At 74.6% G+C, this 41,935-nt stretch carries 38 protein-coding genes, 1 pseudogene and 1 riboswitch; of the genes and pseudogenes, 25 read left to right on the top strand and 14 right to left on the bottom strand.

The annotated features are described in order from the left end of the window. The first annotated feature begins 138 nt into the window (after positions 1–138). Both QJS33_RS22715 and QJS33_RS22710 read left to right on the top strand, forming a co-directional pair. On the top strand, positions 139–1,728 hold the full coding sequence (locus tag QJS33_RS22715; RefSeq protein WP_306370070.1) for a class I adenylate-forming enzyme family protein: 1,590 nt from the start codon (positions 139–141) through the stop codon (positions 1,726–1,728). After that, positions 1,725–2,525 carry a methyltransferase domain-containing protein gene (locus QJS33_RS22710; RefSeq protein WP_306370069.1) on the top strand — a complete coding sequence of 267 codons (801 nt, stop codon included), beginning with the start codon at positions 1,725–1,727 and terminating at the stop codon, positions 2,523–2,525. The genes QJS33_RS22715 and QJS33_RS22710 overlap by 4 nt, the downstream gene beginning before the upstream one ends. Here QJS33_RS22710 and pcaB read toward each other — a convergent pair. The 4 genes from pcaB to QJS33_RS22690 form a co-directional block, all read right to left on the bottom strand. Then, a complete protein-coding gene (gene pcaB, locus QJS33_RS22705) occupies positions 2,495–3,892 on the bottom strand; it encodes a 3-carboxy-cis,cis-muconate cycloisomerase (RefSeq protein ID WP_306370068.1) in 1,398 nt (465 codons plus the stop codon). The genes QJS33_RS22710 and pcaB overlap by 31 nt on opposite strands. Beyond that, positions 3,889–5,697 (bottom strand): FAD/NAD(P)-binding protein, encoded by a 1,809-nt coding sequence (locus QJS33_RS22700; protein WP_306370067.1) that lies wholly within the window; start codon positions 5,695–5,697, stop codon positions 3,889–3,891. Before QJS33_RS22700 ends, pcaB begins: the two co-directional genes overlap by 4 nt. 14 nt (positions 5,698–5,711) lie before the next feature. Continuing rightward, positions 5,712–6,158, bottom strand: coding sequence for a carboxymuconolactone decarboxylase family protein (locus QJS33_RS22695; RefSeq protein WP_306370066.1), 447 nt, complete (start codon positions 6,156–6,158; stop codon positions 5,712–5,714). Between the two features lie 157 nt (positions 6,159–6,315). Continuing rightward, the gene (locus tag QJS33_RS22690; protein ID WP_306370065.1) at positions 6,316–6,741 is read right to left on the bottom strand and encodes a pyridoxamine 5'-phosphate oxidase family protein; all 426 of its coding nucleotides are present in this window, start codon (positions 6,739–6,741) and stop codon (positions 6,316–6,318) included. Positions 6,742–7,120: 379 nt separating this feature from the next. Between QJS33_RS22690 and QJS33_RS22685 the strand changes: the two genes are divergently transcribed. After that, the gene (locus tag QJS33_RS22685) at positions 7,121–7,492 is read left to right on the top strand and encodes a metalloregulator ArsR/SmtB family transcription factor (protein WP_306370064.1); all 372 of its coding nucleotides are present in this window, start codon (positions 7,121–7,123) and stop codon (positions 7,490–7,492) included. A gap of 522 nt (positions 7,493–8,014) precedes the next feature. Next, positions 8,015–9,835, top strand: coding sequence for a heavy metal translocating P-type ATPase (locus tag QJS33_RS22680; protein WP_372339702.1), 1,821 nt, complete (start codon positions 8,015–8,017; stop codon positions 9,833–9,835). Between the two features lie 213 nt (positions 9,836–10,048). Here the strand turns inward: QJS33_RS22680 and QJS33_RS22675 are convergent. Next, positions 10,049–11,167, bottom strand: a pseudogene (locus tag QJS33_RS22675) (MFS transporter); the annotation flags it as partial. A gap of 185 nt (positions 11,168–11,352) precedes the next feature. Here QJS33_RS22675 and QJS33_RS22670 point away from each other — a divergent pair. Beyond that, positions 11,353–11,955, top strand: coding sequence for a TetR/AcrR family transcriptional regulator (locus QJS33_RS22670; protein WP_306370073.1), 603 nt, complete (start codon positions 11,353–11,355; stop codon positions 11,953–11,955). Positions 11,956–12,082: 127 nt separating this feature from the next. Then, positions 12,083–13,306: a MalY/PatB family protein gene (locus QJS33_RS22665; RefSeq protein WP_306370062.1), complete on the top strand. Its 1,224-nt coding sequence runs from the start codon at positions 12,083–12,085 to the stop codon at positions 13,304–13,306. 12 nt (positions 13,307–13,318) lie between these two features. On the opposite strand, the gene QJS33_RS22660 is transcribed toward QJS33_RS22665, so the two are convergent. The 6 genes from QJS33_RS22660 to QJS33_RS22635 all read right to left on the bottom strand — a co-directional run bounded on the left by QJS33_RS22660 (position 13,319) and on the right by QJS33_RS22635 (position 16,974). Next, positions 13,319–13,597: a glutaredoxin family protein gene (locus QJS33_RS22660; protein ID WP_306370061.1), complete on the bottom strand. Its 279-nt coding sequence runs from the start codon at positions 13,595–13,597 to the stop codon at positions 13,319–13,321. 52 nt (positions 13,598–13,649) lie between these two features. Beyond that, on the bottom strand, positions 13,650–14,024 hold the full coding sequence (locus QJS33_RS22655; RefSeq protein WP_306370060.1) for a CrcB family protein: 375 nt from the start codon (positions 14,022–14,024) through the stop codon (positions 13,650–13,652). Beyond that, positions 14,021–14,458: a CrcB family protein gene (locus QJS33_RS22650; RefSeq protein ID WP_306370059.1), complete on the bottom strand. Its 438-nt coding sequence runs from the start codon at positions 14,456–14,458 to the stop codon at positions 14,021–14,023. The genes QJS33_RS22655 and QJS33_RS22650 overlap by 4 nt, the downstream gene beginning before the upstream one ends. Further along, the gene (locus QJS33_RS22645) at positions 14,455–15,003 is read right to left on the bottom strand and encodes a universal stress protein (protein ID WP_306370058.1); all 549 of its coding nucleotides are present in this window, start codon (positions 15,001–15,003) and stop codon (positions 14,455–14,457) included. Before QJS33_RS22645 ends, QJS33_RS22650 begins: the two co-directional genes overlap by 4 nt. 39 nt (positions 15,004–15,042) lie before the next feature. Next, positions 15,043–15,114, bottom strand: a riboswitch (Fluoride riboswitch). Between the two features lie 19 nt (positions 15,115–15,133). Then, positions 15,134–15,919, bottom strand: a complete 786-nt coding sequence (locus QJS33_RS22640) for a TIM barrel protein (RefSeq protein ID WP_306370057.1) — start codon at positions 15,917–15,919, stop codon at positions 15,134–15,136. Then, positions 15,916–16,974, bottom strand: a complete 1,059-nt coding sequence (locus tag QJS33_RS22635) for a Gfo/Idh/MocA family oxidoreductase (protein WP_306370056.1) — start codon at positions 16,972–16,974, stop codon at positions 15,916–15,918. Before QJS33_RS22635 ends, QJS33_RS22640 begins: the two co-directional genes overlap by 4 nt. Positions 16,975–17,069: 95 nt before the next feature. Between QJS33_RS22635 and QJS33_RS22630 the strand changes: the two genes are divergently transcribed. Continuing rightward, positions 17,070–18,095: a LacI family DNA-binding transcriptional regulator gene (locus tag QJS33_RS22630; RefSeq protein WP_306370055.1), complete on the top strand. Its 1,026-nt coding sequence runs from the start codon at positions 17,070–17,072 to the stop codon at positions 18,093–18,095. A gap of 83 nt (positions 18,096–18,178) precedes the next feature. After that, the gene (locus QJS33_RS22625; protein ID WP_306370054.1) at positions 18,179–19,525 is read left to right on the top strand and encodes a CoA transferase; all 1,347 of its coding nucleotides are present in this window, start codon (positions 18,179–18,181) and stop codon (positions 19,523–19,525) included. A 41-nt stretch (positions 19,526–19,566) separates the two neighbouring features. Here QJS33_RS22625 and QJS33_RS22620 read toward each other — a convergent pair whose 3' ends face one another. Then, positions 19,567–20,307 carry a GntR family transcriptional regulator gene (locus QJS33_RS22620; protein ID WP_306370053.1) on the bottom strand — a complete coding sequence of 247 codons (741 nt, stop codon included), beginning with the start codon at positions 20,305–20,307 and terminating at the stop codon, positions 19,567–19,569. A gap of 195 nt (positions 20,308–20,502) precedes the next feature. Here QJS33_RS22620 and QJS33_RS22615 point away from each other — a divergent pair, with 195 nt between their 5' ends. The 16 genes from QJS33_RS22615 (at position 20,503) to QJS33_RS22540 (ending at position 38,558) form a co-directional block, all read left to right on the top strand. Then, on the top strand, positions 20,503–21,507 hold the full coding sequence (locus tag QJS33_RS22615) for a Gfo/Idh/MocA family oxidoreductase (RefSeq protein WP_306370052.1): 1,005 nt from the start codon (positions 20,503–20,505) through the stop codon (positions 21,505–21,507). A gap of 79 nt (positions 21,508–21,586) precedes the next feature. Then, positions 21,587–22,564, top strand: coding sequence for a 5-dehydro-2-deoxygluconokinase (gene iolC, locus QJS33_RS22610; RefSeq protein WP_306370072.1), 978 nt, complete (start codon positions 21,587–21,589; stop codon positions 22,562–22,564). Further along, entirely contained in the window at positions 22,554–23,447 is an 894-nt protein-coding gene (locus tag QJS33_RS22605) for an aldolase (protein WP_306370051.1), read from the top strand. Before iolC ends, QJS33_RS22605 begins: the two co-directional genes overlap by 11 nt. Beyond that, positions 23,444–24,331 carry a 5-deoxy-glucuronate isomerase gene (gene iolB / locus QJS33_RS22600; RefSeq protein ID WP_306370050.1) on the top strand — a complete coding sequence of 296 codons (888 nt, stop codon included), beginning with the start codon at positions 23,444–23,446 and terminating at the stop codon, positions 24,329–24,331. Before QJS33_RS22605 ends, iolB begins: the two co-directional genes overlap by 4 nt. Continuing rightward, the gene (gene iolD / locus QJS33_RS22595) at positions 24,328–26,223 is read left to right on the top strand and encodes a 3D-(3,5/4)-trihydroxycyclohexane-1,2-dione acylhydrolase (decyclizing) (RefSeq protein WP_306370049.1); all 1,896 of its coding nucleotides are present in this window, start codon (positions 24,328–24,330) and stop codon (positions 26,221–26,223) included. Before iolB ends, iolD begins: the two co-directional genes overlap by 4 nt. 25 nt (positions 26,224–26,248) lie before the next feature. Next, complete coding sequence (locus QJS33_RS22590) at positions 26,249–27,745, top strand: CoA-acylating methylmalonate-semialdehyde dehydrogenase (protein ID WP_306370048.1); 1,497 nt, start codon at positions 26,249–26,251, stop codon at positions 27,743–27,745. An 84-nt stretch (positions 27,746–27,829) separates the two neighbouring features. Further along, on the top strand, positions 27,830–28,741 hold the full coding sequence (locus QJS33_RS22585; RefSeq protein WP_306370047.1) for a TIM barrel protein: 912 nt from the start codon (positions 27,830–27,832) through the stop codon (positions 28,739–28,741). Between the two features lie 115 nt (positions 28,742–28,856). Then, positions 28,857–29,837, top strand: a complete 981-nt coding sequence (locus QJS33_RS22580; protein WP_306370046.1) for a substrate-binding domain-containing protein — start codon at positions 28,857–28,859, stop codon at positions 29,835–29,837. A gap of 2 nt (positions 29,838–29,839) precedes the next feature. Then, complete coding sequence (locus tag QJS33_RS22575) at positions 29,840–30,898, top strand: ABC transporter permease (RefSeq protein ID WP_306370045.1); 1,059 nt, start codon at positions 29,840–29,842, stop codon at positions 30,896–30,898. Positions 30,899–30,912: 14 nt separating this feature from the next. Beyond that, on the top strand, positions 30,913–31,800 hold the full coding sequence (locus QJS33_RS22570; RefSeq protein ID WP_306370044.1) for an ATP-binding cassette domain-containing protein: 888 nt from the start codon (positions 30,913–30,915) through the stop codon (positions 31,798–31,800). Positions 31,801–31,838: 38 nt separating this feature from the next. Further along, the gene (locus tag QJS33_RS22565; RefSeq protein WP_306370043.1) at positions 31,839–32,846 is read left to right on the top strand and encodes a Gfo/Idh/MocA family protein; all 1,008 of its coding nucleotides are present in this window, start codon (positions 31,839–31,841) and stop codon (positions 32,844–32,846) included. Positions 32,847–32,863: 17 nt separating this feature from the next. Continuing rightward, positions 32,864–33,730, top strand: a complete 867-nt coding sequence (locus QJS33_RS22560; protein ID WP_306370042.1) for a sugar phosphate isomerase/epimerase — start codon at positions 32,864–32,866, stop codon at positions 33,728–33,730. A gap of 553 nt (positions 33,731–34,283) precedes the next feature. Continuing rightward, positions 34,284–35,114, top strand: coding sequence for a CoA transferase subunit A (locus QJS33_RS22555; protein ID WP_306370041.1), 831 nt, complete (start codon positions 34,284–34,286; stop codon positions 35,112–35,114). A gap of 41 nt (positions 35,115–35,155) precedes the next feature. Then, entirely contained in the window at positions 35,156–35,887 is a 732-nt protein-coding gene (locus tag QJS33_RS22550; RefSeq protein ID WP_306370071.1) for a CoA-transferase subunit beta, read from the top strand. Further along, positions 35,884–37,062, top strand: a complete 1,179-nt coding sequence (locus QJS33_RS22545) for a thiolase family protein (protein WP_306370040.1) — start codon at positions 35,884–35,886, stop codon at positions 37,060–37,062. The genes QJS33_RS22550 and QJS33_RS22545 overlap by 4 nt, the downstream gene beginning before the upstream one ends. 35 nt (positions 37,063–37,097) lie before the next feature. Beyond that, positions 37,098–38,558 carry a benzaldehyde dehydrogenase gene (locus QJS33_RS22540; RefSeq protein ID WP_306370039.1) on the top strand — a complete coding sequence of 487 codons (1,461 nt, stop codon included), beginning with the start codon at positions 37,098–37,100 and terminating at the stop codon, positions 38,556–38,558. Positions 38,559–38,615: 57 nt separating this feature from the next. Here the strand turns inward: QJS33_RS22540 and QJS33_RS22535 are convergent, their stop codons facing one another. After that, positions 38,616–39,491 (bottom strand): helix-turn-helix transcriptional regulator, encoded by an 876-nt coding sequence (locus QJS33_RS22535; protein WP_306370038.1) that lies wholly within the window; start codon positions 39,489–39,491, stop codon positions 38,616–38,618. A gap of 194 nt (positions 39,492–39,685) precedes the next feature. Here QJS33_RS22535 and QJS33_RS22530 point away from each other — a divergent pair, with 194 nt between their 5' ends. Next, positions 39,686–41,308 (top strand): AMP-binding protein, encoded by a 1,623-nt coding sequence (locus QJS33_RS22530; RefSeq protein ID WP_306370037.1) that lies wholly within the window; start codon positions 39,686–39,688, stop codon positions 41,306–41,308. 63 nt (positions 41,309–41,371) lie between these two features. On the opposite strand, the gene QJS33_RS22525 is transcribed toward QJS33_RS22530, so the two are convergent. Next, entirely contained in the window at positions 41,372–41,659 is a 288-nt protein-coding gene (locus QJS33_RS22525; protein ID WP_306370036.1) for a hypothetical protein, read from the bottom strand. Between the last annotated feature and the right edge of the window lie 276 nt (positions 41,660–41,935).

Here is a 41,935-nt window from a genome sequence, read left to right as displayed (position 1 = left end):
CCACCACCCCCGCCCCGGCACGCCGCCGGTCGCCGACCCGGCCACCGCCGCCGAGGCGTTCCCCGAGGCGTTCACCCGCGTCCACGGGGTCGCCCTGCCCCGCGCCCCGTGGACGTTCACCGAAGTGGAGACCACCCGATGACCTGGACCTCCGCGGCGGGGCTGGAGCTCACCGACCTCGTCCCCGCCGGGCTGCGGGAACGCTGGGTGCGGGACGGCCTGTGCCCGGGCCGGGACCTCTACTCCCTGTTCCTGGACCGGGTGCGGGAGGACCCCGCCCGTGCGGCGGTCGTGGACGGCCACGGCACCCTGGACCGGGCCGGGCTGGCGGCGCGGGTCGGCCGGGCAGCCGCGCTGCTGCGCGACCGCGGCTGCGGCGAGCGCGACGTCATCGGCGTTCTGCTCCCCGACGGCCGGGACGCACTCGCCGTCGAACTCGCCGCCGCCGTGCTGGGCGCCGTCTCCCTGCCGATCCCGCACGGCCGCTCCGCCGCCGACGTGTCCTGCCTGCTGGCCCGGTCCCGGGCCGCCGCCGTGGTCACCGACCGCGACGACACCGCGGGCGCGCCCGTCCTGCGCCCGGACCCCGGGACCCTGGACGGCGACGGCCCGCCGCCCGCCGCGGCCGCCCCCGACCCGGAGTCCCCCGCCCGCATCCTCGTCTCCTCGGGCTCGGAGGGCGAGCCCGGCATGGTCGCCTACAGCCACAACGCCATGGCCGGGGGCCGGGGCGCCTACGTCCGGGCGGTCCTGGGCGAAGGACCAGTCCGCCCGCTGATCGCGGTCCCGCTGGCCTCCTCCTTCGGGTCGCTGGGCCTGGTCGCCCTGATCCGGCTCGGGGCGACGCTCATCGTCCCCGGCCCGTTCGACCCGGTGCGGGTGCTGCGTTCGATCGAACGGCACCGGCCCACCCACCTGGTCGGCGTCCCCACCATGCTGCGGCGCACCGCCCTGGCGGAGCAGGACGCCGACACCTCCTCGCTGCGCGCGCTCGTGGCCAGTGGCGCACCCCTGCACCGTGAGGTCCGCGACCTGTGCGAACGGCGCTTCGGGCGACCCGTGGTCAACGTCTACGGGTCCACCGACGGGGTCAACTGCCACACCGCGCACGACCCCGCCGCCTGGGAGCCGGGCATGGCCGGGCGCCCCGATCCCGCCGTCTGCGAGATCCGGGTGTGCGACCAGCAGGGGCGGCCGCTGCCCGCCGGGGAGACGGGGGAGATCCTCGCCCGCGGCCCGATGACACCCCTGTGCCACGTGGCCGCCCCCGCCCTCGACGCCCGCGGACGCGCCCCCGGCGGGTGGGTGCGCACCGGCGACCTGGGCCGGATCGACGCCGACGGGACCCTGCGGGTGGTGGACCGGCTGCGCCGCACCGTCATCCGCGGCGGTGTCTCCCTCCACCCCGCCGAGGTGGAGCGCGCCCTGGCCGCCCACCCCGCGCTGGCCGAGGTCCAGTGCGTACCCGTGCCCGACCCCGACCTGGGCGAGCGCGTGTGCGCCTGCGTCTGCCCGCTGCCCGGGGTGGACCCGCCCACCCCTGAGGAGCTGCTCTCCCACCTGCGCGACGGGCACGGCGTGGACGTGCGCGCCCTGCCCGAGCACGTGGTGTTCCTGCCCGCGCTGCCGCTCGGCCCCACCGGGAAGGTGTGCACCGCCACCCTGACCCGGATGGCCGCCGAGGCGGTCCGCGACCGACCGACCGTACTCTCTGGAGGCCCCCGATGAACGGTACCGCCACGGCACCCGGCTACGTCTTCGACAACCACAACGAGAACGCCACCGACCAGCACCGCTTCCTGGCCGCCGCCTACGACCCGCTGACCACCCGCGGACTGGCGCGGGCCGGGGTCGGACCCGGCTGGCGCTGCCTGGAGGTGGGCGCCGGCGGCGGCAGCGTCGCCCACTGGCTGGCCGACCGGGTCGCCCCCGGCGGTTCGGTCACCGCCACCGACGTCAAACCCGAGCACATCGCCCCCGCCGAGGGGCTGGAGGTGCTGCGGCACGACATCACCCGGGACCCGCTGCCCGAGGCGGCCTTCGACCTCGTCCACTCCCGCCTGGTCCTGCTCCACCTGCCCGAACGCATCAAGGTCCTGGACCGGCTGGTGCGCGCCCTCAAACCCGGCGGCGTGCTGCAACTGGACGAGTTCGACATCACCTACGGCCCGTCCCTGCTCATGCCCGACGACGGCGCCCGGGACCTGTACGAGCGGTTCCTGGCGGCGAAGATCCGGCTGATGGCCCGGGCCGGCGCCGACCCCGCGTGGGGCCGCAACGCCGCCGGGGCGATGCGCCGCGCCGGGCTGGTGGAGGTCGACCCGCGGCCGCACCTGGAGCTGTGGACCGCCGAATCCCCCGGCGTGCACCTCATCTCCCACCACACCCGCCACCTGCGGGACGCGTTCGTCCGGGAGGGGATGACCGACGGGGAACTGGCCCGGGTGCGGGACCTGCTGGCCGACCCGTCGTTCCGGGCCTGCTCCTGCGCGGTCTACTCCGTGCAGGGCCGCAAACCGCTCTGACCGGCCGCCCGGTGCGGGGCGGCCAGCGCTCGGTCCACGAGGTGCCCGGCCGCCCCGGTGTAGGCGGCCGGGTCGAGCAGCTCGGCGACCCGTTCCGGGGTCAGGGACACGGCGGCCTCCCGGGCGAGCAGGTCGGCCAGGGGCGTGCCCTCGGCGGCGGCCCGCACCGCCAGCCCGCCCAGGAGTTCCCCGGCGGCGGCCTTCCCGAGTTCGGGGGCCAGGGCCGCTGCGACGCGCTCGGTCGCCACCGCGCCACCGGTCAGGTCCAGGTTGGCCCGCATCCGGTCGGCGTGCACCACCAGTCCTGCGGTGAGTTCGGCGGCGGTGCGGGCGGCCCCGCCGGTGAGCCGCAGGCAGTCGCGCAGGGGTCCCCACTCGGCGTGCCAGGCGCCCGCCGAGCGTTCGTCCTCCGCCGACACGCACAGGTGCAGGACCGACGCCAGTGCCGGGACCCGCAGGGCCGCGGAGCGGATCAGGGTGGCCAGCACCGGGTTGCGCTTGTGCGGCATCGCCGAGGAGGCGCCCCGCCCGGCCGCCGCCGGTTCGCCGACCTCGCCGATCTCCGTCCTGACCAGGACCTGCACGTCCGCCGCGATCTTGCCCAGCGCGGCGGAGGTGAACGACAGCGCCGACGCCAGGTCGGCGACGGGGGTGCGCAGCGCGTGCCAGGGCAGCACCGGCACGTCCAGGCCGGTCTCCCGGGCGTACGCGGCCGTGAGCCGGTCGGCGTACCCGCCCGGGTCCCGGCCGGGGGCGTACTCCAGGTACCCCGCCAGAGTCCCGGCCGCCCCGCCGAGCGAGACCGGGGTGCGCACCGACCGCAGCCGCTCGGCGGCGTCCATGACCAGCAGCCGCCATCCGGCCGCCTTGAGCCCGAACGTGGTGGGTACCGCGTGCAGGGCCAGCGTGCGGCCCGCCATCGGGGTGTCCCGGTGCTCGCGGACCAGGCGGGCCAGGGAGTCCGCGGTGTGCTCCAGGTCGGCCAGGATCACCGCCGCGGCCCGGGAGCAGACCAGCATCGCCGCGGTGTCGAAGACGTCCTGGCTGGTCGAACCCCGGTGCACGTACTCGGCGGCCGTGCGGTCGCGGGCCCCCACCTCCCGGGTGAGCGCGCCCACCACGGCGATCACCGGGTTGGCGCTCTCCCGGGAGGCCAGCGCGATCTCCCGGACGTCGAAGGCGGCGGAGCGGGCCGTGTCGGTGATGACCCGCGCCGCGTCCGCGGGCACCGTGCCCAGCCGGGCCTGGGCGCGGGCCAGCGCGGCCTCGGCCTCCAGCAGCGCGCGCAGCCATGCCGGGTCGTCCACCGCCGCCTCGACGGGGGTTCCCGCGTACACGGGGGAGAGCAGACCGCTGTCGGGGCTCATGGTGCCGCCTTCCGGGTTCCGAGTGCGAGGTCCAGGGTCGCGCGGGCGATCGCGTCCGCGTCGGCCAGGGTCACCGAGTCCGCGCCCGGCCGCACCCCGACCGCCGTCGCCCAGTGCACGCCCTCGGTGGGGACGCCGAAGGCGAACCGGCGCGGGTGGGCGTTCCCGCGGGCGTCGACCAGGCGCTGCGGACGCGCGGTGACGTCCAGGCCGCCGGTCACGTGCGCGGGCCCCGCCGGGTCCGGAACCCGGTGGGGCGCGCAGGCCCCGGTCGCCAGCAGGTGGCGCAGCAGGGGGTCGGCGGTTCGGTGCAGGTCGGGCTCGGGCAGGCGCGCCTCGATGAGGACCCGGGCGGTGACGCGCTCCCCGAGCGCGGAACCGGCGGCGAACACCCCGTCGTGCACGGCCACGCGCATCCCCGGGCCCAGGACGTCCAGGACACCGGCCTCGATGAGGGCGATCATCTCCTCCACCCGTGAGAGCGGCGGGCCGATCGACAGGTGGGCGTTCAGCGGTGTGAACCACCCGTAGAGGTCGTCCCGGTGCGATCCGCCGGTCAGGCCCCGGTGCTCCACGGCGGAGCGGATCTCGTTGCGCAGGTCGCGCAGCACGTCCAGGGCGGCCTTGACGGGGTCGTCGACGTTGCCGCCGCGGGCGGTGCGCACGTCCCGGCGCAGGTGGCCCAGCAGCCGGGCGCGGTGGCCGGTCCGACCGGTCCGGGCCGGAAGGGGCGGGGCGGCCCAGTCCCAGCGGCCGGTGATCCCCGCCCCGGCCAGCAGGTCCTCCCGCCGGTGGCGGGAGGACTCGGCCGCGTAGGCGTCGGCGAAGGACGCGCCGTCCCGGCCGCGGCGGGTGAGCAGCGCACCGTAGTGGACGGCCTCGACCTCCCGGGTGATGAGCGGCCACAGGTCGGTGCGCAGGTGCAGCGGGCCCCGGGCGTGCTCGCGCAGGCCCCGCAGGCGTTCGGCGGTCAGCAGCCGGGGGAGGTGACGGCCGGAGGGGCCCTTCTGGTCGCGTCCCCGGGCCCGGTGGGGGACACCGCGGCGCGAACCGGCGACCAGGCGGGGCTCGGTGCCGGAGGGGCGGTAGACCGGGCGCCCCCCGCTGCGTTCGTAGACCCCTCCGCGGCCTTCGGTGAGCAGGGACATGTAGTCGAAGAAGGCCAGCCCCAAGCCGCGCAGCAGGACGGTCTCGCCGGGGGCGATGCCCGACAGGTCCGCGTCGGCGGGGTTGGCGGGCGGGATGTGCAGCAGCCCCGGGACCTCCTCCGCCGCGGGCGCGGTGTCCACGTGGCCCTGGCACAGCACGACCGCGTCCAGGCCGGTGAGCCTGCGGCCGTCGGCGAGTGTCAGGGCCTGCGGTCCGGTGTCCCCGTCCAGGGCGACCGCGCGGGTCCGGTGGACGCGTACGCGCACGTGGCCGGGTGCGCGGGCGACCACCCGGGCGAAGACGTCGGCGAGGTAGCGCCCGTACAGGGCCCGCGTCGGATAGGCGTCGGCGGCCGGGGCGTCCCCCCGGCCGCGAGCCCAGTCGTACAGGGAGGGGCCGGGCTCCACCGGCCCGGCCATGGTGACGGCGTCGTCGGTGTAGGCGGTGACCTGCGCGGACACGGTGTTCATCAGCAGGTGCGGTGACTGGTCGGTGCGCCAGACCCGGCCCGCGCCGGGTGGGAACGGGTCGACGGCGTGCACGGTCACGGTGCGGGGCCCGGGCCGGCGGCGGGCGTTGGCGAGCAAACGCTCCAGGACGGCCAGTCCGCGCGGACCCAGCCCCACGATCGCGAGGGAGGTCCGGTCGTCGGTCACGGTGCTCCCCGCGGTCAGCGCACCGGCGGGGTCATGCCGGTGCCGATCCCCAGGCGGTTGTAGAGGTTGACCAGGCCGACGGCGGTGACGAGCGCGACCATCTCCCGTTCCGACAGGTGCGCGGCGGCCGCGTCGTGGACCTCGTCCGGCAGGCCGTCCCCGTCCAGCCGGGTGAGGGCGTCCACGACCGCCAGGACGGCGCGTTCGACCTCGGTGAAGTGGCCGCCCGCCTCGCGCCAGGCCGCCACCAGCGCGACCCGCTGCGGGGAGGTCCCGGCCTCCAACGCCTCGCGGGTGTGCAGGTCGACGCAGAAGGCGCAGCCGTTGAGGACGGAGGCGCGGAGCTTGACGAGCGTGTGCAGCCCGTCGTCGAGGACTCCGTCCAGGACCGCGCCCAGGCGGGCCAGTTCCGTGTAGGCCTCGGGGAGGTGGTGCGCCATCTGCGCGCGGGGGCTGCCCATGGGGTTCCTCTGTTCTCTCGGGGGGGAGTCGGCGGCGGGGGCCACCGGACACAGAGAAACTACCAAGGGTCACGGTATCGGCACTGCGGGTTTCCGAATGGTCGTTTCGGTGGGGATCGGTCCCCGTACGTCCCCCGCGGAGCGCCGTCGCCGATCCTCACCCGCCCCGGAGGAGCCAGCGCCGCGTGGTCACTTCGACCAGGACGCGGACGTCCCCGGGGGAGTGCGGGACGGTGATGTCCCAGCCGTCGTACTTGCGCGCGAACGCCTCGATCACCGTGGCGGGGAACCCCTCCCGGTGGATGAGCGCCGTCCCCTCGGCGACCACGGGGCTGCGCCCGTCCTCCAGTGCGAGGGAGACCTCGGGGCGCTGCGCGATGTTGCGCACCTTGACCGATCCCGCACCGGTGGAGATCCACCACGTCGCCTTCGGCCGGTCGAAGACGAACCACACCGGGGTGACGTGCGGCGCCCCGCCGGAGCGTGCCGTCGCCAACCAGACGCCGTGCTCCGTGGCCAGGCGCCGGGCGACGGCGTCGGACACCTCCGCGTCGTGCCCCGGGCCCGTCCGGTCGGCGTTCACGCGGGAACCGACCCTTCGGTGGGCGCGCCGGTGACGGGGACGAGTGGCATGGTGCTCCTGTGCGGGTGATCGGTGGGGTCGGTTCGCGGGGCCGCGGACGCCCGGCCGCTCGTACCCGGCGGAGGTGTTCTCCGCGCGGGTTCCCACAGGGGGCGGCCCCGTCCGCGACGGCGATCCTACACAGGGGCCGACGGGCGCCGTGAGGCGCGCCGCGCCCACGGCCGCGAGGCCGTGGGGACCCCCGCCGGGTTCGCGGCGGGGAGGATGCCGAGGTGCCCGCTCCGCGATCGGGGCGGTGGGCACCCGCGGGAGTCCCGGGTGCGGACGGTCCGCCGTTCCCGGGTTGTCACAACACATCAACGGACGTTAGTTTGTTGGTATGTCCTCCGACTCCTGCGACCTCCTCTGCCTCGACCTGCCCCAGGCCGAGGCGGTCCGTTCCGTCGTGCCCGCCGACGGGGACGTCCGGCCCGCCGCCGAACGGGCCCGCGCTCTGGCCGACCCCACCCGGCTGCGCATCGCCCGCGCCCTCCAGGTGGGCGGGGAACTGTGCGTGTGCGACCTGGCCTGGGTCTGCTCCGCCGCGCAGAACCTCGTCTCCCACCACGTCCGGCAACTGCGCGCCGCCGGGCTGGCGGCGTCGCGGCGCGACGGCAAGCTCGTCATGTACCGCCTCACCGACACCGGTCGCGCCCTGCTGTCCCTGCTGCTGCCCGATCCCGACTCCGAGCCCGCCGTGAGCGGGGGCTGAGCCGTGTCCGACCTGTGCTGCGGTGACGACGACGCCTTCGAACCGCCCCGGAAGCGCCCGTTGCCGAACCTCGGACCCGCTCCCGCAACCCAGGGGCCGGCCTCGGTCACCTGCCCCTGCTGCTCCGGCGGCGACGCACCCGGGCCCGGCCGCCCGGCCGCCGCCCCGCTCACCGGCGCCGACGGCCGCTGCGCGGACGATCCCCGGCGCTCCGCCGGGGAGGAGGCGGTCACCGGGGTCGGCTGCGGTGACCCCGCCTGTGGTCCTCCCGCTTCCGAACCGGGGGAGGTGCCGGGTGCCCGGTGGCACTCGGCCGCCGGGGAGGGTGCGGTCACCGGGGTCGGCTGCGGTGACCCCGCCTGTGGTCCTCCGGCTTCCGAACCGGGGGAGGTACCGGGCGCCCGGTGGCACTCGGCCGCCGGGGAGGGTGCGGCCACCGGGGTCGGCTGCGGTGACCCCACCTGTGGTCCTCCGGCTTCCGAACCGGGGGAGGTACCGGGCGCCCGGTGGCACTCGGCCGCCGTGCGCTGGGCCGCGGCCGCCGGGGTGTTCTGGCTGGCCGGGCTGCTCGCCGAGTGGCCGACGGACGCCCCCGTCGTCGCGACCGCGCTGTTCGCCGCCGCCGTCGCGGCGGGCGGCCGCACCTTCGTCCCCGGCACGCTGCGGGCCCTGGTCCGCGGCAGGCTCGGCGTCGGCACGCTGATGACCGTGGCCATGGTCGGCGCCGTCCTGCTCGGGGAGGTGGGCGAGGCCGCCATGCTCGCCTTCCTGTTCTCCCTGGCCGAGGCGCTGGAGGACCACGCCGTGGCGCGCACCCGCCGCGGCCTGCGCGCCCTGCTCGACCTGGTGCCCCCGAAGGCGACCGTGCTGCGCGGCGGCCGCGAGGACACCCTCGCCCCAGCCGAACTGCGGGTGGGCGACCTGCTCCTGGTCCGGCCCGGCGAGCGCATCGCCACCGACGGCGTGGTCCGCTCGGGCCGCTCCACCCTGGACACCTCGACCGTCACCGGCGAGTCCGTCCCCGTCGAGGCGGCCGCGGGCACCGAGGTGTTCGCCGGGACCGTCAACGGCGGCGGCGCCCTGGAGGTGGAGGCCACCGCCCGGGTGGCCGACAACTCCCTGTCCCGGGTCGTGCACATCGTCGAACGCGAACAGGCCCGCAAGGGCGCCGCGCAGCGCCTGGCCGCCCGGATCGCACGCCCCCTGGTGCCGGGCGTCCTCGCGGCCGCGGCGCTGATCGCCGTGGCCGGGTCCCTGTTCGGCGACCCCGGGGTCTGGATCGAGCGCGCCCTGGTGGTGCTGGTCGCCGCCTCCCCGTGCGCCTTCGCGATCTCCGTCCCCGTCACCGTGGTCGCCGCCGTCGGAACGGCGAGCCGCTCGGGGGTCCTGGTCAAGGGCGGGGCCGCCCTGGAGGCGTTCGGAACCGTGCGGGTCGCCGCCCTGGACAAGACCGGGACCCTCACCCGCAACACGCCCGCCGTGGTGGCCGTCGAACCCGCCCCGGGGCGCACCCGGGAGGAGGTCCTCGCCGCGGCGGCCGCACTGGAGGCGCGCAGCGAGCACCCGCTGGCCGCCGCGATCCTGGCCGCCCACCCCGACCCGGTGCCCGCCCGGGACGTGACGGCGGTGGTCGGCAGTGGCCTGGCCGGAACCTCCGCCGACGGGACCCCCCTCCGGCTGGGCCGCCCCGGCCACATCGACCCCGGCCCCCTGGCCGCGGCCGTGGCCCGCCTCCAGGACCGGGGCGCCACCACCGTCCTGGTCGAGGCGGGCGGCGAGGTGATCGGGGCGGTCGCGATCCGCGACGAGCCGCGCCCCGAAGCGGTGGAGGCGGTGGCCGCCCTGCACCGCATGGGCGTGCGCACGGTCATGCTGACCGGCGACAACGAGCGCACCGCCCGCGCCCTGGCCGCCCAGGTCGGCATCGGGGAGGTCCACGCCGACCTGCGGCCTCAGGACAAGGCGGCCCTGGTCGCCGACCTGCGCCGCCACGGGCCGGTGGCGATGGTCGGCGACGGCGTCAACGACGCCCCCGCCCTGGCGGCCGCCGACACCGGCGTCGCGATGGGCGCCATGGGCACCGACGTCGCGATCGAGACCGCCGACGTCGCCCTGATGGGCGAGGACCTGCGCGCCCTGCCCCGGGCCCTGGCCCACGCCCGCCGCTCCCGGCGGATCATGCTCCAGAGCCTGCTGCTGTCAGGCGGGATCCTGCTCGTCCTCGTCCCGCTGTCCGCGTTCGGGGTGCTGGGGCTGGCGGCCGTCATCCTCACCCACGAGCTGGCCGAGGTCCTGGTCATCGCCAACGGCGTCCGCGCCGGCCGCCGTCCCGGGCCGCACTGATCCGGAGCCGGTGCGCCGGGGTACGGGCAGGAGGAGGGCCAGGAGCGCGGTCGCGGCCTGTACCGCCGCCAGGGCCCAGAAGACGGCGGTGTACCCGGAGGCCGGGCCGCCCCCGGTGGGCCCGGCGGCGGCCAGGGGGACGAGCGCGGCGAGCCCCACCGCGCCGCCGGCCTGCTTGGCGGTGTTCATCAGACCCGAGACGGCCCCGGCGTCCTCGGCGCGCGCCCCGGAGGTGACGACGGCGGTCAGCGGCGTGGTGAACAGCCCCGCCCCCAGCGCGATCGCCACGGCCGGGCCCGCGATCGCCGTGAGGTAGGTGCCCGCGGTCAGGGCCGTCGCCTGCCAGGCGAAGCCCGCAGCGGCGACGAGGGCCCCGGCGACCACCAGGGTGCGGGCCGGGAAGCGCTCCATCAGCCGGGGCGCCACCCGCCAGCCGACGAGCAGGGTGACCAGGGTGTGGGGGAGGAACCCCAGCCCGGTGGCCAGCGCCCCGAACCCCAGGGCCTCGTGCATGTGGAAGGCGAGGAAGTACCACATCGGGATCTGGAAGCAGGCCCCCGCCGGCAGCATCAGGAGGTTGCCCACACCGGTCGCGCGGTCGCGCAGCAGCCTCGGCGGCAGCAGCGGGGTGGCCGCCGCACGGGTCTCGACCACGGCGAGGACGACCAGCGCGAGGACGCCCCCGGCCAGGCAGGCGATCGCGGCCGGATCCGCCCAGCCGTGGTCGGTGGCGCGGGTGAGGCCGTAGGTGAGCGCGGTGAGTCCGACGGTGGCCGCCAGCGCCCCGGGCAGGTCCAGGCCGCCGCGTGCCGCCGCCCGGCGGTGCCCGCCGGTCAGCACGCGCAGGGCCGTGCCCAGGGCGAGCAGCCCCAGGGGGACGTTGACCAGCAGGACGGCGCGCCAGGACAGCACCTCGGTGAGCAGCCCGCCGACCAGGTTGCCCGAGGCCCCGCCGACCAGGCCGACCGCCGTCCAGACGGCCAGCGCCCGGACCCGCGCGGGGCCTTCGGGGAAGGCGGCGGTCAGCACGGTCAGCGTGGCCGGGGCCAGCACGGCGGCGCCCAGCCCCTGTGCGGCGCGGGCGGCGACCAGCGCCCACGGCGCGGTGGCCAGCCCGCCGACGAGGCTGGCCGCGGTGAACAGCGCGAGTCCGGCGGTGAACACCTGCGTCCGCCCGTACAGGTCGGCCAGACGGCCGCCCAGGAGCAGGAACCCGGCGAAGGCCAGCGCGTAGGCCCCGGCCACCCACTGCACCCCGCCCGGGGTGAAGTCCAGCGCCGTCCGGATCGGCGGAAGCGCGACGTTGACCACCGAAACGTCGAGCACCACCATGAACTGCGCCGCGCAGACCAGGGCGAGCACGCCCCGGTGCGCCGCGCCGGAGCCGGCCGCGCGTTCTCCCATGACGCCCCTCCGCAATAAAGCGATGTGGTCACATTGTTTTGCCTGTGACCGTAGCCGGGCTACGATGGTCCGGTCAAACCGATGCGATCACATCGAAAAAAGAGGGGGTGGCGATGGAGCGGCGGGCCCGCGGCCGGGGGGCCGCCTACGACCGGCGCCGGAACGAGATCGCGGACGCGGTCCTGGAGGTGGTGGCCGACCAGGGGCTGGCGGCGGTGTCGCAGAGCACGGTCGCCGCCCGCGCCGGGGTCTCGCCCGGCCGGGTCCAGCACTACTTCCCCGCCCGCCACGAGCTGATCGAGGCCGCCTTCGACCGGGCCAACGCCCTGAGCAGCGCCCGCATCGCCGCCCGGGTCGGCGCGGACGCCCCGCCCCGCGAGGCGCTGACCGTGGTGCTCACCGAGCTGATCCCCCACGACACCGCCACGCGCACCCACATGCGCATCCGCCAGTCCTTCACCGCCCTGGCCCTGTCCGAGGAGTCCATCGCCGCCCGCATGCGCCGCGACTACGAGCGCTTCCACGGGCGGCTCGCCGACCTGCTGCACCGGGACCGGGAGACCGGCGCCCTCCCGGCCGCGGTGGACCCCGGCCGGGAGGCGGTCGCCCTGGCCGCCCTCGCCGAAGGCCTGGCCTACTACGTCCTCATCGGCCGCGAGAGCGCCGACGCCGCCCGCGACCGGGTGCTCTCCGCGATCGCCGACCTCTACACCTGACCCGCCCCGGCGGCACGGGCCGGGGGGTTGCCGGGGCCCGCCGGCAGCGGATACAAGGGAGATCCGAGAGGGCCGCGGGTGCGGACCGCACCGCGCCGGGCGGCCGATCCGACCCCGGGGAGCGAACATGGAGCACACGGCCGCGGACATGCCCAACCCCCTGGAACAGCGGACGGTCGCGGACCTGCGCCGGCGCACCAGCATGAAGTGGCGCACCTACCCGGAGGACGTGCTGCCCCTGTGGGTGGCGGAGATGGACGTGCCCCTGGCCGAGCCGGTCGCCCGGGCCCTGCACCGAGCGGTGGAGCTCGGCGACACCGGCTACCCCGCCGACGGGCGCGCCTACGCCGAGGCGCTGGCGGGGTTCGCACAGCGCCGCTGGGGCTGGAAGGGCCCGGACGTGGAGCACACCGCCCTCGTCCCCGACGTCATGCTCGGCATCGTCGAGGTCCTGCGCCTGATCACCGGTCCGGGCGACACGGTGATCGTCAACCCGCCCGTGTACCCGCCGTTCCACGCCTTCGTCGCCCACGCCGACCGGCGCGTCGCCGCGGCACCGCTCGGCGCGGACGGCCGCATCGACCTCGACACGCTGGGGGAGGCGTACGCCGCCGCCCGCGCCCGCGGCGGCCGCCCGGCCCACCTGCTGTGCAACCCCCACAACCCGACCGGCGCGGTGCACACCCCGGACGAGCTCGCGGCCGTGGCCGCCCTCGCCCGGGAGTACGGCGTCCGGGTGGTCTCCGACGAGATCCACGCCCCGCTGGTGCTCGACGGCGCGCGGTTCACGCCCTACCTCGGCGTCGACGGAGCCGAGGACGCCTTCGCGGTCACCTCGGCCTCCAAGGCGTGGAACCTCGCCGGGCTCAAGGCGGGGCTCGTGCTCGCCGGACCCGGGGCGGCGGACGACCTGGCCCGCATGCCCGAGGAGGTCGGCCACGGGCCCAGCCACCTCGGGGTGCTGGCGCACACCGCCGCCCTGAACGAGGGCGGCGCGTGGCTCGACGCCCTGCTGGCGGGCCTGGCCGCCAACAGGGCGCTGCTGGGCCGACTGCTCGCCGAGCACCTGCCCGGCGTCGGGTACACCCCGCCGGAGGGCACCTACCTGGCCTGGCTGGACTGCCGCGGGTCGGGGTTCGACGACCCCCGCGACACGGACGGACCCGGAACCGTCACCGAGCTGGCCGGTCCGGCGCGCGTCTTCCTGGACCGGGCGCGGGTGGCGCTCAGCTCCGGGCATGCCTTCGGCTCCGGCGGCGCGGGCCGGGTGCGCCTGAACTTCGCCACGTCCGGGGCGATCCTCACCGAGGCGGTGCGGCGCATGGGGGAGGCGGTGCGCGCCGCCGGCTGAGCCGGCCCCGGCTCAGATCACCGACAGTTCGCGGAGCTTGGCCTCGACCCGCGCGTCGTCCGGTTCGACGTCGTGGGTTCCGTCCGGATAGACGACCACCGGGATGTTCGTCCTCCCCGAGATCTCCCGCGCCCGCTCGGTCGCGGCCGGGTCGTGCTCGACGTCGATGTACTCGAAGGGCACCGCCAGCTCGGTGAGCCGCTTCTTCGTGCGCCGGCAGTCCCGGCACCAGTCGGCCCCGTAGACGCGGATCGCCGCCTCGTCCATCCGTTCTCCCTCTGGGTGGTTCACCGCCCCAGTGTCCCCTACGCGGACGGGACCGTGAACAGGACGTGTCGCCCGGTCAGGGGAGGAGGCCGCCGACGAGCATACCCAGCGCGGAGGCGAGCAGGCCGAGCAGGAGCATCCCCCCGGCGTACACGAGCGCGACCCCCCAGGAGCCCGTGCGCAGCAGCCGGACCGCCTCGACCGAGGCCGTGCTGAACGTCGAGTAGCCGCCGAGGAACCCCACCCCGGCGACCGCCGGGAGTTCACCGGCGGGCCCGTGGGCGAGGGCGTACCCGGTCAGCAGGCCCAGCAGCAGGCAGGCGGAGACGTTCACCGTCATGGTGCCCAGCGGCAGCCGGGTCCGGTGGGCCCGGGCCAGCGCGGTGTCGACGAGGAAGCGGGAGGCGCCCCCCGCCCCGCCGGCCAGCGCGGTCACCAGCAGCAGGGTCATCGCCGCCCCCTTCCCGCACGGCGCGCGACCGCCGCCACCGCCGCGACGCCGAGACCGGCCGCGGCGACACCGGCGGCGACGCTCACCACCGCGTAGGCCGCGGCGACGGGCAGGTGCCCGGCGTCGGCGAGCCGGTCGATCTCGACCACATAGGTGCTGTAGGTGGTGAACCCCCCGAGCACGCCGGTGCCCACGCCCAGGCGGACCCGCCTGCGCCACCCGGTGTCCTCGCCCGCGCGGGAGAGGGCCTCCAGGAGCGCGCCCAGCAGCAGGCTCCCGAGGAGGTTGACGCCGAGGGTCGCCCACGGCCACTGGCCCGCCCCGGCGGGCAGGGCCGACCCGATGCCCGCGCGCATGAGGGTGCCGACCGCCGACCCGGCCGCGACCAGCAGCGCCAGGCCGAGGATGTGCGGCCGGGGACGCGGAGCGCTCACCGGTCCCATGGGCTCGCCGTGTCCTTCCAGTCGACCACGCTCAGGGGCACGGTGATCACCGGCCGGTGCTGGTGGTGGGCCAGGTGCACCGCCACCGACCCCTCGACGAACTCCCGGATCCGCGCACCGGCCCCCGGAGCGCGGGTGCCCACGACGATCGCCGCCGCGTCGACCGCCCGCGCCAGGTGCGTCAGGGCCCGGTCCGGGCGCCCGGCGAGGTAGCGCAACTCCCAGGGCACCGCCACCGGGGCGAGGGCCCGGGTGAGGCGGGCGCGCAGCGCGTCCCGCACGGCGGACCAGGAGTCGTCCACCGAGTCGGCGTCCACGGGTTCATGCCGGACCGTGCCGTCGGGGTACTCCTGGACGGTGAACCGGGCGGGGTCGGCGTAGGCGAAGTAGACGCACGGCGCCCCGGTGGCGGCGGCCAGCGACGCCGCGGTCAGCGGCAGCAGGTCGGGCGGCTCCGGCTCCACCCCGACCACCAGGGGGTGACCGGCGAACGGGGTGATCCTGGAGACCGCGGGCTGCGGTGGTGTGCGCGTCATCGCCGAACCTTTCCGGGCAGGCCGGACCCGCCCCGTGAGAACGGTGCAGGAACCATCGGCCGACCGGCGGTTCGGGCGGGTGCCCCGGCGGGATCCATCGCCGCCGCGAGTCTACCCCGACCGGCGGCGGTCAGGGCGGGGTGAAGGCCGAACGGAAGGCGTCCAGCGCCGCGTCCGGGTCGCCGGAGGCCCAGCCCTCCAGGGCCACCACGCCGCGGTAGCCGAGTTCGTCCAGCGCGGCGGCCACGGCCGGGTAGCGGATCTCCCCGGTGCCCGGCTCACGGCGGCCGGGCACGTCGGCGACCTGGATCTCGCCCACGTACGGCAGCGCCTCGGTGACCAGGGCGATGAGGTTCCCCTCGCCGATCTGGGCGTGGTACAGGTCCAGGTTCATCCGCAGGTGGGGGCTGTCCACGGCCCGGACCAGCGCCAGGGTGTCGGCGGCCCGGGCGAAGGGGGTCCCGGGGTGGTCGACGGCCCGGTTCAGGTTCTCCAGGGTGAACACGCGCCCCGCCTCCTCGCCGACCTCCGCGACACGGCGCAGGGTGTCGGCGGCGTCCGACCACATCCGCGGGGTGGGTTCCCCGGCCACGGGGCGCACCGGGAGGCCGCGCCCGTCGAGGCCGGTGCCGTGCAGGTTCAGCCGCGGGCAGTCGAGCTCCGCGGCGACCCGCACCGATTCCCGGGCCGAGGCGAGGAGGGCGTCCGCGCCGTCCGGCGTGGTGAGGTCGCCGTCCAGGTAGCCGGTCATGGAGGAGAACGCGGCGCCGGTGCGGGCCAGGGCCCCGATGTCCTTGGCGGACCAGTCCCAGATCTCCACCTGGAAGCCGCGCTCGGCGATCCGCCGGACCCGGTCGGTGAAGGGGAGGTCGAGGTAGAGCATCTCCGCGCAGGCGGCGAGGGTGAAGGGGGTCATCCGTCCACCTCGGTGATCTCGACGGGCCGCCCCTCCTGGACGCTGCGCACCGCGGCCAGCGCGATCGACAGGGCGGTGCGCGCGTCCCGGCCGCCGACCGGTGCGGGCGATCCGGTGCGGACGGCGTCGGCGAACGCGGTCAGTTCCGCCAGGTAGGCGGGCCGCATCAGATCGGTGTCCCGCCGTGAGGTGTCGATCCGGATACCGTCGGCGCCGTGCAGGGTCATGTCCGTGCTCCGGCCGTCCCCCATGGTGACCATGCCCCGGGAGCCGAACACCTCGGCGCGCACGTCGTAGCCGTACAGGGCGGAGAAGCTCGCTTCGGCGGTGGCGATGGCGCCGTTGTCGAAGGAGATGGTCACCACGGCGGTGTCGAGGTGGCCGGAGGGGCGGGCGTCGGGGCGGATCAGGGCGTCGGCGACGGCGTGCACCCGGACCGGCGCGGCGGTGGGGTTGAGCCGGCACAGGGTGTCGAAGTCGTGGATCAGGGTCTCCAGGAAGATGGTCCACGGCGGTATGCGGGCGGGGTCGGCGGTGAAGGGGCCGGGGTCCCGGGTGAGCGACCGCATCAGGTGGGGTGTGCCGATCTCGCCCCGGTCGATCGCGGCGCCCGCCGCGGCGAACCCGGGGGAGAAGCGGCGGTTGAAGCCGACCTGGAGGACGGTGCCCGCGCGCTCGGCGGCCCGGATCGCCCGGTCGGCGTCGGCCAGGGTGACCGCCATGGGCTTCTCCACGAACACGTGCCTGCCGGCCTCGGCCGCGGCCACCACGAGGGCGGTGTGCTCGCGGGCGGGGGCGGTGATGATCACCCCGTCGATCTCCGGGCGGCCGATCACCTCGTGGGGGTCGGCGGTGGCGACGGGGGCGCCGAGCCGCGCCGCCAGTTCCTCGGCGGCCTTCAGGGACACGTCGCCGACGGCGGCGAGGCGGACCCCGGGGACGTGACGGGCGAGGAGTTCGGCGTGGTTGGCGCCGATCCGCCCCGCGCCGATGACCCCGAGGAGGAGTTCGCGGTCGGCGGGGTCTGCGGGTGGTGGGGTGGCGGGAACGCTCACGACGGCCTCCGAAAGGAAAACTAGTACGTTCTAGTTCGGCTAGACTAGAACGTACTAGTTTCAGTGGTCAAGCGGATCTCGACAAGGGGGGCCCGATGGGCGGAACGCGTCCCACCATGGCCGACGTGGCGCGGGAGGCGGGCATCTCCACCGCCCTGGTGTCCATCGTGATGCGCGGCGCGCCCGGTGCCAGCGAGGCCACCCGGGCCAGGGTCAAGCGCATCGCCGAGGAGATGGGCTACGTGCCCGACGACCGGGCCCGCAAGCTCCGCCGCGCCCGCTCACGGCTGCTCGGCGTCGCCTTCCACCTCCAGCACCCCTTCCACGCGGACCTGGTCGAGGAGATCTACGCGGCCACCGCCGACAGCGGGTACGAGGTCGCACTCAGCGCCGTGACACCCCGCCGCGACCAGGCGACCGCGGCCCGGGCCCTGCTGCGCGAACGCTGCGACGCGGTCGTCCTGCTGGGCGGCGGCATGGACGGGGCGGCCCTTGCGCGGCTCGCCGACCAGGTGCCGACGCTCTTCGTCACCGGTCCCTGCGCCGTCCCCGGGGTGGGGGTCGTACGCGCCGACGACGTCACCGGCGTGTCCCTGGCCGTCGACCACCTGGTGGGGCTCGGCCACCGCGGGATCGCCCACATCGACGGCGGGACGGCCGCCGGGGCCGCCGAGCGCCGCACGGGTTTCCTCGACGCGGCGCGGCGCCACGGCCTGGCCGACACGGTCGAGGTGGTCGGCGGGGGGCCCACCGAGGTCGAGGGCGCGGCGGGCGCGCGGGAGCTGCTGGCCCGGCGCGAACCCCCCACGGCCGTGGTCGCCTTCAACGACCGGTGCGCGCTGGGGGTCCTGGAGGCCCTGGCCAGGGCGGGCGTCGGTGTGCCGGAACGGATGTCCGTGGTCGGCTACGACGACTCCCGCTTCGCCCGCAGCGCCTTCACCCGCATCACCACGGTCGCCCAGGACGCGGAGCTCATGGCGCGCACGGCCGTCTCCGGCGCCCTCGCCCGGATCGACGGCGCGGCCCCCGCGGAGGCGGTGCTGCCCGTGCGCCTGGTCGCCGGGGAGACCACCGGCCCGGCCGCGGCGGCCGGGGCTCCCCCCGGCGGCCTCCAGGTGTGACGGCACGGGCCGCCTGAACAGGGCGAACGCCTAGCACCGAACCCGCGGCGGGGCGGGGCCGCACCGTTGGGCACAATGCCTCTATGGGTGGAACCGACGTCACCACGTCCGTGCTCTGGGCCGCTCTGGGCGGCCCGCCCCTCCTGGCGGAGGGGGTGTCCTACCGCGGTGCCGGGGCGGTGCTCCCCGCCCGGCTGCCGGTGCGGGAGCTGGCCCGCGCCACCGTCGGGGTGTGCTCGCTGGCCGCGGCCGAGCTGCTGGCCGCGCGCGGCGGCGCCCCCGTGCGGGCGGTGGAGGTGGACGAGGGCGCGGTGGCCACCGCGTTCGTCAGCGAACGCCACCTGCGGGTGGACGGGCGCCCGATGGTGCCGTTCGCGCCCCTGTCCGGGTTCTGGCGCACCGCCGACGGCTGGGTGCGCACCCACGCCAACTACCCCCACCACCGGGCGCGGCTGCTGTCCGCCCTGGGCCTGGCCGGGGACACCGACGCCGAGACCCTGGGCCGGGAGCTGGCCGGGCGGCCGGCCCGGCAGGTGCAGGAGGCGGTGTACGCCGCCGGGGGCCTGGCGGTGGCCGTGGCCGACCACCCCGACCCCACCCGCCCTCCCGTGGTGGAGGAACGCCTCATGTGGGGCCCGGCCGACCGGCCCCTGGGCCCCGCGGACCTGCCGGCCGCCGGGGTGCGGGTGCTGGACCTGACCCGGGTGATCGCCGGACCGGTCGCCACCCGGACCCTGGCCCTGCTCGGCGCCGACGTGCTGCGGGTGGACACCCCCCGCCTGCCCGAGGACCGCGACACCCACATCGACACCGCGCCCGGCAAGCGCTCCACCCTGCTGGACCTGGCCGCGCCCGCGGACCGGGAGGTGTTCGAGGACCTGCTGGCCTCGGCCGACGTGGTGGTCACCGGCTACCGCCCCGGGGTTCTGGACCGGTACGGGCTGTCCCCCGAGGACCTGGCCGAACGCCGCCCCGGGGTGATCACCGCGGCCCTGTGCGCCTGGGGCTGGTCCGGCCCCCGCTCCGGGCGGCGCGGGTTCGACAGCCTGGTGCAGGCCGGGGTCGGCATCGCCGCCGCGGAGGCCGGGGAGGACGGGACCCCGGGCGCGCTGCCCGCCCAGGCCCTGGACCACGGGACCGGGTACCTGCTGGCCGCCGCCGTCCTGCGCGCCCTCACCGACCGGTCCGCCGACGGCCTCGGCCGCGACCTGCGCCTGTCCCTGGCCGGGACCGCCGGGCTGCTGCTGCACGGCATCGAACCGGTCCCCGCACCCGCGGGCGCCCACGACCCCGAACGGTGGCTGACCACCGCCGACTCCCCGTACGGCAAGCTGCGCTACGCCCGCCCGCCGATCGGCTACGCCGGGGCGCCCGCCGACTGGGCGACCCCGCCCACCCGGTGGGGCTCGGACCTGCCCGCCTGGCGCTGACCGGCCCGGGCGGGTCCGGCCGGAGCGGGGCGCCGGGGCGGTCAGCCGGTGAGGGTCAGCTCGAAGGAGTAGCGCGAGGCCCGGTACAGGTGGGAGCCGTGCTCCACCACCCGGCCCACGTCGTCGTAGACGGTGCGGTCCATGGTGAGCAGCGGCGCGCCGCGGCCCTCGCCCAGGACGCGCGCCTCGGCGGCGGTGGCGTTGCGCGCCCCGATGCTCTGGGAGGCGATCTTCAGCCGCACCCCGGCGGCGCGCAGCAGCTGGTAGAGCCCGTGCTCGGACAGCGTCGCCTCGTCCAGCCGCACCAGGTCGGTCGGGACGTGGTTGCGCATCAGCGCCAGCGGTTCGTCGCGGGCGTAGCGCAGCCGCTCGATCACGTAGGCGTGTTCCCCCGGTGCCAGTTCCAGGATGGTCGCCACCGCCGCCGGGGGCTCCTCCACGGCGAACCGCAGCACGTCGGTGCGCGGCCGCTCCCCGGCGCGGTCCAGGTCGTCGTAGAGGCTGGACAGCTCCACGGGGCGGCGCACCCGCGGCCGCACCACCTGGGTGCCCACCCCGCGTTTGCGCACCAGCAGTCCGCGGTCCACCAGGTACTCGATGGCGCGGCGCAGGGTCGGCCGGGACAGGCCGAGCCGGTCGGCCAACAGCATCTCGTTCTCCAGGCGGGTCCCGGGGGGCATCTCACCGCCCAGGATCCGCCGTTCGAGCTCCTGGGCGACCTGGAAGTAGAGGGGGACGGGGCTGGCCCGGTCCAGGGGGATCGACAGCGGGGTCTGGGTCACGGGCACATCCGTTCCGGGGTCGTGCGGGCTCTCTGCCACAGGGACAGTGTACCGAAAACACTGTTGACCGAAGATGAATACGTCCATATGTCTAGACAAAGTATTGACAGTGGTGCGGTGGTGGCGTGACTATGGGGTCTCGATGTGACGCGCACGACACATCGCTGAGACACGACGCACGTGAAAGGCCCCTCCATGCGCATTGGCCTGGTAGGAACCGGACGCATCGGCATCGCGCACGCCGCCGCCGTCGCGGCCCGCCCCGAGGTGGACGAGCTGGTCGTGGCCGACCTCGACCCCGCCCGCGCCGGAGAGGCCGCCCGCCGCACCGGCGCCCGCGCCGCGGACCGGATCGAGGACCTGGTCGAACCCGGGGCCGTCGACGCCCTCGTCGTCACCGCCGCCACCGACGCCCACCCCGGGCTGATCCTGGCCGGGGTCGCCGCCGGGACCCCCGTGTTCTGCGAGAAGCCCGTCGCCCCCACCGTCGCCGAGACCCTGCGGGTCCGCGACGAGGTCGAACGCTCGGGCGTCCCGGTCCACATCGGGTTCATGCGCCGCTTCGACACCGGGTACCAGCGCGCCCACCAGGCCCTGCGCGACGGCGAACTCGGCGAGCTGCACCGGGTCCACGCCACCACCTGCGACATGGCCCCGCCGCCCGCGCGGTACGTGCCCGGCTCGGGCGGGCTGTTCCGCGACTGCCACGTCCACGACTTCGACATCCTGCGCTGGGTCACCGGCCGCGAGGTGGAGGAGGTCTTCGCCTACGGGGCCAACCGCGGCGCCGCCTACTTCGCCGAGGCCGGCGACGTCGACACCTCGGCCGCCGTGCTGCGACTGGACGACGGCACCCTGGCCACCCTCCAGGGGTCCCGCTACAACGGCGGCGGCTACGACGTGCGCATGGAACTGGCCGGCTCGCGCGCCACCCTCGCCGTCGGCCTGGACGAGCGGGTGCCGCTGCGCTCGGCCGAGCCCGGTACCTCCTTCCCTCCCGGCAGCCCCTGGGAGGAGTTCTGGTCCCGCTTCACCCCCGCCTACGAGGCGGAGATCTCCGCGTTCATCTCGATGGTCCGCGACGGCTCGCCCAGCCCCTGCACGGTCGCCGACGCCCTGGAGGCCGTCCTCGTCGCGGAGGCCGCCGACCTGTCCCGGCGCGAACACCGCCCGGTCCGGATCGGGGAGGTGCGGCCCTGACCCGCCCGACGCCCACCGCGAGTACTCCAGGGAGACCCACGTGAACACCCCGAACCCCGGCCCGGGGGACGCGAGCCCCATCGGCTCCCGCCCCGCCGGCCCGCCCGACCCGGCCGAAGTCCTGACCATGGGGCGCGTCGGCGTCGACATCTACCCCGACCAGGTCGGAGTCGGCCTGGACGAGGTCACCTCCTTCGGCAAGTACCTGGGCGGCAGCCCCACCAACGTCGCCGTGGCCGCCGCCCGCCACGGCCGCTCGGCCGCCGTCGTCACCCGCGTCGGCGACGACCCCCTGGGCCGGTTCGTCCACCGGGCCCTGGCCGGGTTCGGCGTGGACGACCGCCACGTCCGCGCCGTCCCGGGCACCGCCACCCCCGTCACCCTGTGCGAGATCTTCCCGCCCGACGACTTCCCCCTGTACTTCTACGGCCGCGACCCCGCCCCCGACCTGCTCATCGGCGCCGGTGAACTCGACCTGGACGCCGTCACCGGGGCCGGGCTGTTCTGGGTCACCGTCACCGGACTGTGCCGGGAGCCGAGCCGCTCCGCCACCCTGGAGGCGCTCAAGGCCCGCGACCGCGGCGGCATCACCGTCATCGACCTCGACTACCGGCCGATGTTCTGGGAATCCCGTGAGGAGGCCCGCCGCTGGGCCGCCCTGGCCCTGCCGTACGCCACGGTCGCCGCGGGCAACCTCGACGAGTGGGAGACGGCCGTGGGCACCCGTGACCCGTGGGAGGCCGCCCGGCGCGGCCTGGAGCTGGGCCTGGAGCTGGCCGTCGTCAAACAGGGCCCCGAAGGCGTCCTCGCCGTCGACGCCACCGGCGCGTTCCGGGTCCCGCCGGTCCCGGTCGACGTCGTCAACGGCCTCGGCGCGGGCGACGCCTTCGGCGGCGCGCTGTGCCACGGACTGCTCAGCGGATGGGACACCGAGCGCACCGTGCGCTTCGCCAACGCGGCGGGCGCCATCGTGGCATCGCGGCTGTCCTGCTCCGACGCCATGCCCACCTCCGCCGAGGTCGAGGCCAAGCTCGGGGAGGTCTCCCATGTCGGTTGACACGCTCCGCACCATCGTCGAGACCCGGCTGCACAACCCGGGCGCCATCGCCGAGGCCGCGGCCGTGCGGGTGCGCCCCGCCTCCCCGGTGGGCCCCGGCGGCAAGGCGATGATCGTCGCCGCCGACCACCCCGCCCGCGGCGCCCTGCGCTCGGGCGACCGGCCGATGGCGATGGCCGACCGCATCGACCTGCTGGACCGCCTGTGCGCCGCGCTGGCCCGCCCCGGCGTGACCGGCGTCCTGGCCACCGCGGACATCCTGGAGGACCTGCTGCTGCTGCGGAACCCCGACGGGACGGGCGTCCTGGACGGCAAGTCGGTCTTCGGCTCGATGAACCGCGGCGGACTGGCCGGCGCCGCCTGGGAGATCGACGACCGGTTCACCGGCTACGACGCGGCCGGGATCGTCCGGATGGGCTTCGAGGGCGGCAAGATGCTGCTGCGCCTGGACTACGACGACGACCGGACCGTCCCCACCCTGGAGAACTGCGCCAGGGCCGTCAGCGAACTCAACGCGGCCCGGGTCACGGCCATGGTCGAACCCTTCGTCTCCGGCCGCACCGACGGCGTCATCCGCAACGACCTGACCCCGGACGCGGTCGCACGCTCCATGGCCATCGCCTCCGGCCTGGGCAACGCCTCCGCCTACACCTGGCTCAAACTGCCGGTCGTCGAGGAGATGGAACGGGTCATGGCCACCTCCACCCTGCCGGCCGTGCTGCTGGGCGGCGAGGTGCCCGAGGACCCCGACGCCGCCTTCGCCCGCTGGGGAGAAGCGCTCAAACTACCGAACGTCATCGGCCTGACCGTGGGCCGATCCCTCCTCTACCCGGCCGACGACGACGTCGTGGCCGCCGTCGACGCCGCTGTGGGGTTGCTGTGAGCAAGTACTACCTGCCCGCGGGGAGCACCGCCGCCCCGCCGTTCCGCACCGTGATCACCCCCGAGACCGCCGGGTGGGGGTACTCCGGGCTCCGCGTCCTGGAACTGGCGCCCGGCCGGAGCCGGGAGATCGACACCGGCGACGCCGAGACGCTCGTCCTGCCGCTCAACGGCGGGTGCTCGGTCACCGTCGACGGGCTGGAGTTCGCGGTCACCGGCCGCCGGTCGGTCTTCACCCGCGTCACCGACCTCGTCTACCTGCCCCGCGACGCCCGCGCCGTGATCTCCAGCGAGTCCGGCGGCCGGTTCGCGCTCCCCTCCGCGCGCTGCGAACGCCGCCTGGAGCCGCGCCACCTACCGGCCGAGGACGTGCCGGTCGAACTGCGCGGCGCGGGACAGGCCAGCCGCCAGGTGAACAACTTCTGCACCCCCGGCACCCTGGACGCCGACCGGCTCATCGCCTGCGAGGTCCTCACCCCCGGCGCCAACTGGTCCTCCTACCCGCCGCACAAGCACGACGAGGCCACCGCCGACGAGTGCGAACTGGAGGAGATCTACTACTTCGAGGTCTCCGGCGGCCCGGCCGGCCCCGGCATCGGCTACCAGCGGGTCTACGGCACCCCGGACCGCCCCATCGACGTCTTCGCCGAGGTGCGCTCCGAGGACGCCGTCCTCATCCCGCACGGCTGGCACGGCCCGTCCATGGCCGCACCCGGCTACGACCTGTACTACCTCAACGTCATGGCGGGCCCCGGCCCCGAGCGCGCCTGGCGGATCTGCGACGACCCCGCGCACGGCTGGGTCCGCGACACCTGGGCCGGCCAGGGGACCGACCCCCGCCTGCCGCTCACCTCGACCCGGGAGAAGGAGGGCCGGACCCGATGACCGATCCCACCGGCACCACGACCGTCCGGCTCACCACGGCCCAGGCCCTGGTCCGCTTCCTCGCCGCGCAGTACAGCGAGCGCGACGGCGTCGAACAGCGGTTCGTCCCCGGCGTGTGGGGCATCTTCGGCCACGGCAACGTCGCCGGGCTGGGCCAGGCGCTGCTCCAGGCCGCCGTGACCGGCGAGGCCGACCTGCCCTACCACCTCGCCCGCAACGAGCAGGGCATGGTGCACGCCTCCGTCGCGTTCGCCAAGACCCGCAACCGGCTCCAGGCCTTCGCCTGCACGGCCTCCACCGGCCCCGGCTCCACGAACATGGTCACCGGCGCGGCGCTGGCCACCACCAACCGCATCCCGGTCCTGCTGCTGCCCAGCGACATGTTCGCCACCCGGATGCCCGATCCGGTGCTCCAGCAGCTGGAGGACACCCGCGGCGGCGACGTGACCGTCAACGACGCGTTCCGCCCGGTGTCCAAGTACTTCGACCGCGTCACCCGGCCCGAGCAGCTGATCCCGGCCGCCCAGGCGGCCATGAGGGTCCTGACCGACCCCGTCGAGACCGGCGCCGTCACCCTGTGCCTGCCCCAGGACGTGCAGGCCGAGGCCTACGACTGGCCGGTGGAGTTCTTCCGCAGGCGGGTGTGGCACATCGGCCGCCCGCTCCCGGAGCCGGACGCGCTGGCCCGCGCCGCGGCGGTGATCAGGGAAGCGCGGCGGCCCCTGCTGATCGCCGGCGGCGGCGTGGTCTACTCCGAGGCCGAGACCGCCCTGCGCGAGTTCGCCGAGGCCACCGGCATCCCGGTCGCCGACACCCACGCGGGCAAGGGCGCGCTGCCTTGGGACCACGACCGGGCCGTCGGCGGTGTCGGCTCCACCGGGGCCGCGAGCGCCAACGAGCTGGCCCGTGAGGCCGACGTGGTGATCGGCGTGGGCACCCGCTACAGCGACTTCACCACCGCCAGCCACACCGTCTTCGCCGACCCCGGCGTCACGTTCGTCAACCTGAACGTGGCCCGGCTCGACGCCGCCAAGCACGCGGCCGCCCAGCTGGTCTGCGACGCGCGCACCGGCCTGGAGGCGCTGCGCCGGGAACTGGACGGCTGGCGGGTCCCGGACGCGCACCGGGCCCGCAGCCGGGAACTGGCCGACGCGTGGGCCGCGGTCACCGACGCCTGCCGCCGCGTCGAGCACGGCCCGCCGCCCGCCCAGACCGCCGTCCTGGGCGCGCTCAACGAGGAGCTCGACGACCGCGACGTCATCATCAACGCGGCCGGGAGCATGCCCGGCGACCTCCAGATGCTCTGGCGGGCCCGGGACCCCAAGGCCTACCACGTCGAGTACGCCTACTCCTGCATGGGCTACGAGGTGGCCGCCGGCGTCGGCGTCAAGATGGCCGACCCCTCCCGCGAGGTGGTCGTCCTGGTCGGCGACGGGTCCTACCTGATGATGGCCCAGGAGATCGTCACCATGGTCTCCGAGGGGCTGAAGGTGATCATCGTCGTGGTCCAGAACCACGGCTTCGCCTCCATCGGGGCGCTCTCGGAGTCCCTGGGCTCCCAGCGCTTCGGCACGAAGTACCGCTACCGCGATCCCGCCACCGGACGGCTCGACGGGTCCGTCCTGCCCGTCGACCTGGCCGCCAACGCCGCCAGCCTCGGGGCCGAGGTCATCCGTGCCGAGGGGATCAAGGGCTTCCGCGCCGCCATCGCCCAGGCCAGGGCCGCCGACACCACCACCGTCGTCCACATCGAGACCGATCCGGAGGGTCCCAACCCGCCCGGCAGCGCCTGGTGGGACGTGCCCGTCGGCCAGGTGTCCGACCTGGACAGCACCCGCGACGCCTACGAGACCTACCGCTCCCAGAAGCAGGGACAGCGCCACTACCTGTGACGCCGCCCAGAACAAGGAACCGACCGTGAAGACCATCCAGCACTGGATCAACGGGGCCCCGACCTCCGGCACCTCGACCCGCACCGCACCGGTGTGGGACCCGGCGACCGGGCGGCGGCAGGCCGACGTCCTGCTCGCCGAGCAGGCCGACGTCGACGCCGCCGTCGCGGCCGCGGCGAAGGCCTTCGAGAGCTGGGGCGACTCCTCCCTGACCAAACGCACCCGCGTCCTGTTCTCCCTGCGCGAGCTCCTGGCCAGGCACGAGGACGAGATGGCCCGGATCATCGCCGCCGAACACGGCAAGGTCGTCGACGACGCCAGGGGCGAGATCGTCCGCGGCCGCGAGGTCGTCGAGTACGCCTGCGGCATCATCAGCGCCCTCAAGGGCGGCTACTCCGACCAGATCTCCACCGGGATCGACACCTTCGACTTCCGCCAGCCGCTGGGCGTCGTCGCGGGCATCACCCCGTTCAACTTCCCGATCATGGTGCCGCTGTGGATGCACCCCATCGCCATCGCCTGCGGCAACACCTTCGTCCTCAAGCCCAGCGAGCGCGACCCCTCGGTGTCCGGGTTCGTCGCACGGCTCTACGCCGACGCCGGACTGCCCGACGGCGTGTTCAACGTCGTCAACGGCGACAAGACCGCGGTCGACGCCCTCCTGGACCACCCGGGCGTCGAAGCCGTCTCGTTCGTCGGCTCCACCCCGATCGCCAGGTACGTGCACGAGCGTGCCACCGCCGCTGGCAAGCGCGTCCAGGCCCTGGGCGGCGCCAAGAACCACGCCGTGGTCATGCCCGACGCCGACCTGGAGTTCACCGCCGACCACCTGACCGCCGCCGCGTTCGGCTCCGCCGGGCAGCGCTGCATGGCCATCTCCGCGGCCGTCGCCGTGGGCGAGGCCGCCGACGCCCTGGTGCCGGTGCTCGCCGACAAGGCGAAGGCCATCAGGGTCGGCCCCGGCCGGGACGCCGCCAACGAGATGGGCCCGGTCATCACCGCCCAGGCCCGCGACCGCGTCGCCTCCTTCGTCGGCTCCGGCGAGGAGCAGGGCGCCGTCGTGGTGGTCGACGGCCGCGACCTCAAGGTGCAGGGGCACGAGGAGGGCTTCTTCATCGGCCCGTCGCTGCTCGACAGGGTCACCGCCGACATGGACGTCTACCGCCAGGAGGTCTTCGGACCGCTGCTGGTCGTGGTCCGCGCGGCCGACCTCGACGAGGCCATCGGGATCATCAACGCCAACCCGTACGGCAACGGCACCGCCATCTTCACCGGCGACGGCGAGGCCGCCCGCCGCTTCCAGCGCGGGGTCACCGTCGGGATGATCGGCGTCAACGTGCCGATCCCGGTCCCGATGTCCCACTACTCCTTCGGCGGCTGGAAGGACTCGCTGTTCGGCGGCGACCACATCCACGGCCCCGAGGGCGTGCACTTCTACACCCGGGCCAAGGTCGTCACCAGCCGGTGGCCGCACGTCGACCGCTCGGTCGAGGCCGCCTTCCACTTCCCGACCCACGGCTGAGGGACCCCGGGCCGCGGCACCGTCCGCGCCGCGGCCCGGCCCTGTCCGTTCACCGCTCGACACGTTCTCCGAAACGAGGCAGAAATGACCGACCAACTGGTCCTGGGCTCCGCCCCCGACTCCTGGGGCGTCTGGTTCCCCGAGGACGACCGGCAGACGCCGTGGAACCGCTTCCTCGACGAGCTGTCCGAAGCCGGGTACGAGTGGCTCGAACTGGGCCCCTACGGGTACCTGCCCACCGACCCCGCGCAGCTGGCCGACGAGGTGGGACGGCGCGGGCTCAAGGTCTCCGGCGGCACCGTGTTCGGCAACCTGCACGACCCGGGCGCCTGGGCCGACACCGTCGCCACCGTCCGCAAGGTCGCCGAGCTGACCGCCGCCGTGGGCGCACACCACCTGGTCTTCATCCCGCCGATGTACCGCGACGAGAAGACCGGCGAGTTCAGCGAGTCGCCGACCCTGGACGACGACCAGTGGCGCAACCTGAACCGGTCCGCCGACGAACTCGGCAGGATCCTGCTCAACGACTACGACGTGCGGCTGTGCCTGCACTCGCACGCCGACACCCACGTCCAGACCCAGCCCGAGATCGAACGCTTCCTGGACGGCACCGACCCGGAGCACGTCTCCCTGTGCCTGGACACCGGACACGTCGCCTACGGGGGCGGCGACGCGGTCGACCTCATCCGCCGCTACTCAGAGCGCGTGGACTACGTCCACATCAAGCAGATGGACCCCGAGATCATCCGGCAGGTCCACGAGGAGAAGCTCGGCTTCGGCGAGGCCGTCAAGCGCGGCGTGTGCGTGGAGCCCCCGGCCGGGGAGCCCGCGCCCGCGGCGGTGATCGACGCGCTCCGCGAGGTCGACGCCCGCCTGTTCGTGATCGTCGAACAGGACCTCTACCCCTGCGAGCCGGAGGTCCCGCTGCCCATCGCGGTCCGGACCCGCAAGTACCTCAACGGCTGCGGACTGGGGGCGCGCCACCAGAAGGCCTGACACAGAACGACCACGCTGAGCCGCCGCCGAGCGGTTCCCCGCAAGTCGCGTCCGCCCCTCGTGACCGCCACCACCGCATACGAGTGAATCCCCCTGACCGACAAGAGGTCCCATCATGAAGCGCAACATCAGCTACACGGCTCTGATCGCCGGTGCCGCGGGCCTGGTCCTGGCCGCATCGGCGTGCAGCTCCGAGGGCGGCCGTGAGACGGCCGAGGAAGGCGTCGAGACCCCGGAGCTCACCATCGCGATGATCACCCACGAAGTCCAGGGCGACACGTTCTGGGACATCATCCGCGCGGGCGCCGAGGACGCCGCCGCCAAGAGCAATATCACCCTGGAGTACGCCGCCGACCCCGAGGCCGGCGAACAGGCCGCCCTCGTCCAGAACGCGGTCGACCGCGGGGTGGACGGCATCGCCGTCACCCTGTCCAAGCCGGACGCGATGGAGGGCGCCGTCGCCGCCGCCCGGGAGGCCGGCATCCCGGTGGTCGCGTTCAACGCCGGGATCGAGGACTGGGTCGACATGGGCGTCCAGCAGTACTTCGGCACGGACGAGCACCTGGCGGGGACCGCCTTCGGCGAACGACTCAACGAGGTCGGCGCCCAGAAGGCCCTGTGCGTCATCCAGGAGCAGGGGCACGTCGCCCTGGAGACCCGCTGCGCCTCCCTGGGCGAGGCCTTCGAGGGCGAGTCCGAGGTGCTCTACGTCGACAGCGCCAACATGCCCGAGGTGCGCTCCAGTATCTCCGCCAAGCTCCAGACCGACGACGAGGTCGACTACGTCGTCACGCTGGGCGCCCCGATCGCCATGACCGCGATCGACGCCGTCGACGACGCGGGCAGCGACGCCGCCATCGCCACCTTCGACACCAACAGCGAACTGGTCGGGGTGCTCCAGGACGGCGTCGTCGAGTGGGCCGTCGACCAGCAGCCCTACCTCCAGGGCTACCTGGCGGTCGACTCCCTGTGGCTGTACAACACCAACGGCAACACCTCCGGCGGCGGCACCGAGCCCGTCCTGACCGGGCCGGCGTTCATCGACGAGACCAACGTCGACCAGGTCGCCGAGTACGCCGAGCGGGGGACGCGGTGACCATGAGCAGGACCCTCGAACCCACGGCGCCCGGGAGCGGCTCGGAGAAGACCCTCCGGGTGGCCCAGCGGTCGGCGCTGCGCAAGTTCATGACCAGGCCGGAGGTCGGCTCCCTGGTCGGCGCGGTCATCGTCTTCAGCGTCTTCTTCACCATCGCCGACCCGTTCCGCACCGGTGCCGCGCTGGCGACGATCCTGTACGCGAGCTCCACCATCGGCATCATGGCCGTGGCCGTGGCCCTGCTGATGATCGGCGGCGAGTTCGACCTCTCCGCCGGTGTCGCGGTGATCGCCTCCGGGCTCACGGCCTCCATGTTCGCCTGGTACTTCTCGGTGAACGTGTGGGTCGGCGCGGCGGCCGCCCTGGTGGTCTCGCTCACCATCGGGTTCCTCAACGGGTGGCTCCTCGTCCGTACCAAACTGCCCAGCTTCCTGGTGACGCTGGCGATGTTCCTGATGCTCCAGGGCCTCAACATCGCCATCACCAAGCTGGTCACCGGGCAGGTGTCCACCACGAACATCTCCGACATGGACGGCTTCGAGTCGGCCCGGGCGGTCTTCGCCTCCAGCTTCTCCGTCATGGGGGTCGACGTCCGGATCACCGTCGTGTGGTGGATGGTGTTCGTCGGCCTGGCCACCTGGGTGCTGATGCGGACCAGGGTCGGGAACTGGATCTACGCGGTCGGCGGGAACCAGGAGAGCGCCCGGGCGGTCGGCGTGCCGGTCGCCAAGGTCAAGATCGGCCTGTTCATGACGGTCGGGTTCTTCGCCTGGTTCTCCGGGATGCACCTGCTCTTCATGTTCAACACGGTGCAGTCCGGCGAGGGCGTCGGCAACGAGCTGCTCTACATCATGGCCGCCGTGGTCGGCGGGTGCCTGCTCACCGGAGGCTACGGGACCGTGGTCGGCGCGGCCATCGGCGCCTTCATCTACGGAATGACCCGCCAGGGCATCGTCTACGCGGGCTGGGACAACAACTGGGTGTTCTTCTTCGTCGGGGCGATGCTGCTGCTGGCGGTCGTCGTCAACGGCTGGGTCCGCACCCAAGCGAACAAGAGGTGACCGAGGTGAGCACGATGACGAGTGCGAAGGCGACACCGCAGGCGTCCGCCGGCGCAGGAGCCCAGACCGCCCCGCTGCTCGAACTGGACGGGATCGGCAAGAGCTTCGGCAACATCAGGGCGCTGACCGACATCGGTCTGAAGGTCGGCGCGGGCGAGGTCACCTGCATCCTCGGCGACAACGGCGCGGGCAAGTCCACGCTGATCAAGATCATCGCCGGGCTGTACCGGCCCACCGCGGGCCGCTACCTGGTGGACGGCGGGGAGGTGGACTTCTCCTCCCCGCGCCACGCACTGGACCGGGGCATCGCCACCGTCTACCAGGACCTGGCGATCGTGCCGCTGATGCCGGTGTGGCGCAACTTCTTCCTCGGCTCCGAACTGCGCAGGGGGGTCGGGCCGTTCCGGATGCTCGACGCCGCGCGGATGCGCCGCATCGCGGATGAGGAGCTGAAGAAGATGGGCATCGACCTGCCCGACATCGACGCACCCGTGGGCAACCTGTCCGGCGGACAGCGCCAGGTCGTGGCGATCGCCCGCGCGGTGTACTTCGGCGCCCGCGTCCTGATCCTGGACGAGCCCACGGCGGCGCTGGGCGTCAAGCAGTCCGGCGTGGTCCTGAAGTACATCAACGCGGCTCGCGACGCGGGACTGGGGGTCATCTTCATCACGCACAACCCGCACCACGCGTTCCTGGTCGGCGACCACTTCGTGATCATCAAGCTCGGCCGGATGGAGCTGGACCGGCCCCGCGCCGAGCTGACCCTGGACGACCTCACCCACCACATGGCGGGCGGGGCCGAGCTGGACGCGCTCCAGCACGAGCTCAAGCGCGGCGGGGCGCCGGAGGTCGCGCCGCTGCACGACGCCGGGGACGAGGGCCCCGACGTCCGGCGGCTCTGACCGGCACACGGATACGACCAAGAGAGGAGACGGGCGCGATGACCGTCAAGGTAGGAGTGATCGGCACCGGCTGGATCGGGGCCGAGCACATCCGGAGGATCACCACCTCGATCGGTGGTGCCGAGGTGGTCGCGGCGACCGACATCGACGCCGCCCGGGCCGCCCTGGCGGTCGAGGGCACCGGCGCGCGCGTACTGGCCGACGGTGCGGAGGTGATCGCGGCCGACGACGTCGACGCGGTCGTGGTCACCTCCTGGGGGCCGGCGCACGCCGAGTCGGTGCTCGCCGCGATCGCGGCGGGCAAGCCGGTCTTCTGCGAGAAACCGCTGGCCACCACCGCGGAGGACGCCCAGCGCATCCTCGACGCCGAGCAACGGCACGGCTCGCGGCTGGTCCAGGTCGGCTTCATGCGGCGCTTCGACCCCGGCTACGTGCAGATGAAGGAGGCCGTGGCCACGGGCGCCATCGGCGCCCCGCTGATGGCGCACTGCGTCCACCGCAACCCGACGGTGCCCGAGACCTACCGGTCGGAGATGGCCGCCCAGGACACCGCCGTGCACGAGATCGACGTGATGCGCTGGCTGCTGGACGACGAGATCTCCGCCGTCCAGGTCATCACCCCGCGCCCGACCGCCAACCGCTTCGAGCACCTGCGCGATCCGCAGTTCATGCTCTTCGAGATGGCCGGCGGGGCACGGGTGGACCTGGAGGTGTTCGTCAACTGCCGGTACGGCTACGAGATCGGCTGCGAGATCGTGGGCGAGGAGGGCACGGTCCGGCTCCCGGAGGTCCCCGGCGCGGTCCTGCGCAACTCCGGTCGGCAGAGCACCCCCGTCCTCCAGGACTGGACGAAGCGGTTCGCCGCCGCCTTCGACGCCGAGTTCGAGGCGTGGGTCCGGGAGGTCGCCGCGGGGACGCCGACCACCGGGCCCAACGCCTGGGACGGCTACGCCGCCGCGGTCGTCACCGACGCGGCCGTGCGGTCGCTGCACTCGGGGGAGGTCGTCCAGACCGGCATCAAGGAACGGCCGGCCTTCTACGCCTGAGAGGAGCACGCGCACAGATGAAGATCGCGATCGACCCGTACATGTTCCGCCACCTGCCGATGGCCGAGATGGTGCGGACCGTGGCGGACCTGGGCTACTCGTACATCGAGCTGTCCCCGCGCGCCGAGTTCATGCCGTTCTTCCTGCACCCCCGGGCCGACGGCGCGCGGGTGGCCGAGCTGAAGTCGGTGCTGCGCGAGACCGGTGTGGAGCTGTCCTCGATCCTGCCGCTGTACAAGTGGTCCAGCCCCGACGAGGAGGAGCGCCGCGACGCCGTCCGCTACTGGAAGAGGATGATCGAGGTGGCCGTCGAACTCGGCGTCACCCTGATGAACTCCGAGTTCAACGGCCGCCCGGAGCAGGCGGCCCGGAGCGAGGGGGCGTTCTGGCGCTCCATGGAGGAGCTGCTGCCGGTCTTCGAGCGCGAGGGGATCGCCCTCGACCTGGAGGCCCACCCGGACGACTTCTGCGAGGAGAACGGTCCCGCCGTGGACCTGGTCCGGGCGATCGACCGGCCGTGGGTGAACTACCTGTACTGCGCACCGCACACCTTCCACCTGTCGGGCTCCGGGCCCGGCGCGGACGTCCGCGCGATGATGGAGTACGCGGGCGACAAGCTCCGGCACGTCCACATCGCCGACACCTTCGACCACAGGGGATCGTCGGGACTGCGGTACATCCTCAACCCGCCCGGCACGCCCGCGCGCGTCCACCAGCACCTGGACATCGGCCAGGGCGAGGTGCCGTGGGACGAATTCTTCCAGACCCTGCGCGACCTGGACTTCGACGGCGTGGCCACGGTGTGCGTGTTCGCCTGGGAGGAGAGGGCGCGCGAGTCCTCGGAGTTCATGCTCGACCGGGTCACCGGGGAGCTGGTGGCCTGACCCGGGACACCGGGGCGTCGATTCGGCGGCGCACCGCCGCCAGGGGCGCGACGGCCCCGGTGGGGCGCCGTGATCGGAACACCTCCCGACCGCGGCGCCCTTTCGCGTGTCCTCGGAGTTCATGCTCGACCGGGTCGCCGGGGAGCTGGTGGCCTGACCCGGGACACCGGGGCGTCGATTCGGCGGCGCACCGCCGCCAGGGGCGCGACGGCCCCGGTGGGGCGCCGTGATCGGGACACCTCCCGACCGCGGCGCCCTTTCGCGTGTCCTCGGAGTTCATGCTCGACCGGGTCGCCGGGGAGCTGGTGGCCTGACCTGGGACACCGGGGCGTCGATTCGGCGGCGCACCGCCGCCAGGGGCGCGACGGCCCCGGTGGGGCGCCGTGATCGGGACACCTCCCGACCGCGGCGCCCTTTCGCGTGTCCGCAGGCGGGACCACGGCGCCCGCGTTCCCCGGCGCACGGCCTTGACGGGGATCCGGTGGCGGGGTTACGGTCTCCTCAGTTGTTCGCTTTGAGAACAACAGTTCGCTATACGAACGGAAGGTCCTTCATGATCGCGCCACTGGACGAGGCGATCGCCGAGCTCGTCCACGACGGCGACACGGTCGCCCTGGAGGGGTTCACCCACCTCATCCCCGTCGAGGCCGGGCACGAGATCATCCGCCAGGGGCTGCGCCACCTCACCCTGGTCCGGATGACCCCCGACATCGTCTACGACCGGATGATCGGCGCCGGCTGCGCCCGCAAGCTCGTGTTCTCCTGGGGCGGCAACCCCGGGGTCGGCTCCCTGCACCGGTTCCGCGACGCCGTCACCACCGGCTGGCCCGTCCCCCTGGAGGTCGAGGAGCACAGCCACGCCGGCATGGCCAACCGCTACCTCGCGGGCGCCTCCGGCCTGCCCTTCGCGGTGCTGCGCGGCTACAGCGGGACCGACCTGGTCGGGCACAACCCCCACATCAAGACCATCACCTGCCCCTTCACCGGGCAGGAACTGGCCGCCGTCCCCGCCCTCAACCCCGACGTGACGGTCATCCACGCCCAGCGCGCCGACCGCGCCGGCAACGTCCAGCTGTGGGGCATCATCGGCATCCAGAAGGAGGCCGCCCTGGCCGCCGACCGGGTCCTGGTCACCGTCGAGGAGGTCGTCGACACCCTCGAACCCGTCCCCGGGCAGGTCGTCCTCCCCGCCCGGGTGGTCGACCGCGTCAGCGTCGTCCCCGGCGGCGCCGCCCCCTCCTACGCGCACGGCTACTACGAACGCGACAACGAGGCCTACAAGTCCTGGGACGCCGTCGGCCGCGACCGCGAGGCCTTCACCCGCTGGCTGGCCGACCTCACCGCCGCCGCGCCCGCCGCCACCCTCGAAGGGACCGCCCCGTGACCACCGCGACCCGGACCTTCGACTGGACCTCCGACGAGATCATGACCGTGGCCGCGGCCCGCGCCCTGGGCGACGGCATGTCCTGCTTCGTCGGCATCGGCCTGCCCAGCACCGCCGCCAACCTGGCCCGCCGCACCCACGCCCCCGACCTGTGGATGATCTACGAGTCCGGCACCCTGGGCACCGTCCCCGCCCACCTGCCGCTGTCCATCGGCGACGGTGTGCTGGCCGAGAGCGCCGACGCGGTCGTCTCCGTGCCCGAGGTGTTCAACCTCTGGCTCCAGGCCGGGCGCATCGACGTCGGCTTCCTGGGCGCCGCCCAGCTCGACCGGTACGCCAACATCAACACCACCGTCATCGGCGACTACGCCGACCCCGAGGTGCGACTGCCCGGGGCGGGCGGCGCCCCCGAGATCGCCGCCTCCTGCGGCGAGGTCGTCATCATCGTCCGGCACAGCGCACGCGCGTTCGTTGACCGGGTCGACTTCGTCACCTCCGTCGGCCACGGCCGCGGCCCCGGCGACCGCGAGCGCCTGGGCCTGCGCGGCCGGGGCCCCACCCGGGTCATCACCGACCTGGGCGTCCTGGAACCCGACCCCGACACCCGCGAACTGGTCCTCACCGGCGTACACCCCGGCGTGACCGTCGACGAGGTCCGCGCCGCCACCGGCTGGGACCTGAAGGTCGTCGAAACCCCGGCCGTCACCCCCGAGCCCACCGCCGCCGAGCTCTCGGTGCTGCGCTCCCTGACCGGACCGGAGGCACGGCGATGACCGACGTCCACATCCTCGACGCGGTGCGCACCCCCTTCGGCCGCTACGGCGGCGCCCTGTCCGCGGTGCGCCCCGACGACCTGGCCGCCCACGTGGTCGGCGCCCTCGTCGAACGCACCCCCGCCCTGGAGGGCGGAGCCGTCGACGAGGTCGTCCTGGGCAACGCCAACGGCGCCGGCGAGGAGAACCGCAACGTCGCCCGCATGGCCGCCCTGCTCGCCGGACTGCCCACCACCGTCCCCGGCGCCACCGTCAACCGCCTGTGCGGATCGGGCATGGAGGCGGCGATCCAGGCCGCCCGCGCCGTCCAGACCGGCGACGCCCGCCTGGTCCTGGCCGGGGGAGTGGAATCCATGAGCCGCGCCCCCTGGGTGCTGCCCAAACCCGCCAAGGGCTTCCCCGCCGCCGACGCCGCCCTGCACTCCACCACCCTGGGCTGGCGCATGGTCAACCCGCGCATGCCCGCGCGGTGGACCGTGTCGCTGGGCGAGGCCACCGAAGGACTCGCCGCCGCCCACGGCATCGACCGCGCCGACCAGGACGCCTTCGCACTGGCCAGCCACACCAGGGCCGCCCGGGCCTGGGAACAGGGCGTGTTCGACGCCGAGATCGTCCAGGTACCCGGCGCCGAACTCGACCGCGACGAGTCCATCCGCGCCACCTCCGCCGAAAAGCTCGCCGCCCTCAAACCCTCCTTCCGGCCGGAGGGCACCATCACCGCGGGCAACGCCTCCCCCCTCAACGACGGCGCCGCCGCCCTGCTCATCGGCGACACCGCCGCCGCCGACGCCCTGGGCGTGCGGCCGCTGGCCCGCATCGCCGGACGCGGCGCGGCCGGGGTCGACCCCGACGTGTTCGGGATCGGCCCGGTCCGCGCCGCCGAGATCGCCCTGGACCGCGCCGGGATCGGCTGGGACGATCTGTCCATCGTGGAACTGAACGAGGCGTTCGCCGCCCAGTCCCTGGCCTGCATCCGCTCCTGGAAGGAACTGGACCCGGCCATCGTCAACCCCAACGGCGGCGCCCTCGCCATCGGCCACCCCCTGGGCGCCTCCGGCGCCCGCATCCTGGGCACCCTCGCCCACCAGCTGCGCCGCCGCGGCGGCGGCTGGGGCCTGGCCGCCCTGTGCATCGGCGTCGGCCAAGGGCTGGCCGTCGTCCTGCACGCCGACTGACCGAACCGTCCGCACACCCCGGAAGGCCCGTACCCATGACCGACACCCTGCTGGCGGACGGCCGCTGGTCGTCACGCATCCACACCGACGGCTGGCGGCCCGCACCCGCGACCCGCACCGTCACCGCACCCGCCACCGGCGAGGCCCTGGGCGAGATCGGCCTGGCCACCGCCGCCGACGTCGCCGAGGCCGCCGAACGCGCCGACGGCGCCCGCCGCGCGTGGGCCGCCCGCACCCCCGCCGAACGCGCCGCCGTGCTGCGCCGCGCTGGCGACCTGTTCGAGCGGCACGCCGAGGAGATCCAGGGCTGGATCGTCAAGGAGGCCGGGAGCATCCCGCCCAAGGCCGCCACGGAGACGACCATCGCCGCCGCCGAGTGCCACGAGGCGGCCGCCCTGCCCACCCACCCGCACGGCGACGTCCTCACCTCCAACGACGACCACTGGTCGTTCGCCCGCCGCCGCCCGGCCGGGGTGGTGAGCGTCATCGCCCCGTTCAACTTCCCGCTGATCCTGGCGATCCGCTCGGTCGCGCCCGCCCTGGCCCTGGGCAACGCCGTCCTGCTCAAGCCCGACCCGCGCACCACCGTCTCGGGCGGGGTGTCCATCGTCCGCGTCTTCGAGGAGGCCGGGCTGCCCGCCGGGGTGCTCCAGCTGCTGCCCGGCGGCGCCGACGTGGGCGAGGCCGTCGTGACCGCGCCCGCGGTGCGCGTGGTGTCCTTCACCGGCTCCACCCCGGCCGGCCGCAAGGTGGGCGAGGCCGCCGCCCGCCACCTCAAGCGCGCCCACCTGGAACTGGGCGGCAACAACGCCCAGGTCGTGCTGCCCGGGGCCGACCTGGCCAGGGCCGTTTCCGCCGGGGCCACGGGGTCGTTCCTGCACCAGGGGCAGATCTGCATGAGCACCGGCCGCCACCTGGTCCACGAGTCCCTGTACGAGGAGTACGTGGCGGCGCTGGCCGAGAAGGCCGACCACCTGCCGGTCGGCGACCCGGCCGCCGAAGCGGTCGCCCTGGGGCCGATCATCGACCGGGGCCAGCTGGAGCGGGTGGACGGCATCGTCGCCGCCACCGTCGAGGCGGGCGGCAAGGTCGCCGCCGGGGGCACCTTCGAGGGGCTGTTCTACCGGCCGACCGTGCTGCGCGACCTCACCCCGGACATGCCCGCCTGGCGGGAGGAGCTGTTCGGGCCGGTCGCCCCGGTGCTGTCGTTCGCCACCCCCGACGAGGCCGTCGCACTGGTCAACGCATCCGAGTACGCGCTGTCGGTCAGTCTGCTGGGCGAGGTCGGCGAGGCGATGCGGATCGCCGACCGCATTGACACCGGCAAGCTGCACATCAACGAGCACACCGTCGCCGACGAGGCCAACGCCCCGTTCGGCGGGTGGCGCGACTCCGGCACCGGCTCCCGGTTCGGCGGAGCGCAGGCCAACATCGAGGCGTTCACCGAGACCCAGTGGCTCACCGTCCGCCCCGACATCCCCGACTACCCCTTCTGACCGGCTGACCGCACCCGCGTACGGGCTGCACCGCACCCGCGGTGCGGCCCGCGCCGGTCAGGGCAGGAGACCGGCCCGGCGGGCGGCCACGACGGTCTCCATCCGGGTGTGGGTGCCGAGCTTGCGCATCGCGCCGCGCAGGTAGCTTTTGACGGTCTCCGCGCCCACGCCCAGGCGGCGGCCCACCTCGGCGTTGCCACAGCCCACGGCCACCAGCGCGAGGACGTCCGCCTCCCGCGGCGCCAACGCCGGGGCCGGGCCCCGCCCGGGGGCCGGGCCGGTCAGCCGGTCGCACACACCGCGCAGCCGGTCGCGCAACTCCGGGTCGGACACCTCCTGGGCGATCGCCCGCAGCTCGGCGTGCGCCTCGCGCAGCCGCTCCCATTCGGGCCCCGTGTGCGGATCTCGGGCCGCGCGGGTGATCTCGGCGGTCTCCACCCCGGCCACCCGGCGCTCCACCTCCGCCCGCACCGCCAGTTCGGCGGCCAGCCGGGACGCCGAACGCTCCAGCGCCGCCACCGTGCGCGTACCGATCGGCAGGGGTTCGCGCACCCCGCCGTACAGCAGCGCCGCCACCGAACCCTCCACCACCACCGGGACCGCGGCGACCGCGCGCAGTCCCTCGGCGCCCACCGGCGCGTCGTACTCGTGGCTGATGCGCCGGTCGGCGACGTAGTCGTCCACGCTGCCCGGCCGGGTGGTGACCAGCACCCGCCCGCCCAGACCGCTGCCGCCCCGGATCACCAGCCCCCGCAGGGCGTCGGTGCGCGCCCCTGCGAGCTCGGTCAGCCGCACCGCGGCCCGCCCCGGCGCCGCCGTGCCGCCGAACAGCACGGGCAGGCCGGTGGCGTGCCGTGCCCGGCCCAGGGCGGCGCGGACGAGCGCGGATGGCCGGGGGGCCAGGGAGCCGGACGGGAGATGCGCGAGGGCCATCGGATCCTCCTGGGGCCACCGGGAGCGGCCGGTGCGGGCGGACGCCCCGTCGACACGGGGTGCGGTCGGTACCTCCCGCCGCACGGACGGCGGCCGGAACGGAACTGTGACCAGGATTACACACCACTCCCCGCGGGGGACCACCCCCGAAAGGGGGTGGCGGGCCTTCGGTGACGTGCCCGATGCTCTGCCCCATGGGCGACACACGACTCTCCTACGCGTCCGGGACCTCCGACACCCCACTGCTGGGCGACACCATCGGCGAGAACCTGGCGCGCACCGCGGCCCGTCACCCCGACCGCGAAGCGCTGGTCGAGACCGAGACCGGCCGCCGCTGGACCTACGCCGAGTTCGACGCGGCCGTCGACGCGGTGGCGCGGGGCCTGCTGGCCCGCGGCATCGCCAAGGGCGACCGGGTCGGCATCTGGTCCCCCAACAACGCCGAATGGGTCCTCACCCAGTACGCCACCGCGCGCATCGGCGCGGTCCTGACCAACGTCAACCCCGCCTACCGCTCCCACGAACTCGACTACGTGGTCCGCCAGTCCGGTATGCGGCTCATGATCGCCGCCACCGCGCACAAGACCAGCGACTACCGGGCGATGCTCGCCGAGATCGGGTTCGCGGAGACGGTGTTCATCGGCACCCCCGACTGGGACGCCCTGGTGGAGGCCGGACACGCCACCGACCCCGGCGCCCTGGCCGCCCGCGCCGCCGAGCTGTCCTGCGACGATCCCGTCGACATCCAGTACACGTCGGGCACCACCGGGTTCCCCAAGGGTGCGACCCTGTCCCACCACAACATCCTCAACAACGGCTACTTCGTCGCCGAGGGCTTGGGCTATACCGAGCACGACCGGGTGTGCCTGCCCGTTCCGCTCTACCATTGTTTCGGCATGGTCATGGGCAACCTGGCGGCCACCTCCCACGGGGCGTGCATCGTGCTGCCCTCCGCCGCGTTCGACCCGGCGGCCGCGCTGCGCACCGTCCAGGACGAGCGCTGCACCTCGCTGTACGGGGTGCCGACCATGTTCATCGCCGAACTCGACCACCCCGACTTCGCCCGCTACGACCTGTCCACCCTGCGCACCGGCATCATGGCGGGCTCGCCCTGCCCGGTCGAGGTCATGAAGCGGGTCGTCGGCGACATGCACATGGCCGAGGTCGCCATCTGCTACGGCATGACCGAGACCTCGCCGGTGTCCACCATGACCCGCCGCGACGACGACCTGCGCCGCCGTACCGAGACCGTCGGCCGGGTCATGCCGCACCTGGAGGTGAAGGTCGTCCGCCCCGGCACCACGGTCACCGCCCCGCGCGGCGAGGCGGGGGAGCTGTGCACCCGCGGGTACTCGGTGATGCTCGGCTACTGGGGTGAACCCGGCAAGACCGCCGAGGCCGTCGACCCCGCCCGCTGGATGCACACCGGCGACCTGGCCGTCATGGACGACGAGGGCTACGTCGACATCGTCGGCCGGATCAAGGACATGGTCATCCGCGGCGGCGAGAACATCTACCCCCGCGAGGTCGAGGAGTACCTGTACACCCACCCCGACATCGCGGACGTGCAGGTCATCGGCGTCCCCGACCCCAAGTACGGCGAGGAGCCGATGGCCTGGGTGATCATGCGACCGGGAGCCGAACCGCTCACCGCCGCCGCCCTGGCCGCGTTCTGCGAGGGGCGGCTGGCCCACTACAAGATCCCGCGCCGGGTCCACGTGGTCGACGCGTTCCCGATGACCGTCACCGGCAAGGTCCGCAAGGTGGAGATGCGCCGGGCCGCCGTGGACCTGCTCGGACTGCACGGCCGGGGGTGACCCCGGCCGGGGCGGGGCGCTCGAAAGCGGGGAGCGCCCCGCCCCGGTGTCCACCGGGCCGGGTCAGCCGGAGTGCAGGACCTCGGCGTGGCGCATCTCGCGGACGCCGGTGATGAGGCCGAAGAATCCGGCGGCGGCCGGGTCGGCGGGCATCTCCTCCGCGGCCCGTTCGGCCGCCTCCCGCGAGGCCCACAGGATGACGTCGCCGACGCTGCCGTCGTCGAAGCGCACCAGGTGGGCGTTCACGAACTCCGACCCGTAGCGCTCCCGCAGCCGCTCCACGAGCGCGTCGCGCGCGGCGGTCAGGGCCTCGGCGTCGTCGGTGTCGAAGTGGACGTACTCCAGTGTCATGGCGGACCCTCCCGTCCCGGACATCATCATGTCACGGGTTTTGTTGTCTGAAACCGTGATGCGAAGGTATCACGGATTCATGGGAGTGAATCCGGTAGCTTGGGTCCATGACGCTGCGCGAGTTCGACGACATGCCGTGGATCGGCCACGAGCACCCCGTCCTGGACCTGACCAACACCGTGGTCGTGGGCGCCGGCCCGGGCCGCGGCGACGTCGACCTCCTCGCCGACCCGGCCCTGACCGCCGTCTGGCGCGCGCGCCTGGGCGACCGCGGCC

This window comes from Nocardiopsis sp. CC223A (genome assembly GCF_030766825.1).
Lineage (GTDB): Bacteria > Actinomycetota > Actinomycetes > Streptosporangiales > Streptosporangiaceae > Nocardiopsis.
The sequence above is the reverse complement of the archived record's forward strand: the minus strand, read 5'-3'. Positions and strand labels throughout refer to the sequence as shown.

Coding starts and splice junctions, on each gene's coding strand:
- QJS33_RS22530 (WP_306370037.1), top strand. CDS start 39,686: ATGGGCGACACACGACTCTCCTACGCGTCCGGGACCTCCGACACCCCA.
- QJS33_RS22710 (WP_306370069.1), top strand. CDS start 1,725: ATGAACGGTACCGCCACGGCACCCGGCTACGTCTTCGACAACCACAAC.
- QJS33_RS22570 (WP_306370044.1), top strand. CDS start 30,913: ATGACGAGTGCGAAGGCGACACCGCAGGCGTCCGCCGGCGCAGGAGCC.
- QJS33_RS22545 (WP_306370040.1), top strand. CDS start 35,884: ATGACCGACGTCCACATCCTCGACGCGGTGCGCACCCCCTTCGGCCGC.
- QJS33_RS22585 (WP_306370047.1), top strand. CDS start 27,830: ATGACCGACCAACTGGTCCTGGGCTCCGCCCCCGACTCCTGGGGCGTC.
- QJS33_RS22605 (WP_306370051.1), top strand. CDS start 22,554: ATGTCGGTTGACACGCTCCGCACCATCGTCGAGACCCGGCTGCACAAC.
- QJS33_RS22670 (WP_306370073.1), top strand. CDS start 11,353: ATGGAGCGGCGGGCCCGCGGCCGGGGGGCCGCCTACGACCGGCGCCGG.
- QJS33_RS22715 (WP_306370070.1), top strand. CDS start 139: ATGACCTGGACCTCCGCGGCGGGGCTGGAGCTCACCGACCTCGTCCCC.
- QJS33_RS22640 (WP_306370057.1), bottom strand. CDS start 15,919: ATGACCCCCTTCACCCTCGCCGCCTGCGCGGAGATGCTCTACCTCGAC.
- QJS33_RS22630 (WP_306370055.1), top strand. CDS start 17,070: ATGGGCGGAACGCGTCCCACCATGGCCGACGTGGCGCGGGAGGCGGGC.
- QJS33_RS22525 (WP_306370036.1), bottom strand. CDS start 41,659: ATGACACTGGAGTACGTCCACTTCGACACCGACGACGCCGAGGCCCTG.
- iolD (WP_306370049.1), top strand. CDS start 24,328: ATGACCGATCCCACCGGCACCACGACCGTCCGGCTCACCACGGCCCAG.
- QJS33_RS22550 (WP_306370071.1), top strand. CDS start 35,156: ATGACCGTGGCCGCGGCCCGCGCCCTGGGCGACGGCATGTCCTGCTTC.
- pcaB (WP_306370068.1), bottom strand. CDS start 3,892: ATGAGCCCCGACAGCGGTCTGCTCTCCCCCGTGTACGCGGGAACCCCC.
- QJS33_RS22615 (WP_306370052.1), top strand. CDS start 20,503: ATGCGCATTGGCCTGGTAGGAACCGGACGCATCGGCATCGCGCACGCC.
- QJS33_RS22560 (WP_306370042.1), top strand. CDS start 32,864: ATGAAGATCGCGATCGACCCGTACATGTTCCGCCACCTGCCGATGGCC.
- QJS33_RS22695 (WP_306370066.1), bottom strand. CDS start 6,158: ATGGGCAGCCCCCGCGCGCAGATGGCGCACCACCTCCCCGAGGCCTAC.
- QJS33_RS22645 (WP_306370058.1), bottom strand. CDS start 15,003: ATGACGCGCACACCACCGCAGCCCGCGGTCTCCAGGATCACCCCGTTC.
- QJS33_RS22685 (WP_306370064.1), top strand. CDS start 7,121: ATGTCCTCCGACTCCTGCGACCTCCTCTGCCTCGACCTGCCCCAGGCC.
- QJS33_RS22625 (WP_306370054.1), top strand. CDS start 18,179: ATGGGTGGAACCGACGTCACCACGTCCGTGCTCTGGGCCGCTCTGGGC.
- QJS33_RS22665 (WP_306370062.1), top strand. CDS start 12,083: ATGGAGCACACGGCCGCGGACATGCCCAACCCCCTGGAACAGCGGACG.
- QJS33_RS22565 (WP_306370043.1), top strand. CDS start 31,839: ATGACCGTCAAGGTAGGAGTGATCGGCACCGGCTGGATCGGGGCCGAG.
- QJS33_RS22575 (WP_306370045.1), top strand. CDS start 29,840: ATGAGCAGGACCCTCGAACCCACGGCGCCCGGGAGCGGCTCGGAGAAG.
- QJS33_RS22535 (WP_306370038.1), bottom strand. CDS start 39,491: ATGGCCCTCGCGCATCTCCCGTCCGGCTCCCTGGCCCCCCGGCCATCC.
- QJS33_RS22655 (WP_306370060.1), bottom strand. CDS start 14,024: ATGACCCTGCTGCTGGTGACCGCGCTGGCCGGCGGGGCGGGGGGCGCC.
- QJS33_RS22580 (WP_306370046.1), top strand. CDS start 28,857: ATGAAGCGCAACATCAGCTACACGGCTCTGATCGCCGGTGCCGCGGGC.
- QJS33_RS22540 (WP_306370039.1), top strand. CDS start 37,098: ATGACCGACACCCTGCTGGCGGACGGCCGCTGGTCGTCACGCATCCAC.
- QJS33_RS22555 (WP_306370041.1), top strand. CDS start 34,284: ATGATCGCGCCACTGGACGAGGCGATCGCCGAGCTCGTCCACGACGGC.